Origin of the sequence: Sphingomicrobium aquimarinum, assembly GCF_039655735.1 — a bacterium.
GTDB classification, from domain to species: Bacteria; Pseudomonadota; Alphaproteobacteria; order Sphingomonadales; family Sphingomonadaceae; genus Sphingomicrobium; species Sphingomicrobium aquimarinum.
In genome coordinates this window covers 565065-622735 of sequence record NZ_JBBYXH010000002.1, presented here as the reverse complement: position 1 = coordinate 622735, position 57671 = coordinate 565065, and the positions used below count along the sequence as shown (strand labels likewise).

Genomic DNA, 57671 nt, shown 5'->3' with positions numbered 1-57671 from the left:
ATAGGATGCTGGCCGTCTTTCGCGTGTCGAAGCGAACAGTGTCGATGAGCATATTGAGGGACTGTTGGACCTTTCGACGTAGGTCGACGTCAACGGAGAGCTTCTCTCGAACGCTTGCCAGCCGAGAAATCTGTTCCGCCGCATTTTCGCGGCCGGCCGCGACCTCCTTTTGACCTGTGAGTGCTTTCAGTTCCTCGGCAATAGCGTTGGCGTTTTTCTCCGCCTCAAGTGCCATCGTGACGGCCATCTTCGACCCTTGAGCAGCCAGCGACAAAAGTCCCTCAGCCTTTCCGACTGCGACGGCATGTTCCGTTTCACGACGCGCGATGAGCTCATTCATTCGGGCTGCCTCGCTCTTGTTTGTGAAGGAGCCATCCTCCACTGCGAAATGTAGAAATTCGTCGAGCACGGTCTTTTCCAGCATAGCATAAGGAAACGCGACCGAATTGCGGCATATACCGCGGTCACGAGCGCTGCACATTAGATAGCCGTTCCCGGAACCTGCTAATCGCATCGAGTGACCGCATTCCGCGCACTTGCAGAGATTGCCGGAGAGCAGATTGGAAATGCGTTTGCTCTTTCCGCCACCGTGGGTCGCAAGACGCGCCGCTGACGCACCCCTCACCCGTCTAAAAAGATCGTGTGGAATGATCGCCGGATAAACCTTGATCGGCTCGCCATCGTCGACCCATTTCCCCGCCACTTTACGCCGAGACTGGTGATATCCGATGACTTCCATTCCCGACAGTATGAGGTCGACGCGCGATTGGTACCAAGGTTTTCCCGTGTCGAACATCTTTACGCCTTCCTTATTGAGAAGCCGCGTGATGGTGTGCGCGCCGTGACCAGTTTCGTCGGCGATTTCCCAAATTCGTGATGCTTGTCGGGCATACTCCTGAATGACTTCGTTATTCTTACCGACGCGGCGGATCCATGCGGGGCCAGCCCCGGGCAGCGCCTCACCGCTCTTTGCCTTTTCGCGTCGAATCTTCCATGAGGCCTTCGCGCGCTCGCTGCGCTTCTCAGCCTCTTTACGCGCGAGGTCGGCCTTTACCGCGAGGGTGATCACGTCGGTCAGAGCAACTGACTCGTTCGCGTTGAAGTGGTCGCCATCGCAGGTGTGTATCGCCATGCCCGCACGAGTGATCCGGCGGATCAGATCGAATGCGGCATCGTAGCCTTGTCTCGTCAGACGGTCGATATTTTCGACCTGAAGAACCCACCCAATGAAAGAGCCACACTCGATCTCCGAGAGCAGTTCGCCCAGATTCCCTCTAAGGAGGTGGTCGCCGTGATAGGCGGATCTGCCGTCGTCGAAAACTTCTCGCACGCAAACGTAACCCTGTGCTTCGGCCTCTTCGCGCATCTTACCGAACTGTCGGGCCTTCGAGTTCCCTTTGGCTTGCGAGGGGTCGCTCCAGCGCGCATACTGAATTGATTTTTTCGTCATGTCCCGACCCTTTTACCAGCCTAAGACCATGAAAAACGATATAAAAATGCCCCTGAAGGCGGTGATCATTCCGGTCACCGCACTCGCCCAAAACTGCACGCTCTTCTGGTGCACCAAGACCAACAAGGCGGCGCTCTGCGATCCGGGCGGCGATCTTCACAAGCTGAAGGCCGCGATCACGCAGACAGGGGTGTATCTCGAGAAGATCATCCTCACGCACGGGCATATCGACCATTGCGGTCAGGCCGGCGTGCTGGCGGCGGAACTGGGCGTGCCGATCGAGGGACCCCACGAGGCCGACCGTTTCTGGATCGACCGGCTTCCCGAAGATGGCGCGAAATATGGCGTGCCGGGGGCGAGCTTCGAGAGCGACCGCTGGCTCGAGGACGGCGACGAAGTGACGGTGGGTGAATTAACCTTCAGCGTCCATCATTGCCCCGGACACACCCCGGGCCACGTCGTTTTCTACAACGCCGATTCCAAACTCGCACTTGTCGGCGACGTGCTGTTCAAGGGTTCGATCGGGCGAACGGACTTTCCGCGCGGCAACCATCAGGACCTGCTCGACGCCATCACGACCAAGCTCTGGCCTCTGGGCGACGAGACGAATTTCGTTCCCGGTCACGGCCCGATGAGCACATTCGGCTTCGAGCGGCAACACAATCCGCACGTCTCCGACGCGGCGATGGCGGCGCGAAGCTAGTGCGCTTGCATCGCGCCGAGATTGCGCTATAGGACGCGCAGCCTAGCGGCCGTCCCGGCGCCTGCACTTTGCATCAGGACGCGGATGGTCGCTCATTTTTTTTGAGCCAACCAGTTGAGAAGGTGCCGTCATGGCCGTCCCGAAGAGAAAAACCACGCCGTCCAAGAAGGGCATGCGCCGCAGCCATCACTCGCTGACGCCGAGCGCCTTCCAGGAATGCCCGAACTGCGGCGAACTCAAGCGCCCGCACAACATGTGCGACGCCTGCGGCCACTATAACGGCCGCGAAATCATCGCGCCCGAAGACTAAGACCCAAAAGGTCCGCGCCCGGCATGGCAAAAAACCCACGGATCGCGATCGACGCCATGGGCGGCGATATCGGTCCGTCGGTCACCGTCGAAGGCGCGGCGATCGCGCGTCGGCGCGACCCGGACCTCCGGTTCACGCTTTACGGCGATGAGGAGCGAATCAGCGCCGAGCTGAAGCGCTACGAGAATCTCGCCCGCGTCACCGACGTGCATCATTGCGACAAGGTCATCGAGGCCGAGACCAAGCCGAGCCAGGCGATCCGTGCCTCGAAGGGCACGAGCATGGGCGAGGCGGTCAACGCCGTGAAGGCAGGCGATGCGCACGCCGCCGTCTCGGGCGGCAATACCGGCGCGCTGATGGCGATTTCCAAGCTCGCGCTGCGGACCATGGAGGGCATCGACCGCCCTGCCCTGTCCGCGCTGTTGCCGACCCTGAAAGACGACGATCTCGTCATGCTCGACCTCGGTGCCAATACCGAGTGCGATGCGCAAAACCTCGTCCAGTTCGCCGTCATGGGCGCGGCCTATGCCCGTACCGTCATGGGCAACGAGCGCCCTTGCGTGAAACTCCTCAACATCGGCACCGAGGCGCTCAAGGGCACCGAGGAACTGAAGGAAGCCGCCGCGCTTCTCAACGAAGCCGATTATCTCCCCTTCCACTTCGCGGGCTTCACCGAGGGCGACAAGATTTCGCGCGGGGAGATCGACGTGGTCGTGACCGACGGCTTCTCGGGCAATATCGCCTTGAAGACCGCGGAGGGCACCGCGCGCTTCGTCACCGACCTGCTGCGCGGGGCCTTCAAGTCGAGCATCCGCAGCCGGATGGGCTTTCTCATCTCGCGCCCAGCGATGCGGCTGCTGAAGGTCCATCTCGATCCCAACAATCATAATGGCGCCGTCTTCCTTGGCCTCAACGGCATCGTCGTGAAGTCGCACGGTAGCGCGAGCGCCAAGGGTGTCGCCAACGCGATCACGGTCGCGGGCTCGATGGTCCGCAACGACATCACGGCCAAGATCCGCACCGACCTCGACACGTTTCGCTCGCGCACGCTCGATGAATTGAGTGAGGCCAAATGACGATTCGCTCGGTTGTCAGGGGAACGGGGAGCGCGCTTCCCGCACGATGCGTCAGCAATGCCGAACTGTCCGAGACAGTCGACACGACCGACGAATGGATCGTCGAGCGGACCGGCATCCGCCAGCGTTACATCGCGGGCGAAGGCGAGACGACCTCGAGCCTTGCCACCGACGCCGCGCGCAAGGCGCTCGAAGCGGCCGGGTTGGTCGCCGACGACATCGACCTCATCGTGCTCGCCACCGCAACGCCTGACGAGACCTTTCCCGCCAGCGCGACCCGCGTGGCCGCCAACCTCGAGATCGCCGACTGCGTCGCGTTCGACGTCGCGGCGGTGTGCACGGGCTTCCTCTATGCCGTCAGCGTCGCCGACGCGATGCTGAAGGCCGGCCCGATGAAGCGCGCGCTCGTCATCGGTGCGGAAACCTTCAGTCGCATCCTCGACTGGGAGGACCGCGGCACCTGCGTCCTGTTCGGCGACGGCGCGGGCGCGATCGTCCTCGAAGCGGAGGAAGGCACCGACAGCGGCATTATCGCCTCGCGCCTCCACGCGGCAGGAGAGCATCATGACATGCTCTACGTCGACGGCGGCCCCTCGACCACGCAAACGGTCGGGCACCTTCGCATGCGCGGCCGCGAGGTCTTCCGGCACGCAGTGGTCAATCTCGCCAACGTCCTCACGGAGACGCTCGAGGCAGCGAAACTCGAGTCGGGCGACATCGACTGGATCGTGCCGCACCAGGCCAATGCCCGTATCCTAGAGGCCACCGCCCGCAAGCTCGGTCTTCCTGCAGAGAAGATGGTCGTGACCGTCGACCGGCACGCCAACACGTCTGCCGCCTCGGTGCCGCTGGCGCTCGACCTCGCGGTGCGCGACGGCCGTATCCAGCGCGGCGATCTGGTGCTTCTCGAGGCGATGGGCGGCGGGTTCACCTGGGGCGCGGCCGCGCTTCGCTATTGATCTTGCTGGAAAAAAGCGCAAGATGATCCCGTTGACCTGAGGTTCGGGGCGGGCCTAAGGTCGGATTTATTACACAGGCTTTTCGAACGGGGGGCGAGGAACTCATGGCAGACGCTGGAATAGCACGCGCGAACATCGCAACGAACGAGGACGCCACGACGATGACGCGGGCGGACCTTGCCGATGTCGTTCACTTGAAGCTGGGGCTCAGCCGCGCCGAGTCGGCCTCGCTCGTCGAGCGGGTCCTGGCCCACATGTGCGAATCGCTCTCTCACGGACAGAACGTCAAGATTTCGGGCTTCGGCAGTTTCATCCTGCGCGACAAGGGTGAGCGGATCGGTCGCAACCCCAAGACGGGTGTCGAAGTGCCGATTGCGCCGCGCCGCGTGATGACCTTCCGCGCCAGCCAGATCATGCGCGACCGGATCGCGGGCTAGAACCGCGTACGGGCGCCGCACGATGCCCAAGGATCCCAACGCTTTCCGCACCATCGGCGAACTGTCCGACGAGATCGGAGTCGCGCAGCATATCCTGCGCTACTGGGAAACCAAATTTCCGGAACTCTCGCCGCTCAAGCGCGCTGGCAACCGCCGCTACTATCGCCCCGACGACGTCGAAACGGCGCGCACCATCGACCGACTCCTCAACCGCGAGGGCTATACGATGAAAGGTGCGCAGAAGGCGCTGCGGTCGGGTGACGAAACGCTCGTGACCGGTATCGACGCCCATCGCCTGCGCAACATTCGCAACCGCCTTGCGGCCGCGCTCGACCGCTAGAGGTCGCGCGGACGGGTGAAGCCCGCGACACGAGCGCTTCCGGCATCGAGGTCTTGCCAGTCGCCGTCGAACGAAATTTCCGCCAGCGCCGCGGTGGGAAACTTGCTCGCAAGCCTCCTTCGCGCCTCGCTGTCGCGATCTCGGGTCAAAAGCATCGCCAGATCGTGAAGGCCGGGATTGTGCGCGACCAGCAGAAGCCGCTTGCAGTCTGCCTCGTGCAGCACCTCGAGCAACGTCTCGGCGCGTGCCGCGTAGAGACGTTCCACGATGCGGGCATGCGGAAGATCCTCGAAGGCCGCGCGCAGCCCGTCGATGGTCTCGCCGACGCGCTCTGCGGGACTTCCCCACACCGCATCGATTCGGCCGCGACCCGCGAGATACCGCCCCATCGCCCGCGCGGCCCCGCGACCGCGTGCGTTGAGCGGACGCTCGATGTCGGAAAGACCCGGATCGCTCCAGTCCGACTTTGCATGACGAAGCAGGAAGAGTTCAGGCATCGCGTGTCTCGCGCGTGTCGACCCCGGTGTCGGTCAATCGCATCGCCGCGCGATCCTCGATCCGCGCGATCGCTTCGGCGAGCGGAACGCGGTCGACGACGACGCCGTCGGGAAAGGCCGTCATCAGCCGCGAGGGGCTGGCCGCCGACAGGAGCACGAAGAAACCGCCATCATCCTTGCGACGGACGAGACGTCCATAGGCCTGCGCGAGCTTGGCGCGCACGACCTTGTCGTCATATTCCGTCCCGCCGCCCGCGAGCCGCCTTGCCGCATGAAGCACCGTGGGCCGCGGCCACGGGATCCGCTCCATGACAACCAGCCGCAGCGAGTCGCCCGGCACGTCCACCCCGTCGCGCAACGCGTCGGTGCCGAGCAGGCTGGCCCGGGGATCGTCGCGGAACATGTCGACCAGCGTGCCCGTGTCGATCGGATCGACATGCTGCGCGAACAAGGGAAGTCCGGCGCGCGCCAGCCGGTCGGCGATCCGCGCATGGACGGCGTGCAGCCGCTTGATGGCGGTGAACAGGCCCAGCGCTCCGCCTTGCGAGGCTTCGATCAGGCGCGCGTAGGCCCCGGCCAGCGCGGGAATATTATCGCGCCCGATGTCGGTGACGACCAGCACCTGCGTCTGGTTCGCATAGTCGAACGGGCTTTTCGCTTCGAAATGGCGGACGGGCACGTCGAGATGGGCGGCGCCGGTGCGATTCTCGGCCTCGCTCCATTCGCTGGCACCCGTCTTGAGCGTCGCCGAGGTGACGACCACGCCATGCGCGGGCTCGAGGACAGCCTTCGCCAGCGGACGCGTCGGATCGAGCCAGTGGCGATGCATGCCGACGTCATATTCACGCCCCTCGACCCGCGCGACCGCCAGCCAGTCGACGAAATCGGGGTCCGCGGGCCCGCCGACGCGCCCGAGCATCGCCATCCAGCTCGCCACCTGTTCGCGCCGCCAGCCGAGAGAGTGGATCGCCCCCTCCACGCGCGCACGCGCCGGTGCGTCGAGCCAGTCGGGGGCGTCCTCGAGGACCGCTTCCAGCCGACGCGACAATGCCGCCATGGGTTTCCCGAGCGCTTCCAGCCCCTCGAGCGCCGCGCTCGCGCTCTCGACCATTGCCGGATCGGGGTCGACCAGCGCGGTTTCGAGCCCGTAGCCAGCGGCCTGTGCATCGGCGCGTGCATAGGTCATCGCCCGCACCGCGACGAACAGCTTTTCAAACGGCCCCCAGGGATCGCCCTCCGCGACGCGCGCAGGCCATCCGTTTGCGTTCAATGCGCCCGCCGCCTCGACGATCTGCTCGATCGCGCGCGCGCCTTCCTCGTCGTAACTGGCGACGTCCATCAGCCGCGCGGACAGCCCCCGCCGCCGTCCGCGATGCTTGCCCTCGGGCCCGATGATCCAGCGCCGGAGCTCGATCGCCTCGCGCCCCGTCAGCGCCGCCGAGAAGGTGCTGTCGGCGGCGTCGAACAAATGATGTCCTTCGTCGAACACGATTCTGGTCGGCGCATCGGGACGACCGCGCGCCGCATTGATCAGCACGAGCGCATGATTGGCGATGACCAGGTCGGCGGTGCGCCCTGCCCGCTCGGCCCGCTCGATGAAGCATTTCCGATAATGCGCGCAGCCGGCGTAGACGCACTCTCCGCGGCGGTCGGTGAGTGCGGTGGCGCCTGCGCGCCGAAAGAGATTGGGCAACCAGCCGGGAAGGTCGCCGCCCACCATGTCGCCATCCTTGGTATAGGCCGCCCAGCGCGCGACCAGTTGTGCGAGGACCGCTGCGCGACCCTGGAATCCGCCCTGCATCGCGTCTTCGAGATTGAGGAGGCAGCAATAGTTCTCGCGCCCCTTGCGAACGACGATCCGCTCCTTTCGACGCACTTCGTCGGGCTCGATCCGCGCTCCTTCCGCGTCGAGCTGGCGCTGCAAGGCCTTGGTGTAGGTCGACACCCACACCGTTCCGCCGGACTTTTCCGCCCACACGCTGGAGGGCGCGAGGTAGGCGAGCGTCTTGCCGATCCCGGTTCCCGCATTGGCGAGCAGCAGGTTGGGCTGCCCCTCGCGCTTTCGGGGGTCGAAGACGGGCGCGACATCGGCCGCCATCCTGCGCTGTCCCTCGCGGCCTTCCGCGCCAGTGCCCAGCAGCGAGGAAAGGCGGTTGAGGCTTTCGACCTCGTCCACGCGCACCGTCCGCGGCGGGGTGGCCCTTGCCTCTTCGTCCCATTCGGGGAGCCGCGTGAAGAGGCTGCGCTCCATCTCGCCGGGGGTCGTCAGCCGTTGGGCGACGAGCGGGCTCCACGGCCAGCCGTGACGATGCAGCGCCCGATTGACCGTCCAAGCACCCTCGCGCTCGGCCCAATCGGGCGATTCCATCGTCTCGAGCAGCCGCGCGGCCAGCCTCGACAATTGCGCGGTGGCGGCTTCGTCGTCGGGCGGCGTAGGGAGTTGGAGCGCGCGTGACAGCCCGCCCATCGTGGGGACCACGAAGCGCGCGGGATGGACGAAGGCGAACAGCTCGAGCAGGTCGAGACCCGACAGCTCACTTGCGCCGAGCCGTTCACCAATCAGCGGCGCGTTGACGATGAGATGCGGCGTCTCGCCCGCGCGCGCGATCGCCTCGCCCCGCCCGATCCCGCGCACCTGACCGTCCACATCCCATCGCCAGATCCCCGAATGCGTGGCGTGCAGCGCCGGCAGTGCGAGCGATATCGACATGCGCGCCACGCTGACAAGGGCGGAACGAAAAGTAAACATCTGACGCCTGGATTGACAGTGTGTTATTCACATAATACGCCTTGATCCATGCGAACCCTTATCCCGCTCTCCCTGATCGCGCTCCTCGCCGGCTGCGCCGTCCCCGCTCCGTCCCGGCCGACCTCGTCCATGCCTCTGGCGTCCGATGAAGACACGGAAGTCGAGCGGCTGGTCGGGCGGCTCCACGAAGCGTTCGACGGCGTGGCATCGAGTCGCGATCTGTCCGGAATCGTTCGCATCGAGCACGAGGGCGCGGTGCGCATCGTCCGCTTCGGCCTCGCCGACGTCGCGACCGGGCGCCCGCACGAAACGACCACGCTCTACAGCATGGCGTCCGTAACCAAGGGCATCACCGCCGCCACCATCGTCGCGCTGGCCCGGCGCGGGAGCCTGTCGCTCGAGGACCCCGTCGGGCAGTGGCTTCCCGAACTGGCGCAAACGTCCTTCACGATCGAAGACGTGCTGCACCATCGCGCCGGCCTGCCGCGTGACCTTCCGGACGAGGACGCGGCCGTTCCCAACGTCGCCGCCTGGCTCGCCGCCGACCCCGCCCGCCTCGGCGCGGTTGGCGAAGAAAATTACTCGAATATCGGCTATCAGTTGATGGCCGAGGTGATCGCTGCGGCCAGCGGTGCCCCGTTCGAGGATACGGCACAACGCCTCGTCATCGATCCTGCCGGCATGACGATGGCGCGGCTTTCGGCGCTAGAGGCACACGCATTACCCGGCGGCGCGAAGGCCTACACGCCTGGCCCTGCACCGCTTCTTCTCGCCGACGCGCCGCTGTCGCCGCCCATGCCGGGAGCGACCGGTCTCGTGGGGACGGTCGGCGATCTCGCTCGCTGGGTGGATGTGCTGGCAAGCGATGCCTATCCCGAGCTGTTCGATCCGGACGACCCTCTGGGATCGATCGATGCGCGCGAGGACGCGAGCGGGTCCTACCTCTCGGTTCAGGGGACGCTACCCGGCTATGGCGCCCAGGCGATTGTCTGGCCCGGACGGCGGACATCGATCGCCTTTGCGGGCAATCTCTTCAGCTATCCGATGCTGTCCCTGGGTTCGACGCTGCGCTCGATCGTCGGCGACGGCCCGGTAGCGCCGCCACCGGCCCGACGACCGGAGATCGCGCCGACGCCCGCTCACCGCGCCTGGATCGGATCCTACATGCACCGCGACTTCGGCGCGATGCACATCCGCGAAACGGCGGCTGGCGTCCAACTGCGCTTTCCCCGCCAACCGTCCTACTGGACGTTCCATCTCACCCCCATCGCCGACGGCACACTCCAGTGGCGCGCCTTCGGCCGGGAATTCACCGTCGATGCTGAGGGTAAGCGGATGCTGGCGCCGCTGGACGATCCGAGCGACGCCAGTCCACTCGAGCCGCTCGACTAGTCGCGTTCGGTAACGGTCGTAGTCGTACGCTTTACTTCGCCTTCGCCCGCCGCCGGTTCGCGGCTCTTGGTATTGGTGACCGTGCTCATCAGCCCGATGCCGAGCAGGATGACGGCGCCGATCCCGACGTAGAGACTGGGGACACCGGCGACGATGGCCGCATAGGCGAGCCCGCCGATGAGGATGAGGAACCCGAGGAAATAGACGGCACTGCTGTTCATGGAAAATCTCCCATTGGTATGAGCGAATTTACGCGCCGATGCCGTTACGGTTCCCAAATGGTTGAAGCGCGGCGGTTTTCCCTCTAGCGGCTGTCCCATGATCGAACGCTCCGAGCTCTCCGCTGCCGCCCGCATCTCCAAGGCCTGGCCGTATGAGGAGGCCAAAAGGCTCGCGAAACGGTTCCCGGACGGCAAGGACGGGCCGGTCGTGTTCGAAACGGGCTACGGCCCCTCGGGGCTCCCCCACATCGGCACCTTCAACGAAGTGCTGCGCACGACGATGGTCCGCCGCGCCTACGAGGAACTGATGGGTTATGCGCCCGAGGACGGCCGCACGCGGCTGATCGCCTTCTCGGACGACATGGACGGGCTGCGCAAGGTGCCCGACAACGTGCCGAATGGCGAGATGCTGACGGAGCACCTCGGGCGGCCTCTCAGCCGCATTCCCGACCCGTTCGGCAGCGAGCACGGCAGTTTCGCCGCGCATAACAATGCGATGCTCCGCGACTTTCTCGACCGCTTCGGGTTCGACTATGAATTCGCCTCGGCATCGGACAAATATGAAAGCGGCGCGTTCGACGAGGCGCTCCGCGCGGTGCTGCGGCACGATCAGGACATTCTCGACATCATGTTGCCGACGCTGCGCGAAGAGCGCCGCGCGACCTATTCTCCGCTGCTTCCGGTTAGTCCCTCGACGGGCCGCGTGCTGCAGGTGCCGGTCGAGGTGGTCGACGCCGAAGCGGGCACCATCGCCTTCACCGACGAGGACGGCAGCCGTGTCGAACAGTCGGCGCTGGGCGGACAGGCCAAGTGCCAGTGGAAGGTCGACTGGGCGATGCGCTGGGTCGCGCTCGGGGTCGATTACGAAATGTACGGCAAGGACCTTACCGACAGCGGGGTGCAGTCGGGACGGATCGCCAAGGTTCTGGGTGGGCGCAAACCCGAGGGCATGATCTACGAGATGTTCCTCGACGCCAACGGCGAGAAGATCTCCAAGTCGAAAGGCAACGGTCTGTCGATCGAGGACTGGCTGACCTACGGCACGCGCGAAAGCCTGTCCTTCTACATCTACCGCGAGCCCAAGAAGGCCAAGAATCTCCACTTGGGCCTCGTGCCGCGCGCGGTGGACGAATATTGGCAGTTCGTCGGCAATTATCCCGATCAGCCGCTCGACAAAAAGCTCGGCAACCCGGTGCACCACGTCCATTTCGGCGACGTGCCGGCCGATGTGCCGCCGATCACCTACGGGCTGCTGCTCAACCTCGTCAGCCTGCCCGGCGTGCAGGACAAGGCGCTCGCGTGGAAGTTCGTCCAGCGCTACGCGCCCGACACGTCACCGCAAGCCAACCCGCGACTCGACGAAATGATCGGGCTGGCGGTGAATTATGCGCAGGAGTTCGTCGTGCCCGGGCTCCAGCGCCGCGCGCCCGAGGGGGTCGAGATCGAAGCCCTGCGCGACCTCGAGGCCGAACTGGCCAAGGCGCCCACGGATGCAGCGGCGGAAGATTTGCAGAATATCGTGTTCGAAGTCGGCAAGCGGCACGCGTTCGAAAGCCTGCGCGACTGGTTCAAGGCTCTCTACGAGACCCTCCTCGGCTCCGAGCAGGGTCCGCGCATGGGCAGTTTCATCGCGCTCTACGGCGTTCAGGAAACCCGTGCGCTGATCGCCGACGCGCTAGCGGCATAAGAAAAGGGCCCGCGCAACGGCAGGCCCTTTCCTGTGTGATCCGACCGAGGACTATTCCTCTTCGTCGCTGCCGACAGGTTCCATCGACTGCACCGGGTCGGTGGGCTGCTTGCCGCCCGACTGGTTCACGTCAGGCGCACCCTTCTTCTCGACATAATCCTTGTCGCCGACCGCATTGGCGGCGGGGCCCTTCTGGCTGTCGGGCTGGTTGGTCTGCCCGATCTCACCCGTCGACTGCACCGACGGACCGCCCGTATAGGCCTGGTTCTTGTTTGAATTGACGTCTGCCATAGAATTTCTCCTTTGCTTTCAGCTCTATCAAGGAATGAACAGCGCCTCGCGTTCCAATGAAAAAGGGCGCCGACCGCAGCCGACGCCCTTCGTGACGCATTCGAGATAGAGCATGATCTACCAGAAGAAATCGTAGAGCACGTCCACCACTTCGCCCGAGTAGATGTCGACCAGCAGCGCGTCGTCATAATAGCGGACCCAGCGATAGGGACCCCAGACTTCGGGAAGACGATACTGCCAGGGATCGTTGATCCAGTAGCGGTCGTGATAGAAGGCCGAGCGCATGAAATGCCCGACGCCGTGACGACGGTAGTTCCACCCGAACGGGTCGTAATAGAAGCCAAGGCGGAACAGCGACCGATTGTGGTTGCGATAGTTGCGCCAGTTGTAGCGACGATCGCCGCGCCAGTTGTGGCGATCCCACTGGCGGTAATGGCCGTTGCGGTCGCGATAGCGGTCACGGTCGGTGCTCGCGACGACGCGTCCGTTCTCGATGGCGCGGCGGGCACGTTCGGTGCGGGTGTCGCGCTCGCTGGAGCGGGTGCGATCCTGAATGTTTTCCGCGCGCTGCAGGCGACGGTCCGCGCGCCGCTCGGCGGCACGGGCGTCCTCGAGCCGACGATCGGTGCGAATGTCGGCCCGGCTTCCTTCGCCCCGCATCCGGTCGGCACGCCGCTCCGCGGCGCGGGCGCGATCGAGGTTGCGATCCGTCCGCTGTTCGATCCGGCGCGCCCGCTCGACGCGCGCATCGCCGCGGTTGCCGCGATCGACACGAACAGGAGCCGGAGCCTGCGAGCGCTCGACGCGTTCGCGTGCCGGCGCAACGCTCGCGCGGCTCTGGCGCGGTTCGGAACGACGCTCGGCGCGACGTTCCTGCCGCTTGCCGGAACTCGACTTCGCCTTCGCGCGGTCGATCCTGTCCTTCGCGGTTGGCGGCGGGGCGGTGTCGGCAATGGTGACGGCCTCGGCGGCGGCGGGCGCGGCGAGCGCCATCGCGAGCACGAGGGAAAGGGCGGTACGCATGAACGCTCTCCTACCGGGGGTTACTCAATACAATGCGTTATTCCTGCGCGTTTTGATCTGACCCTAAGCTGAACCCGCCCGTCGTTTCGGGTTCAGAAGGATCCTCGTCGCGCTGGATGGCGCGGGCAGCCAGGCGGGCGGCGTCTCGAATGCGGGGCCCCGCACCGCACGCGCAGCGATTGGGGATGGCGGCAAGGTCCTCCTCGCTCGGCGCGGCATTGACCTGGAGCATGCCCACCAGCGCACACAAAAAGCCCGGATCGCACATGCCGCACATCGATGGCTGTGCCTCGATCCATGCGGCGAAAAGCGGGTGGTCGGGCGGGAGGCCTTCGACCGTCGCGACCTGCGCGCCCTCGGCTCGGGCAAGCGGCAGGTCGCACGAGCGCACCGCCTGCCCATCCACGAGCACCGTGCAGGCGTGGCATCCCTTGTCGTCGCAGCCATGTTTGGGACCCGTGATGTTGGCGGCATCACGAAGCGCGAACAGCAGCGGCGTCTGCGGATCGAGATCGAAGGCGAGCGGCTCGCCATTGACAGTCAGCCGGGACATGATCGTCAAAGCTTTAGGGCCAAAGGCCAGCGTTGCAAATCCTGCTGCCTTTTGCGTAGGTAGCGCGCGTTACCGGGGAAAATGCAGACGGAGTGAAGCGGGATGGAGGGGGCGGTCGAGACGCGCCTTGGGAAGATCGGCGTCCTCGCCGACGGGCTCGGGCAGCGGGCATCGGAACGGCTGCCGATCCTGTTCCTGCACGGCGTCGGTTCGGACAAAAGCGCCTGGGCGCCCCAGATCGCGCATTTTTCGCGCACCCGCGCGGCCATCGCTGCGGACTATCCGGGCTATGGCGACAGCGCGTTTACCGTTGCAGCGACCAGGGACGATTATGCCGACGCGATGATTGCGCTTCTCGACACACTCGAGATCGAACGGGCGCACCTTTGCGGCTTGTCGCTCGGCGGTGTGATCGCACTGGCGATAGCCGCCGCCGCTCCGGACCGGGTCGCTAGCCTCGTCATCGCCAACAGTTTCGCTCTTCACCCCGACGGACGCGCCATCCACGACGGCTCGGTCGCTGCCTGCGGCGAGATGGGGATGGCTGCCATGGCCGACGCGCGGATCGGTCGCCTGCTGGGTTCGCACCCTCCGCAAGGGCTGCGCGCGGATGCCGTGCGGACCATGTCCGCCATCCGTCCCGAAGCCTACCGGCTGGGCGCGCGCGCCGTGTGGCTCGCGGACATGCGCACGGCTGCCGCCGACATCAAACATCCGGCGCTCGTCCTGTGCGGAAGCGAGGACCGCGTGACACCTCCCGCCTTGTCGGACGACCTTGCGGAACGGCTCGATCACGCACGGCGCATCGACATCGAGGGCGCTGGCCACCTTTCCAATCTCGAACGTCCCGAATCCTTCAATTCGGCAGTGGACGAGTTCATCTCCGAATTGGACCAATAAGCAGAGGGTTACCCTCGAATTAACCTTGACCTTTAGGCGGATGTTTGCGTCGCCCTGCGACAAGCGGGGTCATGTGGAATCGACCTGCCCGCTTCGCCTGCCTGCTTGGAGCCAGCCTCCTCGCCGCCACACCGGCGCTGGCGACCGAGGTCGATAACGATCAGAAGGCACCCGCGCTTGCCCTGTTCGCGGGGACTCCGACCGCAGGCAGCGGTTCGGCGCTGGACGCGATCCGCGCGCAACAGGCCGGAGTTTCGCTGGCTGCTCCGCGCGCAATGGCGGTGCCCATGATGGGCGCGCCGCTCTACGCGACGGCAGCAGCCTTCAAGCCCGAGACGCTCGCTCGTGAGACGCTGCGCCCGCAGCTTCGCGCCGCCCATGCCTCGCGGCCCGACATTTTCGGATCCGTCGCGCTCGGTGTCTCGAAGACGCCTTTCGATTCCCGCCTTGCCTTCGTCACCGCACGGCCCAGTCTCGGTGCTCGGGGTGCAGTCGTGAACAGCTTGGCCTCGATGACGCGTGGCGATGCGATCGAGGCGGCCAACGCCTATGTGAACGCCAAGGTCGATTTCGTCAGCGATGCACGGGCGCACGGTCGCGAAGACCGTTGGAGCGCTGCCGCCGAGACGCTGCGCCGCGGCCAGGGCGATTGCGAGGATTATGCGATCGCCAAGCTTCAGCTTCTACGCGCGGCGGGCTTTGCCGATGACGATCTCTACTTCGTCATTCTCAAGGATCTCGTCCGTCGCCAGGATCATGCGGTGCTGGTCGTGCGCCACGAGGGCCGCTTTCTCGTGCTCGACAACGGCACGGACCGAATCCTCGATTCCGATGCCATCGCCGACTACAAGCCGGTGTTCACCTATGCGGCCGGCAAGGCCTGGACGCATGGATACGCAAATTCCTCGACGCCCGACGTCGCGCCGCTCTTCACCCGCGCGGTCGCCAGCCTCTAGCGCTCGCGCAGCGCTTCCGAGCGCGCCTTGTTCAAGGGCTTCATCAGGTAAGCGAGAACGCTCTTGCGCCCCGTGATGATCTGCGTGTCCGTCATCATCCCGGGCGTGATCGGAAGCCGCGTCGAGCCCGCGGTCAGATAGGCCCGCTCGGTTTCCACGATCACGTTGAAATAGGCTTCGCGCTCGACCTCGTCGTAGATCGAATCGGCGCTCACCTCGACGACCTTGCCCTTGAGCCCGCCGTAGATCGAGAAATCATAGGCCGTGACGGTGACGATCGCATCGTCCCCCACCGCCACGAAGGCGATGTCGGACGGGCGCACGCGCGTTTCGACCAGCAACTTGTCGCCCACGGGGACCACTTCCATCACGCTCTCGCCCGCCTGGACGAAACCGCCGATGGTGGTGACCGCAAGATTGTTGACCACGCCTTCGACGGGCGATCGAAGCTCGTTGCGCGCCACGCGGCCTTCGGCACCCCGCGAACGTTCGCGATTGACCGCAAGACGGCCCGCGACTTCGCTGCGTTCGTTCAGAGCCTGCTGGCGAAAGTCGGCGCGCGCCTCGGCGGCCTGTGCATTGGCTTCGGCGACCGCTGCCTGTGCGCGGCTACGCTGTTCGCGTGCTCCATTGATGCGGCCTTCCAGATCGATCACCTCGCGGCGTGCGTCGGATAGGTCGGTCTGCGGCACGATATTGCGCGCGGCGAGCGGTTCGAGCCGGCTGACATTTTCGCGCGCGAGGCGCAGCGAGGAAGTAAGGCTGTCGATGGTCGCGCTGGCTTCCTGCGCGTCCGCCTGCGCCTGGCGGGCCTGCGCATTCAGTGCCGACACGCGGCTGCTCAACGCCGAGCGCCGTGCCGCGATGACCGCGCCCTCGACGCCGCAGTCGCCCCCTTCGCACGAAAGCGAGCCGCCGGTCCCCTCGGCACGAAGGCGTGCCTCGCGCTGCTGCAGGCTGCGGGTTTCGGCAGCGATCTCGCCGAGTTCCGACGCGCTCTGCGTGTCGTCGAGACGGGCCAGCAACTGCCCCGCCGCGACCCGTTCGCCCGAGCGGACGAGCAGTTCCTCGACCACCGCGGGTTCGGACGCCTGGATAAGCTGCACCTTGCTGGAGGGGATGACCTGCCCGGGTCCCCGCGTCACTTCATCGACCTCGGCGATCAGCCCCGCCCAGATGAGGAAGGCTGCGAAGGCGCCCGTGATCAGCAGAATGATCGTGCGCGCCGCGCTTGGCGGGCGCCGCCGCGACCGGTTTTCGTCGCGCGAGATGAAGGAAAAGGCATTCATGGCTTACAGCGCTCCCTGCGGTGTCGAGGGCGTCTTCGCAGCGACCTCGACGGCGCCCTGCTGCGTCGCCGCGACCCGCGCCGCGGCGCTCGGGCCGCGGGTCGGATCGGGTAGCGTTGGGCGCCATTCCTTGCTCACGTCGATGAGGCCGCCGACATCGTTCTCGGCGCGATGGATGGTCGGATCGACCGCGCGGGTCGGGAAGGGTTCGGCCTCCGCGATCTCGACCGGCGCATCCAGTTCCTCGATGGTATCGACCGGCGGTGCCGTGCGCTGGAGCGCTGCGATCGCGACGGGCTCGCCCACATAGCGTTCGGTAAAAGCGCCGGGGCGGCCCCACTGTCCCGGCCAGCGATAGAAGATGTGCGCACCCACCTTGTGGATCTTGGCGAGCATGGGCGCCCAGCGCGGCGCGACATAGTCGGCGTGATAATGCGTGGCCATGCCCACGGACGGTTCGACCCGGCCCTGCAGCGCCTCGGCGGCGATCGCCTTGGCGCTCGCCCAGGCCGCGGCTGCCGGACGGCGGTCGAGCGAGCCGTCGCAGGTAAAGCTGAACTGGCACACCGGCTTTTTCGCACCCTCGTAGACGACCCCGCATACCGAGGCCGGGAAAGCGGGATGCTTGACGCGGTTGAGCACGACCTGCGCGACGGCGCGGCGTCCCTCGACGGGTTCGAAGCCCGCTTCGTAATAGATCGCCTGCGTCAGGCACAGGTGCGCGCGCGCGAAGGCGTCCGGACCGGCGTTGAAGGCACGCGCGGCGGGATTGGGACCGCCTTCGAACGGCAACGACGCGTTGATGAGGAAGGCGTCGTCGCCCGCCGCCGTCAGATCGGCGACGTCTTCGCCCAAGGCCGCCTCGACGACCATCGCGGACGGCGGGGTAACGATCTGCGCTTCGGACGCCTCGGCCTCGCCGGGCCGCTCGAGCTGCGACCAGCCGATCGAGAGACCTAGGATCGGGAGAAGGAGGGCAAGGCCGACAAGCAGCCGCTGGATCATCGATTTGGGCATCAGACCACTCCTTCCCCGCGCGGTTTGGCCGCGGCGTCGGTCAACTGCTTGAGAACGGCATCGCGCGGCCCGTCGGCGACGATCCGCCCCTTGTCGATGACCAGCAGCCGGTCGACGATGGAAAGCATCTGGTGGCGATGAGTAGAGACGACGAGCGTCTGTTCGGGCGTAATCGCAGCCCGTAGCTTGTCGATGAAATATCGCTCGGTCTGCGTATCCATGGCGCCCGTCGGCTCGTCGAGAAACAGCAGTTTCGAGGGACTCACCAGCGCGCGGGCGAGAACGAGCAGCGAGCGCTGCCCGCCCGAAAGCCGCGCGCCGCGTTCGCCGACGTCGAGATCGAACCCGGAGGCGCCCTGGCTGAGGAAGATGTCGGCTCCCGACCGCTTGACCGCTTCGATCAGGTCATCGTCGCTGGCGCGCGGCCCTCCGAGACGCAAATTGTCGCGCACCGTACCCGAGAAGAGATCGGCGTCCTGTCCGACGAACCGGAACGCTTCGCGCAGTTGGTGCGGATGATATTGCCGACTGTCGAGCCCATCGACCGTCATGGTGCCCTCGGTCGGCGCGTAGAGCCCGCACAGCAGTCGGCCGAGCGTCGACTTGCCCGAGGCGACACGGCCGATGATGCCGATCTTCTCGCCCGGACGGATGGCGAGCGACACGTCCGCCAGACTGTCGACCGAAGCGCCGGGATAGCGGAAATGCACACGGTCGAGCGCCACCGCGCCCTCGCGGATTTCGGGCGACATCGAGCCGCCCTTTCCGCGCTCGTCGGGCAATTCCATCAGCGTCTGGAGACTGGTCATGGTCGCACCCGCCTGTTTGGCGCGTGTCATCAGCAAGGCGAACTGACCGACCGGCGCCATCGCACGCCCCGCGATCATGACGATCGCGATGATCGCACCCATCGTGATCTCGCCCATATGAAAAAGATAGAAACCGCCGATGATCAGCCCGATGCTCATCATCTGCTGCGCGATCGCCGCGAGATTGACCGCCACCGCCGTATAGCGGCGCATCCGCTCCTGCGTCGTGGCCGACATTCCGGCGAAACGGCGCCAGCGCCCGAGCATCTGTCCCTCGGCGCGCGCCGACTTGAGCGTCTCCGCGCCCGAAATCGCCTCGATCAGGACGCTATGCTGGAGCGAAGCGTCGGCCTGCGCGTCGACCGCGGTCGAGCCCATCGCTTTCTGCAGCGACCAGCCCACCACCAGCATGAAGGCGATGAGCGTGATCGGCACGAATACCAGCCAGCCCGCGAGCACCGCGATGAAGGCGAGGAAGATCACCATGAAACCGATGTCGACGAGCAGCACCACGCTGGTGGAGGCGAAGAAGTCGCGCACATGCTCATATTCGCTGACCCGCTTGGCAAGCGCTCCGGTCGAACCCTGGCGCTGCGCGAGCGGCAGGTTCATGACCTTCTCGAAGATGCGCTGCGAGTATCGCTCGTCCAGCTTGCGACCGATCTCGTCGACCAGTCGGGAACGGGCGAGGCGCAGCATATAGTCGAAGCCGAGCGCCACGAGGACGCCGATGACGAGGACCCACAAGGTGCTGACCGCCTCGTTGGGAATGACCCGGTCGTAGACGTTCATCGTGAACAGCGGCACCGCCAGCGCCAGCAGGTTGATGACCAGCGCAGCCAGAAGGACGGGGCGGAACTGCGCCCGCGCGCGCCACACTTCGGACCAGAACCAGTGGCGACGCTTGAGCGCATCGAACGGTCGTTCCCCCGCGCGCTCGGCGGTCGGATCGGGTTCGACATGCACCGCCTGCCCGGTGAAGACGTCCTCGATCTCCGAGCGCTCGATCCACATCGGCTCCTCGATACCGGGAGCATAGACGAGCGCCTGCTGCCCCTCGATCTCGATCAGAACGGCCGCGCGCTGTCCCTCGAGTTCGAGGATGGCGGGTAATTCCCGATCACGAATCTTGTGCAGCGGTTTGGCAAGCGCGGTGCCGCGCATGCCCGCCTGTTCGAGCGCGGGCTCGATCTGGTGAAAGGGCAGCAGCCCCTGTTCGTCGAGGGCAAGCCCCGCGCGCAGCTGCGTCGGCGAGGAAGGCCGATCGTGCGTACGCGCCAGATAGGAAAGCGCGTCGAGGACGGGGTCGAGCGTGTGCGAACTCTCGCCCGCGAGCCAGTTGCTAAAACTCATACCCCGTCCTCGTCATTGCTACATCCGCTCGGCGGGCGGGCCCATGACCGGCTTGGCGAGGCTGTCCTCGCCGCGGTCGGCCGGGTCGAGCGGATTGATGCGGATGCCGCGATACTCGCGCATATAGGCGTCCTGCGCCATCGGCAGGCCCATCGCCTCGACGAGGCGGTTGATCGACGCGAGGACGCGATACTGCGCATAGAGCTGGGCCAGCTGCGCGGTTTCGAGCTGCGCCTGCACGTTGTAGCGCGTGTTCTGCGCGTCGAGCACGTCGAGCAGCGAGCGACGACCGACGTTGAACTGCTCGCGGTAGGACAGGAGCAGGTCGTCCGAGATCGAGCTCTGCTGGCGCAGTTCCTCGACGAGACGGCCCTGGTTCGACAGACGCGACCAGCTCGACTGGGTGTTCTCCACCGCATTGCGCTGCATTTCGAACAGGCGCGCGTGGGCCTCGTCGGCGCGGGCGCGCTGCTCGCGGATATTGTTGACGTTGGCGGCGCCGTTGAAGATCGTCCAGCGGGCGACGGCCCGCGCCTGATAGTCCTCGGTCACGCCCGCGAACCCGTCGATGTCGTCGCCGTAGCGCGCGCGGCCCTCGAGGTTGACGCTCGGGCCCATCTCGCCCTTGGCCTTGCGGATGAGCTGGCGCGCCGCGATGAGATCGGCCTCGGCTTCCTCGACGCGCGGATTGTTGTCGCGCGCCATCTCGATCGCCATGCCGAGCGTGTCGGGGAGCGATGCCGAAAGGTCGGGCGGCATGGTGACGTTGGTGATGGGAATGCCGGCGAGCCGTTCGAAGGTGAAGGCCGCGACGTCCAGCTCTTCCTGCGCTTCCACGACCCGCGCTTCGGCGGACTGGAGCCGCTCCTGCGCCTGCTGGAGATCGGCGACCGAGATCGAACCCTGATCGACGCCGACCTGGAGGTCGCTCGCGAGACCCGAATGGAAGGTCGCATTGTCCTGCGCGATCGCGACGAGGCGCTGCTGCAGGATATAATCGATGTAGGCGCGGCTGATGTTCAGCGCGATGAACTCGCTCCGCTCCTCGATCCGCGCGGCGGCGGCATCGGTGCGGGCGGCCTGATACTCGACTTCGGCAGCGCGTGCGCCGCCGTCGAACAGAAGCTGGTCGATCACGCCGCTGACTTCGAGCGGATACAGCGTGTCGCTGGCGATGCCGAGCGAGCGACGGGTGGGGTTGCGCAACTCGCGGATGCCGCCCGAGGCTTCGACCGACACACGCGGCAGATAGAGCCCCTCGGCCTGCTTGCGCTCGAACTGGGTGGCCTCACGATTGTAGTAGGCCTGGAGGATTTCCGGGTTGGTTTCGAGCGCGTAGCCGATCGCTTCGCGCAGTTCCTGCGCCTGCGCGGGTGCCGCAGCGCCGATCACGCCCGCCACACCCGTAAACAACGCCATCATCTGCTTCTTCATCGTGATGCCCCTTTTTCTGGTCTCTCAAAATGTCGGCAGGGCGCCTTCGTCCACCAAAAGCGCCCCACCCCGTCCTCGTTATCGTCAGCCGTTCATCATCGGATGGGCGGCATCGGGCTGAAGCATCATGGCTTCGGCCGACATATTCACGGCCATATCTGCGGTAAAGCCACCCTGCATGCCGCTGTCCCAGAAGGGCACGACATCGTTAGCCGGCTGGATCACCGCGACCGCGTCCATCGCATCGCCGCCCAACGCATCGAGCGCGGCTTCGACGATATTGCCTTCGGGCAATGCGACGAGCGCATCGGCACCGATCTTGGAGAGGTCGACCGAGCCCTGGTTCGCCGCCGCCATCATCGCGAGCGCCTCGGCGCCCGGCATGGCGATGTCGCCGCCGAAGTCGGGCATCGGCGCTGCCGCGACCGCTTCGCTCGCCGCCTGGTAGGGCGCCGCTTCCGGTGCCGCCGCGGCATGGTCGGCGAGATCGGCATCGAACGACACCTTCTCGACCATGTGCGAGGAGAGGGCCGGGTCCACGCTCACCACGGCGTTGCCGTCGAGCAGCGAACCCTCGTCCATCCGCAACGCGTCGATCCGCACCGGCTCGAGCGCGAAGCCTTGGTTGCCGCCAAGATCGATCATGCCCGCAAAGCTGTCGAACCCGCTTTCCGAGCCGATCGCGAAGGCAGCCATGTCGTGCATCGCGAACCCGAAGCCGATCGCCATCGCCGACGCCATCATCAGCGACTGCTGCATCTCGACTTCCGCCATCAGCAGGTTGTCGTTAGCGGCGCCGGCCGTGCTCGACGGCGTCAAGGTGACGTCGATGGTCGCATCGACTTCGTCGCCATCGCCATCGACGCCCTTGATCGGGATCGAGAAGTCGAACTCCTCGAGCGTATTGGCGGATTCGATGTTGATCGCCCCGAGCTTGAAGGGACGGCCTGTCTGGTTCGAATATTGAACGGCATTGAAGTCGTCGCTCGATTCCACCCGGATCCACTGGCCCGCCGTCACGCCCGTCACCGCAATGCTGTTGCCACCATTGTTCGTGAAGGTCGCCACGATGTTGCTCGAGGAAAGTGCGGGGTCGCCGTCGTAGACGTAAACCGTCACATCGCTCGTCGCCGTGCCATCATTCAAGACACGGTTGTTCGGGTTGCTGTCGTCGTAGATCGAGATGGTGAAGCCGGTCGTTCCGCCGCCCTGCACGAACTCGATCTTCTGATCGTAGGTTTGCACGTCGTAGAAGCCATCGCTCGTGAACGGGTCACCGCTGTTGGCCGGAGGCACGATGTTGCTCTGCAGCTCGAAGCGGATGACGTCGGTGTCGTTGACGTTGTTGCCCGATCCGATGCCGATCTCGCTGTTGTTGGTGTTGACCGTATTCTGGCCGCTACCACCGCTCGAGCCGAAGATCAGGATATCCTGCGGCTGCGCGGTATCGGTGCCAAGCGCCTTGGCGCCCACGTTGCCGCCGCCGACGCCGGACACGTCCTTGAAGCTCGTCTGCGAGATGTTGAAGATCGGATTTTCGACATCGATCGTGTACGAGTCCGTTTCCGGATCGAGCGTGATGTAGAAACCGATCTCACCGTCATCGGTACGCGCCACGAGCTGCGGATCGCCGTCAATGCTGACCGTATTGTAAAGGCGAAGATCGTCGCCGTTGAGCTTCAGCTGGTTGCCGGCGTCATCCTTCAACAAGGTGCCATCGGCGACATCGAAGACGATATCCCCGATACCATCCGCACCCGCGCTGCCACCGAAGTTGAGGGCGATCGGACTGCTTTCGGGTCCAGCCGCGTTCGTTATTTCTGCAGCGGTCGGCGTGAACGCCTGCGGCACGTCGTCGCGGATTTCCACGTCAAACGAACCCGGCGCCGGATTGCCGCTGCCGTCGGTCAGCATGTCGCCATCGCTGTCGGTGACCTGGAACTGCACGCCCGAGAGAAACTCGAGCCCTTCGGTCTGGTCGCCGAAGTCGTGATCGATCGGCCCCTGCAGCGTGACGCTGTAGGTATAGGTGACATTGCTGCCCGAAACCGTCGCTCCCGTCAGTTGGATGAGAATGACCGGATCCCCGCCTGCGGTGCCGACGAGCTGGCCGGCACTATTGACGGTGAAGGTCACCGGATCGCCGCCCGAGGTCAGCTGGCCGTTGAGCCCGTCCGCGAGGAAAGTGAAATTGTCCGTCGGATTGGCCGGGACGTCGCCACCGAAATCGACGGTGACCTGGTCGGTGGTGACCGACGTCTCCGCCACTTCCCGCGGATCGAGCTGACCGATGTCGGTATTGCCGTCGGGAAGGCTGTCCTCGTCGACCGTCAGGTCGCCCGCCGCGCCTGCGACCGGGCGGCTGTCGGCGGCCACATCAAGATAGACCGTCGCCGTGTCGACGTCGCCATCCCCGTCCTCGATCGTATAGGTGAAGCTGTCGGGGCCCGAATAGCCGGTGTTCGGCGTATAGGTGAACAGTCCGGTCGCGCTGTCGTAAGTCACGGTTCCGTTCGACGGCTGGCTGAAGCTGACGTCGCTCACCGTATCCACATCGTCCGCACCGAACAGGTCGTTCGCGAACGCATCGATCTGGGTCGCCGCATCCTCGCCAACCGCAATCGGATTGGCTTGGCTACCGTCGTCGTTCGCTTCGGGAGCATCGTCGACGATCGTGATCACGAGCGAGCTCGGGCCGTTGCTGTCGCCGTCCGCGTCGGTCACGACCACGTCGAAGCTGACGTTGGTGCTCTCGGCATCGACGAGCGCATTGTCGAGCAGGGTGTAGCGATAGCCGAGCGTGCCCGTACCGGTTTCCGGATCATAGCTGTACCCGGTGACGACGAGCACGCCCTGCGCATCCTGCGATACGAGTTGCGGGAAAGTGCCGTCGAGATCGATGGTCGTCCCCGCAACGCTGATCGAGCCAAGCCCGTCCTTCGCGGTGAAACCGATCGAGCCCGAGACCACTTCGCCCGGATCGTCGTTCGTGCCGCCGCCCGCTTCGTCGGTGCCGGCAGGTTCGCCGTTACGCGGGCCGAGCGCGTCTTCGTAGACGGTGGTGGTATCGCCGCCCGCCGCCGGAATGGTGACGGTGACGCCGGAATCGCCGATCGAGATGACGAGGTCGGCTTCGGCGGTGGTGCCGTCGCCGTCGGTCAGGACATAGTTGAACGTGTCGGTCACACCGCCCGGCGTGCCCGCATCGCGGGTGTAGCTGTAGCTGCCGTCGGGCGCGATCGTGAGGACGCCATACTCGCCCTGGATCACCAGGTTGCCGTCGACGTCGGTGGCGACGTTGCCGTCTTCGTTGACGCTGGTCACTGCCGTAACGCTCGCATCGTCGGCGCCCACGAGGTCGCCTTCGGACAGCGCATCGCCGTCATTGTCGACGATCACGTTGCCGCTGATCGGGCCGAACTGGCCCGCTGCGACCATGTCGTAATCGTCGTTGGCCACGGGGCCATCGTCGAGGATCGCAACGTCGAAGCTGCCTTCCACAAGGCTGCCGTCCTCGTCGGTCACCACCACCTCGAACGTGTCGACCGTGTCGGTGCCCGAGGTGTTGTCGGTCAGCGTGTAGGTGTAGGTCAGCGTGCCGTTGGCCGGATCGTAGCTCTGGATGGTGATGTAGCCATAGTCGCCGTCGATCTGCTGGCCGACGCCGGTCACGGCCTCGCCGTTGATCGCCACCGACAGGTCGCCGTCGCCGCCGCCGAACGTCACCGTGCCGACCGAGCTGGTTTCGCTCGGATCGCTGTTGTTGGTATCGTCGCCGTCAGCCGCCTCGCCCGAACCCGCAGGCTCGCCGCCACGCGCGGGAAGACCCGCCTCGTCCACCAGCGTCCCCGCATCGCCTTCCTCGGGCGTGTTAAGCGTGGGCGTATCATCGCCGATCGAGATGACGAGGTCGGCTTCGGCGGTGGTGCCGTCGCCGTCGGTCAGGACATAGTTGAACGTGTCGGTCACACCGCCCGGCGTGCCCGCATCGCGGGTGTAGCTGTAGCTGCCGTCGGGCGCGATCGTGAGGACGCCATACTCGCCCTGGATCACCAGGTTGCCGTCGACGTCGGTGGCGACGTTGCCGTCTTCGTTGACGCTGGTCACTGCCGTAACGCTCGCATCGTCGGCGCCCACGAGGTCGCCTTCGGACAGCGCATCGCCGTCATTGTCGACGATCACGTTGCCGCTGATCGGACCGAACTGGCCCGCTGCGACCATGTCGTAATCGTCGTTGGCCACGGGGCCATCGTCGAGGATCGCAACGTCGAAGCTGCCTTCCGCAACGCTACCGTCTTCATCGGTCACCACCACGTCGAACGTGTCGACCGTGTCGGTGCCCGAAGTGTTGTCGGTCAGCGTGTAGGTGTAGGTCAGCGTGCCGTTGGCCGGATCGTAGCTCTGGATGGTGATGTACCCATAGTCGCCGTCGATCTGCTGGCCGACGCCGGTTACGGCCTCGCCGTTGATCGCCACCGACAGGTCGCCGTCGCCGCCGCCGAACGTCACCGTGCCGACCGAGCTGGTTTCGCTCGGATCGCTGTTGTTGGTGTCGTCGCCGTCAGCCGCCTCGCCCGAGCCCGCAGGCTCGCCGCCACGCGCCGGAAGGCCCGCTTCATCCACCAGCGTCCCCGCATCGCCTTCATCGGGCGTGTTGAGGAACGGCTTGGCGTTGCCAATGGTGATCGTCAGCGTCGCGGTGTCCGCATCGCCGTCGCCATCGGTAAGGGTGTAGGTGAAGACATCCTCGACGTCGCCAGGCGTCCCCGCGTCGCGGACATAGCTGTAGCTGCCGTCGGGCGCGATGGTGAGCACGCCATACTCGCCCTGGATCACCAGGTTGCCGTCGACGTCGGTGGTCGCGACATTGTCGGTCTGGTTGCTGTCGATCGCGGTCACGCTCGCGCCATCCGCTCCGACCGTATCGCCCTCGACATTGGCATCACCGTCATTGTCGACGATCACGTTGCCGACGAGCGGACCGAATTCGGACGCAGCGAGGAAATCCACATCGTTTCGCGCCACCGGCACGTCGTCGACGATCGAGATGACGAGATCCTGACTGGTGCTGTCATCGTCGCTATCGGTCAGGACGACCGTGAAGACATCGGTTTCGGGCGTCGCGCCTTGGTCGATGTCCTCGACATTGGTCTTCAGTTCGTAGCGATAGGTGTAACCGTCGGTCGGATTGCCGGACACGGTCAGCGTCCCGACGTCGCTATCGACGACGCCCCCGTTGGTCACGTCCACGCCATTGATGACGAGGCTGGAAACCGTATCGGTGCCGGTATCGACGCTGATGGTGCCGTCCGCGAATTCCAGATCGCTCGCCGCCTGCGAGCCCGGCGCCGCGCCGTTGGGCGGGCCGTCGAGACCGGCTTCGTCGACCTGCGTCTCACCGCCGAGAACAAGCATCGGCTCGCTGTCGCGGGTAAGATTGATCGTGACCGTCGCCACGTCGCTGTCGCCGTCACCGTCGGTGATGCGATACTGGAAGGTAATCGTGCCTTCCTCGTTCGCGCCCGGCGTATAAGTGAAGGTGCCGTCGCCGTTATAGTCGACCGATCCCGCACCGGTCAGCGACCCATCGACGTAGGCGATGTTGCCGAGCGGGACGCCGTCGGCTCCCTGAATGTCATTGGCGAAGACGTCGATGTCGACGGTTTCGCCCGGGTTGAGATCGGCATTGGTTACGCTGTCGTCACGCGCATCGGGCACGTCATCGGCGATGGTGATGACGAGATCGCTGGCGGCAATGTCGCCATCGTTGTCGCGCGCGACGATATTGAAGACATCCGTCTCCGCGCCCGCGCCGTCGGCGGTATTTTCGGTGAGCACGTAGCTATAGCTATAACCGGTCGACGGATTTCCGGTGACCGTCAGTGTGCCATGCTCGCCGATGACGACGCCGCCATTGGTGACGTTCACGCCATCGATGACGAGGCTTGCCAGGCTGTCGAAGCCGGTGTCGATCGCGATGGTGCCAACGGCCGTCTCGCTGTTGCCGCCCGCTGCCGAACCCGGCGCGGGGCTATCGCTGATGGGCGGACCGTCGAGACCCGCTTCATCGACGGTGGTGTCACCGCCCAGCGTGATCTGCGGTTCGCTGTCGCGCGCCAGCTCGATCGTCACGGTCGCGACATCGCTGTCCCCGTCACCATCGGTGATGCGGTACTGGAAGGTGATCGTGCCTTCCTCGTTCGCGCCCGGCGTGTAGGTGAACGTGCCGTCGCCGTTATATTGGACCGAACCCGTGCCGCTTAGCGACCCATCGACATAGGCGATATCGCCAAGCGCGACGCCGTCCGCGCCTTGCACATCGTTGGCGAAGACGTCGATGTCGACCGCTTCGCCTTCCTCGAGGGCGGTGTTGGCGACGTAATCGTCGATCGCATCGGGCGCATCGTCGAGAATGGTGATGACGAGATCGTCGCGCGCGACGTCGCCGTCGCTGTCCGTCAGGACGACCGAGAAGTCGTCGGTCTCGGGACCCGCGCCGTCGAAGGTGTTATCGGTCAACTCGTAGCTGTAGCTGTAGCCCGCGGTCGGATTGCCGGTGACGGTCAGCGTGCCCGAGGCGCCGGTGACGGTGCCGCCATTGGTGACGTCCACGCCATTGATGACGAGGCTGCCGACGCTGTCGTTACCCGTGCCGACATTGATGACGCCTGCCGCGAACTCGCCATTGCCCGCGGCATTGGTCCCGGGAGCCTCACCTGCCGGCGGACCGTCGAGATCTGCTTCATCGACGATCGTGTCGCCCGAAAGGCTGATGGTGGGAATGCTGTCATCGCCGAGCTGGATGACGACGGTCGCAATGTCGCTGTCGCCATCGCTGTCGGTGATGCGATACTGGAAGGAAATGCTGCCTTCCTCGCCCGCGCCGGGCGTGTAGGTGAAGGTGCCGTCGCCGTTGTAGGCTACGGTGCCGCGGCCGTTGAGCGACCCATCAACGTAGGCGATGTCGCCGAGCGCGACGCCGTCGGCGCCTTCCACGTCGTTCGCAAACACGTCGACGTCGATCGGCCGGCCTTCGACGACTTCAGCGCCGAGCACGATATCGTCATTGGCGGTGGGCAGGTCGTCGACGATCGTGATGACGAGGTCGGCGTCGACCACATCACCATCGCTGTCGGTCGCGACGAGCGTGAAGTCGTCGGTTTCGGGGCCTTCGCCGTCGAACACATTGTCGGTCAGCTCGTAGCTGTAGCTGTAGCCCGCGGCCGGATTGCCGGTGACGGTCAGCGTCCCCGAGGCACCGGTGACGGTACCGCCGTTGGTGACATCGACGCCGTTGATGACGAGGCTGGCGATCGTGTCGTTGCCCGAACCCAGGCTGATGGTGCCGGTCGCGAACTCGCTGTCGCTGCCCGCGTCGGAGCCGGCGGGCGGGCCCTCGAGACCCGCCTCGTCGACGATCGTGTCGCCCGAAAGGCTGATCGTCGGCACGCTGTCGGTGCCGAGCGGGATCGTGACCGTCGCGACGTCGCTGTCGCCGTCGCCATCGGTGATGCGATACTGGAAGCTGATCGTGCCGCTTTCGCCCGCGCCGGGCGTGTAGGTGAAGCTGCCGTCGCCATTGTAGGTGACGATGCCCGAACCGGTCAGCGACCCATCGACATAGGCGATGTCGCCGTCGGCGACACCGTCCGCACCCGGAACGTCGTTGGAAAACACGTCGACCGTGATCGGCTGGCCTTCGACGACGTCCGCGCCGAGCACGATATCGTCATTGGCGGTCGGCAGGTCGTCGACGATCGTGATGACGAGGTCGGCGTCGACCACATCACCATCGCTGTCGGTCGCGACGAGCGTGAAGTCGTCGGTTTCGGGGCCTTCGCCGTCGAACGTAGTGTCGGTCAGCTCGTAGCTGTAGCTGTAGCCCGCGGTCGGATTGCCGGTGACGGTCAGCGTCCCCGAGGCACCGGTGACGGTACCGCCGTTGGTGACGTCGACGCCGTTGATGACAAGGCTGGCGATCGTGTCGTTGCCCGAACCCAGGCTGATGGTGCCGCTCGCGAACTCGCTGTCGCTGGCCGCGTCGGAGCCGGCGGGCGGGCCCTCGAGACCCGCCTCGTCGACGATCGTGTCGCCCGAAAGGCTGATCGTCGGCACGCTGTCGGTGCCGAGCGGGATCGTGACCGTCGCGACGTCGCTGTCGCCGTCGCCGTCGGTGATGCGGTACTGGAAGCTGATCGTGCCGCTTTCGCCCGCGCCGGGCGTGTAGGTGAAGCTGCCGTCGCCATTGTAGGTGACGATGCCCGAACCGGTCAGCGACCCGTCAACATAGGCGATGTCGCCGTCGGCGACACCGTCCGCACCCGGAACATCGTTGGCGAGCACATCGACCGTGATCGGCTGGTTCTCGGCGACGTCCGCGCCGAGCACGATATCGTCATTGGCGGTCGGCATGTCGTCGACGATGTCGATGACGAGGTTTCCGGACACCGTATCGCCGTCGCTGTCGGTCACGACGATCGCATAGCCGACCGAGGTGGCATCGCCCGACGTGTTGTCGAGCAGCGTGAAGCTGTAGCCGATCGCGCCGCCGGCGATCGACGTGATTGTAAGGACGCCCTTGCCGTCGGCGGACGCGAAGGTCTGGCCGACGGAGGTCACGGCGGTTCCGTCGATCGAGACGGAGGTCACACCGTCGCCGTCGGTATAACGGATTGTGCCCGACGTCGTCTCGCTGTCCGACGCCGCCTCGGAGCCGGCACTTTCGCCGTCGCGCGCGGGAAGTCCCGCTTCGTCGACCAGCGTCCCGGCATCGGCGCTGCCGGGCTGCGGGAGCGTGAGCGTCGGGCTGGTGTCGGTCGAGACGAGCGTCAGCGTCGCCTCGCTCTGGCTGCCGTCGCCGTCGCGCAGGAAGTAGGTGAAGACGTCGGTGACGGTGCCATCAATGTCGGCGTTGCGGACATAGCTCCATTCGCCGTTCGCGCCGGCGGTCAGTGTCCCGTAGGTGCCCTGGATGACGATCCCGTCGGGGCCTGCGACGATCGCATTGCCGTTCGCATCGATGATGCCCCATTCGCCGAACCCGTCGGCGCCGTACGTATCGCCGCTCGCGCTACCGGCGTCGGAGCCTTCACCCGTCAGCACGTTGCCGTCGGCATCGGCGTCGCCGGCGGCCAGCGTGACCACATCGTCGACCGCGATCGGGGCGTCATCGACGATGTCGATCGTCAGCGTGCCGGTTGCGGTATCGCCGTCGGGGTCGGTCACGACGATCACGAACACTTCGCTCACGTCCTGCCCGACATTGTCGTTGAGGGTGTAGGTGTAGCGGATCACCCCGTCCTCGAAGCCGATGACGACGAGCGTGCCGTACTGGCCGGGGATCTGCTGCCCCACTTCACCCGTCACGGGAACGCCATTGATCGTCACGTCGGTGATGGGATTGGGGCTGTCGGGCGAGTCGACGATGATTTCGCCGCTCGTGGTTTCGCTATCGTCCGACTGGTGCGAACCGCCGGGCTTGTCGCCGCGCGGCGGAAGCCCGCCCTCGTCGACGACGGTGCCGGCATTGGGCACCGGAACCGGCTCTTCGGGCGTATCGATGACGACGTCGGGTTCGCCGTCGAGGAAATAGCCGGGATCCTCGAAGGTCGGCGGCGCATAGTCGAGCGCGGTCGGCGGCAGCAGGTCGCCAAGCGGTGCCGCCGGTCCGAGGCCCGGAACGACGACGGCAAAATTGCCGCCGCTCGAGGGCGTGTCGCCGGCTGCGGGGCGTACGTCGTCTTCATCGTTGATCAGCAGCGCTGCGAGGTTGGTGGGGGGAACCTCCACGCCGCCGATGACCAGGGTAGGAACGAACAGGGCGCCGCCCTCGACGATCATGTAGGTGCCGTCGGGCAGCAGGATGACGAGATCGCGACCGACGACCGTGATGTCGTCAAGCTCCACGCCGGCAGGAAGCACGACCGTGCCGCCAGGGCCCGGTGCCACGCGTACCGCATTTTCGGGAAGCGCCTGCATGTCCTGGCCAGCCGCCGCCTGCGTCATCGAAAGATCGTCCTGTCGCATATTCCCCACCTTCTCTTCGTCCGAGCGTGCGGAAGTGCCGTCACGCTGCCGATTGATCGATCCGAGAGAGAACGCATTGAACGCAAATAGTTAACGCGTGCCACGCCTCGGTCGCTTGCAACCTTCCCTCAGCATGAGTCGTAACAAAAAATCAAGAACGGGGAGATTCACTTGAACGAACATGAACAGTCCGACAGGAATGTATTTCCAGTTTCTACTGTTAACCTTTAAGTATTCACTCAGTTGCTTTCTTATTTCGAAAGCGCTCTATCAGGAACTCTTTGTAACTCTACAGGATCGAAAGATAAACGATACAGCTTTCTTTTGACCTTATCGGTGCGTCTTTATGCTTATTACTACAGAGTTGAGTTGAATAAGAATGGTTAAATCGGCGTTAAACACGATCATAAAACGCTATGAAGAATGATCACTTCGATTTGGCGACGCGAAAGCCCGCGCGGAATCTTTCGATCCGGCGTCCCGAATTTGGACAATCGCCGGTCTGGGAGCGTTCACAGGCGGGGAGGAGGGCGCAATGAGGCGCTGGCGCCGCCGAGTCGCTAGGGTCTGGCGAGGGCCTTCTCGAGTGCCGTGCTCCAGCGACGGGCGCGGTCTTGGCGGGTCGTTTCATCGAGCGCGGGCGGGAAGGTTTCCATCGCCGGGAGCATGGCCGCCGTCGCCTCTTCGATCGATCCGAACAGTCCCGCGCCGAGCGCCGCCAGCATGGCCGCGCCCCGTGCGGTAGACTCGATATTGACGGGCCGCTCGACGTCGAGCGCGAGCATGTCCGCAAGGTCCTGCGTCAGCCAGTCGTTGGAAACCATGCCGCCATCGACGCGCAGCCGCTGCCACGGAGCGCCATCCGCCGCAAAGGCCGCGGCAAGGTCGCGCGCGCTCATCGTGACCGCCTCGAGCGCGGCCCGCACGAGATGGGCGCGCGTGACCCCGAACGTCAGGCCATGGATCGAGCCTTCCAGATCGGCTCTCCAGTGCGGCGCCCCCAGCCCGACGAAGGCGGGAATGATCGTCACGCCGCCTGCATTCTCGACGCTTCGCGCGAGCGTCTCCGTCTCGGCGCCGCTCTCCACGAGCCCCGCCATGTCGCGGAGCCACGTCACGAGGCTGCCTGCCACGAACACCGAACCCTCGAGGGCGTAGGTCGCCTTCTCGCCATCCGAGTAGAGGAGCGTGGAAAGCAGCCGATGCGACGAGCGCGGGCGATCCGCGCCGGTGGATGCGAGCGCGAACAGACCGGTCCCGAACGTGGCCTTGGCGGCTCCCGGCGCGAGGCACCCCTGCCCGATGGTCGCGGCCTGCTGGTCGCCCGCCGAACCGGTGATGGCGATCGGCGCGCCGAAAAGATGGGTGCTGCCGTAGTCGCCATGCATCGGTACGATCCGGGGCAAGGTGTCGACCGGGATGCCGAACAGGTCGCACAATTCCCTCTCCCACGAGCGTGTCTCGATGCCCATGAGGCTCGTCCGGCTGGCGTTGCTGGCATCGCTCAGATGGCCGCCGGTCAGCTTGAAGAGGAGCCAGCTCTCGATCGTCCCGAACGACAGCCTCCCCGTCTCGGCGGCCGAGCGGACTGCGTCCGAGCTGCGCATCATCCACGCCATCTTGGTTGCACTGAAATAGGGGTCGAGGACGAGACCCGTGGCCTCCTGTATCCGCGACTCGTTGCCCGCTTCGACAAGCGTTGCGCAGTCCGCGGACGTCCGCCTGTCCTGCCACACGATCGCCGGTCCGAGCGGCGCGCCCGAGCGGCGATCCCATGCCACCACGGTCTCACGCTGGTTGGTGATCCCCATCGCCTCGATGTGCTGGGCGCCGCCTGCATGCTCGATCGCGTCGCGAAGAACGCGCCGACATTGCTGCCAGATGGCATCGGCATCCTGCTCGACCCGCCCGGGCATCGGAAAGCTGCTCGCGATCGGAGCCTGCGCCACGAAATGGATGTCGCCCGCGACGTCGAACAGCAGCGCGCGCACCGAACTCGTTCCGGCGTCGATAACGAGGATCATGGCCGCACGCCCGCGACGGGGCGGGCGGCTCGATCCGTTCGGAATGTGCCAGGCATCATCGTTCCGCTACTTGCTCCCGTATCGCCGACCGTCACCGTGCCAGCGTCCTGCCGGTAGATGCACGAGCATGGGTCAGCAGCCGCGACAACGCAATCCGCGCGCGACAAAGGCGCAGGCGCTGAGGCACGGGATCACGGATCGGAAGATGAAAGGAGCGGCTGGCGGAGACGGAGGGATTCGAACCCTCGATACGGGGATTACCCGTATGACGCTTTAGCAAAGCGTTGGTTTCAGCCACTCACCCACGTCTCCGCAACGCCGCTTGCAGCGTCTGGCTGAAGGGCGCCTCTAGCGAAGCTACGGACCGGTTTCAAGCATGAAGCCACCGTGTCCTGCCCCTTCGGCGGGGGTTGACGAATCGTTCTGGGAGCGGTTCGACTTCCGTCCAGTAAAAAGTGGGGAGAAGAACAAGTGTCGGGGCGTAGCGCGATCGAATTTTCCACGCCTTATGGTCGTTCAGGCCATAATCGGCTGATCGACATGATGCCGGCGGATCTCAGGCAGACCATTCTCGATAAAGGGGAACTCATCGATCTCAACGCGACCGACGTGCTCTTCCGCTCGGGGGACGATATCAAGTCGACGATCTTTCCGATGTCTCCTGCAATGATCAGCCTCGTCGTCGACGTCGACGACAAGCGCTCGGTCGAAGTCGCGAGCATCGGACAGGAAGGCGCCATCGGCGGCATCGTCAGCTGCGGCGACCTGCCCGCCTTCACGCGCGCCGAAGTCCAGGTCGGCGGCAAAGCCTACCGTGTCCCGATGGACGTGATCGAGCAACTGAAGCGCGACGATGTCTTCATGCGCGACCTCTTCTGCCGTTACGCCGACTATCTCCTTGCACAGGTGATGCAATCGGTCGCGTGCAACGCCTTCCATCCCATCGAGGCGCGGGCCGCGCGCTGGCTGCTGACGGCGCAGGACCGCGCGGGCGACGAGCTTGAACTGACACAGGGCGCCCTAGCCGCCCTTCTGGGCGTCCAGCGCACGTCCGTGAACGCCGTGGCGCGGCAGCTTCAGTCCGAAGGACTCATCCAGTATCGCCGCGGGATCGTCACCGTCACCGACCGCGACGAACTCGAGCATCGCGCGTGCGAGTGCTACCGCCGCGTCGAGGATCATTTCGATGCGGTGCTGGGGTCGGGCGATGCCGCCTGGATCGAGAGCTGCCAGAAAGCTGGCTAGGGTTCAGTCCGCCAGCCGCCAGGACAGCGTCTCCCCCGCCCGATACGGAACGATCGCCTCGGCCCCGCCGGGAATTGTCTCGGGGATGCGTGACGCGCCTTTCTCGAGCGTAATCCTGTCGTCATTGGGTGCCAATCCGTAGAAGCGCGGCCCGTCGAGGCTGGCGAACGCCTCGAACCGGTCGAGCGCATCCTCCTCGTCGAACACCTGTACATAGCATCCGAGCGCGTTCGGCGCGTTGAAGATTCCCGCGCATCCGCACGCGCTCTCCTTGGCGCTCCGCGCATGCGGGGCGCTGTCGGTGCCGAGGAAGAATTTTCCCGACCCCCCGGTCGCCGCCTTGCGCACTGCCAGCCGGTGCGTCTCGCGCTTGGCGACGGGCAGGCAATAGGCATGCGGATTGAGCCCGCCCTTGAAGATGGCATTGCGATTGATCTGGAGGTGCTGCGGCGTGATCGTCGCCGCGACCCGCTCGCCCGCGCCAGCGACGAAATCGGCGGCGTCCTTGGTGGTAATATGCTCGAACACGAACTTGAGTGCCGGGTGCCGCTCGAGCAAGGGGATCGCGATCCGGTCGATGAAAACGGCCTCGCGGTCGAAGATGTCGACCTCGTCGTCGGTCACTTCGCCATGCGCCAGTAGCGGCATCCCGATTGCTTCCATCCGCTCGACTACCCGATCGATCTTGCGGATATCGGTCACCCCCGAGGCGGAATTGGTCGTCGCACCTGCCGGATAGAGTTTCGCGGCCACCCAGATGCCGTCACGAAAACCGCGCTCGATCGCGTCAGGATCGCTGTCGTCGGTCAGATAGGCGGTCATCAGCGGCGTGAAATCCACGCCCTCCGGTACCGCCGCGCGAATGCGGTCGCGATAGGCATTCGCGGCCTCGGGCGTCGTCACCGGGGGCGACAGGTTGGGCATGACGATGGCCCGGGCGAACTGGCGGGCGGTAAACGGCACCACCGCCTCCATCATCGCGCCGTCGCGAAAATGGAGATGCCAGTCGTCGGGGCGGCGGATGGTGAGGGTCTCGGTCATGGCGGTTGCCTTAGGTCGAGCCCGCACCTAGCTCAAGCATATGCCCGCCACCATGCTCTCCGATCGCTCCGTCCTTCGCCTTTCCGGCGAGGACGTCCGCGCCTTTCTCGACGGCCTCGTTACCAACCGGCTGTCCGACGAGGCACCCGTCTGGGCCGGTCTGCTCACGCCGCAAGGCAAGACCATCGCTGATTTCTTGGTCTGGCCGCACGAGGGGGACTGGCTGATCGATGTGAGTGCCGATGATGCCGACGACCTCGTAAAGCGCCTCTCCATGTATCGCCTCCGACGCAAGATCGAGATCGTGCCCGACGAGACCCTCGCCGTTCACTGGAGCGCGGACGGCGCGGACGGCCATGCCGATCCACGCCACCCCGCCATGGGCCGACGCTGGATCGCGTCGCAAAGCGAGGCGGCACGCGGTTATGACGCGCACCGACTGCGCCTCAATGTGTGCGAAGGCGCCGAGCTGACCGACCTCCTCTGGCTGGAGACCAACGCCCGCGAATTGAACGGCGTGGCCTTCGACAAGGGCTGTTTCGTCGGCCAGGAAAACACCGCGCGGATGAACTGGCGGGGCAAGATCAACCGACGCCTGTTCGTCGTTGACGGCGAGAGGGAGGGTGCTCGCGCCGCCTACCCCGATCTCGGCCTGTCGGTGGTCCATGCGCGGATCGATGCGGTGCCCGACGAGGCGCTGATGCCCGACTGGCTCGCGAAGGCGATCGCCTCGTGATCCTTGCCCTTCTGGCGCTGCAACCCGACCCGATCATCGTCACCGGCCGCCCGCTGTACGAGGAGACCGACAGCGCGATCGCCTACGAGCGCGAGGACGTCGAGACGCTCGCGAGCGGTCGGCTCGAAGAATTGCTGGCCACGACGCCCAACCTCGCCACCTTCCGCCGCGCCGACGGGCGTTCGGTGCATCCGACCAGCCAGGGCCTCACCGCACGCGGCCTCGGCGGAAACGCCGCGAGCCGGATGGCGCTGACCGTCGATGGCGTGCCCCAGGCCGACCCGTTCGGGGGATGGCTGAACTTCGCCATCCTCGACCCTGCCGCCATCGATACGATGATCATCCGCTACGGTGCCGATACCCAGCCCGGCGCCGTTGCGGGAAGCATCGCCATCGACACGCTGGCCCGAAGCCCCCGCACCATCCGCGCGGCCTGGGGCGGCGACGATCGTTGGGACCTGTCGAACAGCGGTTCGCGGCGGCTTGGCAAGGGCTTCGTCTCGACCGCGAGCGGCTTCATCGAGAGCGACGGCTTCATCCCCATCGTCGAGGAAGACCGCGGCCCTGCCGACCGGGCCGCGCGCACCGAGCAACGCTCCACGCGCGCCCGCCTCGTTCATCCGCTCGCGGGCGTGGAAGCGCAACTGGGCGCCGCCTGGTTCAGCGACAAGCGCGATCGCGGCTTCGATGGCAGCGAGAACGAGGCCAAGGGTCTCGACCTTTCGCTTCGCCTCGTCGATCGCGACGGCGCACTGCCCTTCCAACTGACGGGCTGGTGGCAGGATCGACAGTTCGAAACGCGCTTCGCCGCGCTCGACGATGCGCGCGCAAGCACGCGCGTCGTGCTCGATCAGTATGACGTTCCCGCCACCGGCCTCGGTGCTGAAGCCAGCCTGGATCTCGGCCCTGTCACGCTCGGCGCGGGGTGGCGACGCAACGAGGGTTCGGTCGCCGAACGCTTCTTCTTCGTCGATGACGCGCCCACGCGCGAGCGGCGCGCCGGCGGCGATAGCAGCATCGCTTCGATCTTCGGCAATGCCGAGCGCGCATTGGGACCGTTCGGCGCACTCGCCTCGTTGCGGATCGATCGCTGGCGCCTCGGCGACGGGTTCCGCACCATTCGCCAGCTCGCCGACGATGCGCGCCTCGAGGACAGCACTTTCGGTGCGCGCGACGGCACCCAATGGTCGGGACGCATCGATCTATCGCGCAATATCTTCCCCGCCCGCTTCACCGCCTCCGCGTATCGCGGCTGGCGACTGCCGACGTTGAACGAGCTCTACCGCCCGTTCCGCGTCGGCGCCGACGCCACCGCCGCCAACGAGGGCCTGCAACCCGAGACGAGCTTCGGCCTCGACCTCGGTGCGCGCGTCGGCTCCCCTACGTTCTCGGCGGGCGTCACCTTGTTTGCGCAACGATTGGACAACGCCATCGCCAACGTTCCGCTGGATACAGGGCCCGGCGTCTTTCCCGGCGTCGGCTTCGTATCGGGCGCAGGCGTCTATTCGCAGCGATCGAACGTGGACGGCATCGCCACGCGCGGTCTGGAACTGGACGCCACCATCGAACGCGGGCCGTGGAGCGCCCGACTGCTCTACGGCTTTGCCGACGCGCGGCTCGACGCGTCCGGCGCCGCTGCCGCCTTCGACGGCAACCGCCCGCAGCAAAGCCCGCCCCACAGCGGATCGCTCCGGCTCGGCTGGTCGCAAGGAGCGATGCTCGCGAGCCTGACCGCGCGAATGGAAGGCGCACGCTACGAGGATCTCGCCAACAGGATCGAGCTCGATCGCGCGGTTACCCTCGACGCCTTTGCGCGCGCCCCGCTTCATCGCAAGGTTGCCGTCGAAGTGCGGGGTGAGAATCTCGCGAATGTCGAGGTGCTGACCGATATCCAGGGCGACGGCACGCGGGAGCGCGCGCGGGGGCGTACGGTCTGGCTCGGTGTGAAACTGACGCCCTAGGGCGTAACGACGGCGTAGCCCGCGCTCGTCCACGCGTTGATGCCGCCTTCCAGATGCCGCACGGCCTCGCCGCGATGCGCGGCGAGCAACTGGGCCGCTTCGCCCGACCGCCGCGCCGAGCGGCAGTACAGCACGACATTCTCCCCATCGAGCGCGGCAGGGTCGAAGTCCGCCAGCGGCATCAGCCGCGCCCCCTCGATATGACCCTCCGCATATTCCTCGGGCGTGCGAACATCGACGAGAAGCGGCGCATCCGCCTTATCGAGCATCGCCTTGAGCGACGCCGCATCGATCGTGGTGACGGCCGCTCGGGCCGCCTCCATCTCCTCGCCCCGCACTGCGTCGGCCTGGCAAGCGCCAAGACCGAGCAGTGCGATGCCGAGGAAATACGCCTTCACTAGGCCGCCAGCTTGCGAAGCACGTAGTGAAGAATGCCCGAATTCTTGTAATATTCGAGCTCGTTATAAGTGTCGATCCGGCACTTGGCGGTGAAGTCGACCTGCTCGCCATTCTTGCGGGTCGCGACGACCTTGACGTCCTGGCGCGGCTGGAGATCGCCCAGCCCCTTGATGTCGAACGTCTCCGACCCGTCGAACCCGAAATGCTCGGGCCCCTCGCCGTCCATGAACTGGAGCGGCAGCACGCCCATGCCGACGAGGTTGGAGCGGTGGATCCGCTCGTAGCTCATCGCGATGACCGCCTTGACGCCCTGGAGGATCGTGCCCTTCGCCGCCCAATCGCGCGAGGAGCCCGTGCCATATTCGCGGCCTGCCAGCACGACCAGCGGGGTGCCCTTCTGCATATAGGCCATCGCCGCATCGTAGATCGGCTTGACCTCGCCCGAGGGGCCCTTGGTGAAGCCGCCCTCGACATCGTCGAGCATCTGGTTCTTGATGCGGATGTTGGCAAAAGTGCCGCGCATCATGACCTCGTGATTGCCGCGACGGGCGCCATAGCTGTTGAACTCGCGCCGCTCGACGCCATGCTCCTGCAGATAGGCCCCGGCCGGACTGTCGGCCTTGATGGCCCCGGCCGGACTGATGTGATCGGTCGTGATCGAATCGCCGAACACTGCGAGCGGGCGCGCACCTTCGATATCGCCGGTCGCACCCGGCTCCATGCCCATGCCCTGGAAGTAGGGCGGGTTCTGGATGTAGGTCGATTCCGCCGGCCAGTCGTAAGTGTCGCCGCCCGAGACGTTGATCGCCTGCCAGCGCTCGTCGCCCGCATAGACCGAAGCGTAGCGCTCGCGGAACATGTCGGCGTTGACGTGCTGGTTGACGAGGTCGCGGATCTCGTCGTTCGAGGGCCAGATGTCTTTCAGATAGACGTCGTTGCCCTCCTTGTCCTTGCCCAGCGAGCAAGTGGTGATGTCGTCGCGCGTATTGCCGAGAATGGCATAGGCGACGACCAGCGGCGGGCTGGCGAGATAGTTGGCGCGCACGTCGGGCGACACGCGGCCTTCGAAGTTGCGGTTGCCCGACAAGACCGAGCAGGCGACGAGATCGTTCTCATTGATAGCCTTGCTGACGGGCGGCGGAAGCGGCCCCGAGTTGCCGATGCAGGTGGTGCAGCCATAGCCGACGAGGTCGAAGCCGATGGCGTCGAGATCGTCCGAAAGGCCGGCCTTGTCGAGATAGTCGGTGACGACCTGGCTGCCGGGCGCGAGGCTCGTCTTGACCCACGGCTTGCGGGTGAGGCCGAGTTCGCGCGCCTTCTTGGCGACGAGGCCCGCCGCGATCATCACGTCGGGGTTCGACGTATTGGTGCAGCTGGTGATCGCCGCAATCACGACGTCGCCGTCGGTGAGGCCATAGTCCTCGCCCTCGATCGCCACGTCTTTGCCCTTGGCGCCGCCATCATAAACGGTGTCGACGAGCTTCTTGAACTCCGACGCCATGTCGGTGAGTAGCACGCGGTCCTGCGGGCGCTTGGGTCCGGCGAGGCTCGGCACGACTTCGCCCATGTCGAGGTGCAGCGTGTCGGTGAAGACCGGGTCTTCCATGTCCGCGGTGCGCCACATGCCCTGCGCCTGGAGGTAGGCCTTGATCAGCGGGATCTGATCGCCGCGACCCGACAGCTCCATGTAATCCATGGTGCGATCGTCGACCGGGAAGAAACCGCAGGTCGCGCCATATTCGGGCGCCATGTTGGCGATGGTGGCACGGTCGGCGAGCGACAGATTGTCGAGGCCCGGGCCGTAGAATTCGACGAAGCGGCCGACGACGCCCTTGGCGCGCAGCATCTGCGTGACCGTCAGGACGAGATCGGTCGCGGTAACGCCTTCGGCCATCTTGCCCGTCAGCTTGAAGCCGACGACTTCGGGGACCAGCATCGAGATGGGCTGGCCGAGCATCGCGGCTTCCGCCTCGATCCCGCCGACGCCCCAGCCGAGGACGCCGAGGCCGTTGATCATGGTGGTATGGCTGTCGGTGCCGACGAGCGTATCGGGATAGGCGACCATGTCCCCGTCGGGGCCCTTGGAGGCCCAGACGCAGCGGCCGATATATTCAAGGTTCACCTGGTGGCAGATGCCCGTGCCCGGCGGCACGACCTGGAAATTCTCGAACGCGCTCGCGCCCCACTTCAGAAATTCGTAGCGCTCGCGGTTGCGCTCATATTCGCGCTCAACATTCTGCTCGAAGGCCATCGGCGTGCCGAACTCGTCGACCATGACCGAGTGATCGATGACGAGATGGACCGGCACCTGCGGATTGATCTTCTGCGCATCGCCGCCCAGCGCCTTGATGCCGTCGCGCATCGCGGCAAGGTCGACCACTGCGGGAACGCCCGTGAAATCCTGCATCAGCACGCGCGCGGGGCGATACTGGATCTCGCGGTCGATCCGCTGTTCCTTCTGCCAGTCGACGATGGCCTGCACGTCTTCCTTGGTGACCGTCTGTCCGTCCTCGAAACGCAGCATGTTCTCGAGCAGCACTTTCATCGAAAAGGGCAGCTTGGAAATATCGCCGACTGCTTCCGCCGCCTTCTCGAGCGAATAGTAGGAAAAGCTCTGGCCATCGACCTCGAGGGTCGCTTTGGTGTTCATGCTGTCGTGGCCGGTCGCGGTCATGCGGATGTCCTCTTTGTCAAAATATACGGATCGCGCCGACAGGGTCGCCGGGCGGAAATCGAGGGCGCCCTAGCACCCTACGCCTTCGCAGGTAAAGCGCGCGAAAGGGGGCAAAAGGTCCAATGGCGACGGTGGCGAAACGGATCGCCGGCGCCACCCTGTCCGAATCGCTTCGATGCGCGTAAGGTGGGCTTCATGTCAGGGGACCGCAGCCAGCATTTCGACCGCCTCGCCATCGAGGCCCGCCAACGCGCATCGCGAAAGGGCGGCGGCCGCGACAGCCGTATCGCCGGGCATCTCGCGCTTGCCTACGAAGCGCTCGCCAAGGCCAAGCGCGACAACGCCCGCTAGTCGGCCCGTTTGACGGCCTCGGCCTGCGCGGCCATCTTCCCGGCACCGAATTCCGCCACCGGACGCAGCGTCGCCGATCCGCCGATCACCGCGTAATTTTCGTGAAGCGCGCGCATCGCCGGGACGAGCCTCTTCTGCTGCTCGAGATAGGTCTTGTCGAAGTCGTTCGCCGTTCGTAGCGCATCGAGCATCGCCTGATGCTCGGCGGTCAGCACATTGTCGGGCACCGCATTGACCCGCGGCCCCGCAAAGGCAAGCTGCCCGCTGATCGCCGTCCCCGCCTGCCCCTGCAGCCGCGCCAGATCGCGGATGTCGCGGTCCCGCGCCCGCGTTTCCGCCAGCTTCGCCGCCTCGACCGCATAGAGCGCCGCCGAAGCCGCCAGGTCGACGTAGGACGCCGCACTCATCGACGCGATCGCGCTGGTCGATGCGGCCGGCACGGCGGGCGAGCCACCACCCGAACTGCAAGCCGAGAGGATTGCCGTCCCCGTCATGATCGCCCCGAGTTTCGCTGTCCGCATGATGCCCTCCTGCTGTGTCGCAAAATGCTAGGCGCTCGTCGGCAACCGCGCTAGCCATCGCAGCGATGAAACCGCTCGCCATTCCCATGCCGCTCGTCGCGCTCGCGCTGGCGGGCCTCACCGCGCTCACGCTTCTCCTCATGGGCCAGCCCGCCATCTGCACCTGCGGGCGGATCGAGCTCTGGGCGCCCGGTGCCTCGGGTCCCACGACCAGCCAGATGCTCGCCGACTGGTATTCGCTCAGCCACGTGCTGCACGGCGTGCTCCTGTACGGCCTGCTCCACCTCGTCTGGCGCCGCGCGAGCGTCGAGAAACGGTTCGTCGCCGCCGTGATCGTCGAGGGGCTCTGGGAGATCGTCGAGAACTCGCCATGGGTGCTCGAGCGCTATCGCTCGGTCACGATCGAGGTCGGCTATTATGGCGACAGCGTGCTCAACTCGATGAGCGACCTCGCCATGATGGCGCTGGGCTTCTGGTTCGCGCGCAAGGCGCCCGTCTGGGCGAGCGTCGCGATGCTCGTCGTCTTCGAGGTCGCCGCCGGACTAGCGATCCGCAACAACCTCTTCTTCTCGACGCTGATGCTGATCGCACCGCAGCAGTCGGTCCTCGACTGGCAGGCGGGCGGGCCCTTCCCGCTGCCCTTCTAGCGTCCGACCATCGTCTCGGGCCGGACCAGCCGGTCGAACGTCTCTTCGTCGACCAACCCTAGTTCCAGCCCCGCTTCCTTCAGCGTCTGGCCCTTCTTGTGCGCGTGCTTCGCGATGGCGGCAGCGTTGTCGTAGCCGATCTCGGGCGCGAGCGCGGTCACGAGCATGAGCGAACGGTCGACCAGCTCCTTGATGCGGTCCTCGTTGGCCTCGATTCCCTCCACCGCGCGCTCGGCGAAGCTCGTCATGCCGACCGCCATCAGGTCGATCGAGCGCAGCACGTTGGCGCCGATCAGCGGCATGAAGACGTTGAGTTCGAAATGGCCCTGCGCGCCGCCTACCGTGACCGCGGTCTGATTGCCCATCACCTGTGCCGCGACCATCGTCAGGCTCTCGCATTGCGTGGGATTGACCTTGCCCGGCATGATCGAGCTGCCCGGCTCGTTCGCCGTCAGGCTGATTTCGCCGAGGCCCGAACGCGGCCCCGAAGCGAGGAAGCGCAGATCGTTGGCGATCTTGTTCAATGCGACGGCCAGCGCGTTCAGCCCGCCGTGGAAGAAGACGAGCCCGTCCTTCGCCGCGAGCTGCTCGAACTTGTTGGGCGCCGAGTGGAAGCGCGAACCGGCGATGTCACTGATCGCCTCGACCATGTCGGTTTCCCAATTGTCAGGGGCGTTGAGGCCGGTCCCGACTGCGGTGCCGCCGATGGCGAGCTTGCGCAGGCTGCCGTCCATCGCGCCTTCAAGGCGCTTCTTCGCGCTGATGAGCTGCGCGACGTAGCCCGAGAATTCCTGTCCCAAAGTGAGCGGCGTCGCGTCCTGCGTGTGCGTACGCCCGATCTTGACGATATGGTCGAACGCCTCCGCCTTCGCTTTCAGCGCGTCCGTCAGCCGCTCGAGCGCGGGAAAGAGCTGCTGCTCGGTCGCCAGCACCGCCGACACGTGCAACGCGGTCGGGAAGCTGTCGTTCGACGACTGCGACTTGTTGACATGATCGTTGGGATGCACCGGCTCCTTGCCGCCGCGCGTGCCGGCAAGCTGCTCGTTGGCGATGCCCGCGATCACCTCGTTGACATTCATGTTGGTCTGGGTGCCCGAGCCCGTCTGCCAGATGGTCAGCGGGAACTGGTCGTCATGCTTGCCCGCGATCACCGCTTCCGCCGCCGCTTCCATCGCATCGGCGAGCTTGCCGTCGAGGCCATGCTTGCGATTCACCCGCGCCGCCGCCTGCTTCACGATCGCCTGTGCATGGACGATGCCGATCGGCATCCGCTCGCGCGCATCGAACGGGAAGTTCGTCAGGCTGCGCTGCGTCTGCGCACCCCAATAGGCGTCGCTCGCCACTTCGATGTTGCCGATGGAATCGCTTTCGGTGCGGGTATCGCTCACTTTACCTGTCCTCGTCGCTGGGGAATTGACAATTGCGCGCCTGCCTAAGAGGGCTGGCTTCAACTGTCGAGGGGAACGCAATGAAACAGGGGACGGTCGGCTGGCGCGAATGGGTTTCGCTCCCCGGCCTCGGCGTGCCTGCCATCAAGGCCAAGATCGACACCGGCGCCAAGACCAGCGCGATCCATGCCTGGAAAGTGCACCATTATCGCAACGAGGGGATCGAGCATCTCTCCTTCTTCCTTCACCCCCTGCAGGGCGACGACAGCGAGATCGCCTGCGTGGCCCGGCTGCTCGACATGCGCGAGGTCACCAGTTCCAACGGCATGCGGCAGAAGCGCTTCGTCATCGAGACGGAGCTCGAGATGGGCGAGCAGCGCTATCCCATCGAACTCACGCTCACCAACCGCGATGAAATGGGTTTCCGCTTGCTGATCGGGCGGCAGGCACTTCGCAAGCGCTGGCTCGTTGACCCCGCGAAATCCTTTCTCACCAGGCCCGACCTAGACGCAACGAAGGAAGACGAATGAAGATCGCCCTCACCTGCCGCAACGCCAATCTCTACTCGCATAAACGGCTGGTCGAGGCGGCCAAGGAACGCGGGCACGATATCGACGTGATCGATCACCTGCGCTGCTACATCAACATCACCTCAAACAAGCCGACCATCAAGTACAAGGGCGAGGAGCTTCCGAAATATGACGCGGTCATCCCGCGCATCGGGGCGAGCGTCACGTTCTACGGCACCGCCGTGCTGCGCCAGTTCGAGATGATGGGCACCTTCCCACTGAACGAGAGCGTCGCCATCAGCCGCAGCCGCGACAAGCTGCGCTCGATGCAGCTGCTCGCGCGCAAGGGCGTGGGTCTTCCGGTCACCGTCTTCGCGCACCAGACCAGCCGCGCGGAAGAAATCATCGAGATGGCGGGCGGCGCGCCGGTCGTCATCAAGCTCCTGGAAGGCACGCAGGGCATCGGCGTCGTGCTCGGCGAAACGCAAAAAGCCGCCGAATCGATCATCCAGGCCTTCTCGGGCGTCGGCTCCAACATCCTCACCCAGCAGTTCATCAAGGAAGCCGGCGGCTCCGACATCCGCTGCTTCGTCATCGGCGAGAAAGTCGTCGCGGCGATGAAACGCACCGGGAAGGACGGCGACTTCCGATCGAACCTCCATCGCGGCGGCACCGCCGAGCCCGTCAAGATCACCGCCATCGAGCGCAAGACGGCCACCCTCGCCGCCAAGGCCATGGGGCTGCGCGTGTGCGGCGTCGATTTGCTGCGCGGCAGCCAGGGCCCGGTGGTAATGGAAGTGAACTCGTCGCCGGGTCTCGAGGGTCTCGAGAAATCGACGGGGATCGACGTCGCCGGCAAGATCATCGATTATCTGGAAAAGACCTACAAGGAAGGCCGCACGGGGACGCGCGGACGCGGCTGAGGATTTCGTTTCGTCGCAAAGCATGAAACTTGCGGGTGACACGTGGATTGGCCTGTGATCGTCGCTCACGGAAACCGGCCATCAATGGACCAAGAAACGATCCGCACCGATGCTCGGCTTCGAGCGCTGATCAATCAGCTCGTCGCATTCGTTGCGGTCCTCGACCTCGAGGGGCGTTTGCGCTCGACGGACGATGCCGCGTTGCGCATTGCGGGCCTCCAGCTCGGCGACGTCTGGAACGAGCCCTTCTGGGAAACCTTCTGGTGGAATTACGATCCCGCCGTCAGTGACCAGATGCGCGAGGATATCGAGAATGCGCGTCGCGGCCTCGCCACACGCCGTGAAACCGTGGCACAGATCGCAGGCGGTGCGACGCTCCCGGTCCTCCTCCACGTCGGTCCGATCTTCGATGAAGCGGGCGAGGTGGTGGAGATCGTGGCGTCGGGATCGGATATCAGCACCCAGAAAGCGCATGAGGCCGCGCTCGAGTTCGAGCGCGGACGGCTCGAACTGCTCAATCGCGAATTGCGCCATCGCGTCCGTAACCTCTTCGCAGTCGTTCAGGCAGGCCTGTCGATCTCTGCACGGAAAACCGCGTCGAAGGACGAGATGCTCCAAGACGCACAGGCCCGTATCTCCGCGCTCGCCTCTTCGCACATGAAGGGCGTCGAACATGTCGAGGACAAGAGCCTTCCGCTATCGACTCTCGTGCGCTCGGTGCTCGAACCCCACGATCCGCTGGACGAGCGGCTGACGATCGAGGGCGCTCCGCTCCACGTCTCGGATCGGGCCATCACGCCGCTGACGCTGATTCTCCACGAATTGGCGATGAATGCAGCCAAGCATGGTGCCTGGTCGGGCGAGGAAGGACGCGTTTCGGTGAACTGGTCGTCGACGACGGTTCACGAGGGCGAGGCACAAAGGGTCACCGCGCACCTGAGATGGACGGAAGAAGGGCCCGAAGGTCAGGGCCTTGACGTGCCGCCCGATCAGGAATTTACTTTCAGCCGAAATCTTATCGAGAGATGCGCGAGCCAGCTTGGCGGCCATGTGAAGTGGAATGACGACAGCGGGAGATGCGACGTCACGCTCGTGTTCGATGTCGGGAAGGAATAGAGTGATGGGTTCCGCACAGCCGTTCAGGGTCATCCTCGTCGAGGACGAAGCGCTCATCATGATGGATCTCGAGCAGGGCCTTGCCGACGAAGGCGTCGAAGTTGCCGGCGTCGCCGGGACGCTCGACGATGCGATGGTCCTTGCCCGCACTGCCGATTATGACGCGGCCGTCTTCGACATCGATCTTCAAGGCGAGGAAGTGTTTCCCGCCGCCGAAATCGCCCGCGAGCGCGGCAACCCGTTCATCTTCTTTTCGGGCCATGCCGACGCGCGTCGTCTCCGCCGTACCTATCCCGATGTTCCGCTCGTGCAGAAACCCGCGACCGCGCATCAGATCTACGCCGCGCTGCGCAACGTCGCCTGAGGCCCGCGCCTACTTCTTCTTGGTGAAATCCACGGCCACGACGTTCGAGCCGTCCTCGATCGGTTCGGCCTTGGGGGCATCGGGTGCCGCCGCCGCCGCCGCCGTCTCGTCCTCGTCCTCGTCCCCGGCCTCGGCGGCCTGGAACTTGAGGCTGAATTCGACCGCCGGATCGACGAAATCGGTGACCGCCGCGAAAGGCACGCGCAACGTCGAGGGAACCCCGCCGAAGCTTAGCCCCACCTGGAAGCCCCGATCGTCGACCGCGAGATCCCAGAAGCGATGCTGGATCACGATCGTCATTTCCTCGGGGAAGCGCTCGATCAGATGCGCGGGAATATCGACGTCGGGATGCCGGGTGCGAAAGGTGATGTAGAAATGGTGGCCGCCGGGCAGCGCGCCGTCCGCCTCGACGCTCGACAGCACCCGCCCGACCACCGCGCGCAGCGCTTCCTGCACGATCTCGTCATACGGAATCAGGCTTTCGGGGGCATCGTCGCTCATGGCTTGCCACCTGAACCGCCCTGCCCCATGGGTCAAGGGGAGAGCAGCGCTTTGGAGGAATAGGGGTCCCATGGCCATCGACGCCACGCAATCTTACGACGACGAGAATGTCTTCGCGAAAATCCTGCGCGAGGAACTGCCGTGCCACAAGGAAGCGGAGAGCGAGCACAGTCTCGCTTTTCACGACATCAATCCGCTCGCCTCGCTGCACATCCTCGTCATTCCCAAAGGGCGATACGTCAGCTGGGACGACTTCAGCGCCAAGGCTTCCGATGCCGAGATCCTCGACTTCGTGCGCCTCGTCGGAAAGGTCGCGCGCGATCGCGGCATGCAGGAGCAGGGCTACCGGCTGCTCGCCAACATCGGCCGGCGCGCGGGTCAGGAGGTCGGTCACCTGCACGTCCACCTCTTCGGGGGCGAACCTCTCGGGCCGATGCTGGCCAAATAGCGACAGGTTTGGGCCAAAACTCCGCCGGACGCTTGTAAAGTGACCGTCATCCTTTAAGCCATGGCCCCCAACGATAAGTGAATTTTCTCGGGAGGGGTTTTCGATGGCAGGCACCGCAGCACAGGGCAGCGCAACCGCGAAGGAAGGCTGGTCCAGCCGCAGCGCGTTCATTCTCGCAGCGGTCGGAGCGGCGGTCGGCCTCGGCAACATCTGGCGCTTCCCGACGCTGGCGGGGGAAAGCGGAGGCGGCGCCTTCGTCATCGTCTACATCGCCTTCGTCGCGCTTCTGGGGCTGCCGCTGGTGCTGGCGGAAATCTTCATCGGCAAGACCGGCCAGACCGATGCCATCGGCTCGATCCGCGACGTCGCGCGCCGCTCCAATGTCTCGACCGCCTGGTCGGGCGTCGGCACGCTGGGCGCGATCGCGGCCTTCCTGATCCTGTCCTTCTACAGCGTGGTTGCGGGCTGGGTGCTCTACTACGCCGGCGTGATGGGCATCGAGCTCGTCAACGCCATCGGGCGGGGCGACCCGTTCGGCGGTGCGTTCGTGGGCGAGAGTGTCGACCAGATCCAGTCGCGCCTCGGTGCGCTTCTCGGCAACTGGCAGCTGCTGCTGGCGCTCCACGCCGGCTTCATGTTCGCGACCTGGTGGTTCGTGCATAAGGGCGTTGCGGGAGGCATCGAGAAAGCCGCGACCGTTCTCATGCCGATGTTCTTCGTCATCCTCCTGGGGATCGTCCTCTACGGCGCCGCCACGGGCGAATTCAGCGAAGCGGCGGCCTTTCTCTTCACCCCCGACTGGTCGAAGCTGACCCCGCAGGTCATCAACTCGGCGCTCGGGCAGGCGCTCTTCTCGCTCTCGCTCGGCGTTGCGGCGCTGGTCACCTACGGCAGCTATCTCAAGCAGTCAGGCAAGATCGGCGGCATGTCGGTCACCATCGCCTTCGCCGACACGATGGTCGCGCTGCTCGCCGGCCTGATGATCTTCCCGATCGTCTTCGCGGCGGGGCTCGACCCGGCGGGCGGGCCGACGCTCGTCTTCCAGGCGCTCCCCGTCGCCTTCCAGACGATGCCCGCGGGCGCGCTCATCGGCTTCCTCTTCTTCCTGCTCATCTTCGTCGCCGCGCTGACCAGTTCGATCTCGCTCTTGGAAGTGCCGACCGCTTTCGGGAAGGGCGAGATGCGCCTGTCGCGCGCGACCTCCTCGACGCTGTTCGCGCTTGGCGCCTTCGTTCTCGGGGTGCTCTCGCTACTCGGGTACAACGTCCTGTCCGACGTCCGCCCCCTGGGCTTCTGGTCGATCTTTGCGGAGACCGACATCCTCGACACGATCGACGGGTTCACCGGCAAGATCATGCTGCCCCTGGGCGTCATGTTCCTCGCCATCTTCGTGGGTTGGCGCGCGGACCGTAAGCTCGTCCAGCAGCAGACCGGCCTTAGCGGTGGCACGCTCGCGCTGTGGCGTTTCCTCGTCGCGTGGGTCTGCCCAATCGCGGTGTTCCTGGTGTTGCTGTTCGGCCTCTTCCCGGGGCTGCTCGGCTAAAAATTCACCGCACGCATTTTTGCGCTTCCGCCGGAGTAAAAGCGTCGTAAAATCACCCCGCTCCCGCCGCCCAATCCCGGGCGGCGCGGGCGGAGTTTTGTGGGCCCTATGAAATTTGCCCGCGTAAAGTCGCTCGACGCCATTCTCGCCGCCGCCGAAGAAAAATCACTGCACCGCTCGCTGGGTGCGCTCCAGCTCACCCTCTTCGGGGTCGGCTGCATCATCGGCACCGGTATCTTCGTCCTCACCAGCGCAGGCGCGCAGAAGGCCGGTCCCGGCCTCATGCTCGCCTTCATCATCGCGGGCCTCGTCTGCGTCGTGGCCGCGCTCTGCTATGCCGAGATCGCCTCGATGGTCCCGGTCGCGGGGTCGGCCTACACCTACACCTATTCGGTCATGGGCGAGCTGCTCGCCTGGACGGTCGGCTGGGCCCTGGTTCTCGAATATGCGATCGCGGCGAGCGCCGTTTCGGTCGGCTGGTCGGGCTATTTCGCCGGGACCATCCTCGACCAGTTCCTCGGAATCACGCTGCCGCCCTGGCTGGCGGCGGGGCCGCTCGCGCTCGGCGGGGCCGAAGGCGGGCTGATCAACCTGCCCGCACTGGTGATCGCGCTGATGGTTACCGCGCTCCTGATGGTCGGCACCTCGGAAAGCGCCAAGGTCAATGCGGTCCTGGTGTTCATCAAGGTGACCGCGCTGACCGCCTTCATCATCCTTACGATCCCGCAGGTCGAGATGGCGCAGTTCAATCCCTTCCTGCCCGCCGGGGTCTTCGGCGGGTTCGGCTCGGGGGTGGGCGCCGTCGGCGCGGCCGCGACGATCTTCTTCGCCTATGTGGGCTTCGATGCCGTCTCGACCGCCGCGGAGGAGACCAAGAATCCGCAGCGCAACGTGCCGATCGGCTTGGTCGGCTCGCTGCTCATCTGCACGATCTTCTACGTGCTCGTCGCGGCGGGGGCGATCGGGACGATCGGCGGGCAGCCGATCATGGGTCCCGATGGCGTTCCCTTCCCCGCCGGTTCCGAAGAACTCGCCCGCCAATGCGCGCTACCCCAGCACGCCGCCGCCCTCGTCTGCTCGGACGAAGCGCTCGCGCACGTCCTTCGCCAGATCGGTTTCTCGGGCATCGGCAACGCGCTCGGCATCGCGGCCTTCCTCGCGCTGCCGTCGGTCATTCTGGTGCTGCTGTTCGCGCAGACGCGCATCTTCTTCGTGATGAGCCGCGACGGCCTGCTGCCGGGGTTCCTGTCAAAGATCCATCCCAAGTGGAAGACGCCGCACGTCGTCACCGCGCTGACCGGCCTCGTCGTCGCCATCGGCGCCGCTTTCCTGCCGGTGGGCCAGCTGGCGGATATCGCCAATGCGGGAACGCTCTATGCCTTCCTAATGGTCGCGATCGCCGTGATGCTGCTGCGCCGTGCCGAGCCGACGCGCAAACGCAGCTTCCGCACGCCCGCGCTGTGGCTCGTCGGTCCCGCGACCGTGTTCGGCTGCGCGTTCCTGTTCCTGAACCTGCCACTGGAGGCGATGCTGGTGCTACCCGCATGGTCGGCGATCGGCCTCGTGATCTACTTCGCCTACGGCTATCGCCACAGCCACCTCGGTCAGGGCCGGATGGTCATCCACGAGCCCGAAATCCACGATATCGAGCCTGCCATCCCGGGCGTGGACGAGCGCGATCCGCTCGATCCGCCGCGCACCCCGCCGGTCTAGGAGGAGAGGACCTTCGAGGCGAGCGCGCGGAGGTCTTCCTCGGGGCGCGCACCATAATGCTGGATGACCTCGGCGGCCGCAACGGCGCCGAGGCGGAGCGAAGCTTCGGTATCGAGACCCTTGGCCTGCCCGGCGAGAAAACCTGCGGCGAACAGATCGCCCGCTCCCGTCGTGTCGACAAGCTGCTTGATCGGCTGGGCGCCGACACGGGCGCGGTAGCCGTCTTCCATCGCGATCGCGCCCTTTTCCGAACGCGTGACCACGAGCAGCGGCACTTTGGCGGCAATGGCGTCGATCGATTCGTCGATCCCCTCTTCCGCCAGCGCCTTGATCTCTTCCTCGTTGGCGAAGAGGATATCGATCCGGCCGTTGTCGAGAAGGTCCATGAATTCGCCGCGATGACGCTCGACGCAGAAGGTGTCCGACAGCGTGAAGGCGACCTTGCGCCCGGCATTCTTGGCGAAATCGATCGCCTTGCTCATCGCCTCGATGGCGCCGGGCGGGTCCCAAAGATAGCCTTCGAGATACAGAATCTCGGCAGACGCGATGGTCGCCTCGTCGATGGCCTGCGGCGGCAGTTCCTGCGCCGCGCCGAGGAAGGTGTTCATGGTCCGTTGCGCATCCGGCGTGACGAGAATGAGGCAGCGCGCGGTCGCGACACCGACATCGCTGGAGGGCGGCACGATGAAGTCCACGCCCGCCGCTTCGATGTCATGCTTGTAGATCTCGCCCAACTGGTCGTCGGCGACCTGGCCGATGAAGCCCGTCTTCACGTCCAGTGCGGCGAGCCCCGCGGCGGTGTTGCCCGCCGACCCGCCCGACACCTCGCGCGCCGACCCCATCAGGCCATATAGTCGCTCTGCCTCTGCCTCGTCGATCAGCCGCATCGACCCCTTGTCGAGATCCTGCTCCTCGAGGAACTCGTCGGTCGCGTCGGCGATCACGTCGACGATGGCATTGCCGATGGCAAGAACGGAATAACGCGTGTCGGTCATGGATGAAGGCCTCAAAGCACTGTCAAAACAGAATGTTGGAGCGCGCCCTAGGTTGCAGTCCACGCAAAGGCAAGCCGCGCCGCCGATGCCGCGACCGGAGCAGGTGCCTTAAATCGGCGCCATGCGTCGCGGCTGTGCATGACCGACGGTTGCGCAAATACGCCCGTCGGAGATTGGCGTGGCGACCGGCCTTGCCTAGGGTGGGGCCGACCCTGCCCATCTCGAAAGCGCACCTCTTCGTGAAATCCCTCTCCCTCGCCCTGCTCGCCCTTGCGATCGCCGCCTGCTCCTCGACCGAGGCGCAGCGTCCTTCGACGATGGCGCCACCCGCCGCCGCCGCCGTGCAGACGACGGGCAGCCTCCTGGGCCTCAGTTCGGCCGCCGTCCTGACTCGCTTCGGCACGCCCGTGCTCCAGGTCCGCGAAGGCGACGGGCTCATGCTCCAGTATCGCGCCCCGTCCTGCATTCTCGATGCCTACGTCTATCCCACCGAAGGCGGGGCAAGCGTCACCCATGTGGATGCGCGCGACAGCTACGGGCGCGATGTCGATCGCGAAGCCTGTATCGCCGCGGTCGAGCGCGCGCGCTAGAGGCGCGCCAACGCCCAGTCCGCCGCCTCGGCGACGACCGGATCGGGGTCGTCCGCGAGCGGTTCGACCCATTGCCGCAGCGCCGCCTCACCGCTGTTGCCCGCCGCGATCAGGCAGTTGCGCACGAAGCGGTTTCGCCCCACGCGCTTGATCGGCGAGCCTGAGAACATCGCGCGAAACGCCGGATCGTCGAGTTGCAAAAGGTCGGCGAGCTTGGGCGCCACCAGTTCGGCGCGCGCCGCGAATTTCGCATTCGCCCGCGCCGCATCGGCGAAGCGGTTCCATGGACAGACCGCCAGACAATCGTCGCAGCCATAAATTCGGTTGCCCATCGCCGCGCGAAATTCGTGCGGGATCGGCCCCGAATGTTCGATGGTCAGATAGGAGATGCATCGACGCGCATCGAGCTGGCCCGGCGCGGTGATCGCCCCCGTCGGGCAGGCGGCGATGCAGGCCGTGCAGCTTCCGCAATGCGCGCTTGCCGCGCCCGAAGGCTCGAGGTCGAGCGTGGTATAGATGATCCCGAGGAACAGCCAGTTGCCGTCCTCGCGGTTGAGCAGATTGGTGTGCTTGCCCTGCCAGCCGATCCCTGCCGCCGCGGCGAGCGGCTTTTCCATCACCGGCGCGGTATCGACGAACACCTTCACCTCGCACGGCTCCTCGGCGACCAGCCAGCGGGCCAGCGCCTTGAGCTTCTGCTTCACCACCTTGTGATAGTCCGCGCCTTGAGCATAGACGCTGATCCGCCCGACCTGCGGCTCGTCTTCCAATGCGCGCGGATCGCTCGCGGGCGCATAGCTCATCCCCAGCGCGATTACCGACTTGGCGTCGGGCCAGAGCGCGTTGACCCCCACGCGGTGGTGCTTGCGCGTCTCTATCCAGCCCATTTCGCCGTGCCGCCCTTCGGCCAGCCAGTCGAGCAGGCGCTCGCCCGCCGCATCCGCCGCGTCGGCGGGCGCGAAGCCGCACGCCGCGAACCCCAGCGCGCGCGCCTCTTCGGCAATTCTGGTCTCGATGCTTGCCATTAACGGCTGGGCTTCTACCACTTGTAGCCATGAGCGACAGCGCCTTTGCCGCCGAGGCCGACAATCTGGTCAAGACCTTCGACGGCACGCGGGCGGTCGATGGCGCCAGCCTGTCGGTACCCACCGGCTCGATCTACGGCTTCCTCGGCCCCAACGGCGCGGGCAAGACGACGACGCTGCGCATGCTCCTCGGCATCATCGACCCCGACGAAGGCGAGCGCCATTTGCTCGGCCATCGCCAGCCTTTGAAGGCCGCGCACGACGTCGGCTACCTGCCCGAAGAACGCGGCCTCTATCCCGCCATGACGGCGCGCGACGGCATCGCCTTCATGGGCGCCCTGCGCGGTCTGCCAGAGCGGACAGGCCGCGAGCGCGCGGTCGGACTGCTCGCCGATGCGGGGCTCGAAGACTGGACCGACAAGCCGATCCGCTCGCTGTCCAAGGGCATGGCGCAGACCGTCCAGCTTCTCGGCACCATCGTCCACCGCCCGCGTCTCGTGGTGCTCGACGAACCCTTCTCGGGTCTCGACGCCATCAACCAGGGCAAGCTCGAGGCATTGATCCGCGAGCAGGCCGCGAACGGCGCGACGGTCATCTTCTCGACCCATGTCATCGCGCATGCCGAGCGATTGTGCGAAAAGGTCGCGATCATCGCCAAGGGCCGCATCGCCTTCGAGGGGCTGGTGGAGGAAGCGCGCAGCCGTCTCGCGCCGATCGTCCACCTGCGCACCCGCACCCCCGATGGCCCGTGGCGCGCCGATTTGCCCCAGGGCGCGCATGTCGGCGGAACGGAATTCCGCTTCGAATTGCCGCCCGCGGGCCCCGAACCCCTGCTCGCCAGCCTCATCGAACATGGAGCGGGCATCGACACGCTCTCGATCGAACGCCCGGGCCTCCACGACGCATTCGTCGCCATCGCGGGCGAGGCTGCGGCCAAGGAAATGAAAGCATGAGGGAATTACTCCGCGCTGCCTTCGTCATCGGCCGCCGCGACTATCGCGCGACCGTCCTGTCGAAGACATTTCTCTTCTTCCTTCTGGGGCCGCTGTTCCCGGTCGCGCTCGGCGTCATGTTCGGCGGCGTCGGCAGCCAGATCGCGCAGGAGGATAACGAACGCAGGCTCGCCGTCATCGCCGACGAACCGGAATTCAACGCGCTCGTGACCGCACGCGAGCGGCTCGCACCGCTCGGCAACGATTTCGTCACCCTCGTCCGCATCGCCCCCGGCCTCGATCCCGACGCCCAGCGCGCCGAACTGCTGGATCGCACCGACAAGCCCTACACCGGCGTACTCGAAGGCGGGCTCGACACCCCCGTCCTGACGGGGAGCGGGGCGGCCACCTATGCCATTCGCGGCCAGCTCGAAGCCTTCATCGACCTTGCCCGGCGCGACGCGCTCATCGGCGAGCCGCCCACCGGCCCGCCGCTCACTGTGAACGCCATCGGCACGTCGGCCTCGAGCATCGCCAACACCCGCACGCTCACGGCGCGCGCGGGGCAGCTATTGCTCTTCTTCCTCACCATCCTGCTCGCCGGCATGCTCCTGAGCCAGATGCTGGAGGAAAAGGGCAACAAGGCCATCGAGGTCCTCGCCAGCGCCGTTCCCGTCGACGCCATCTTCATCGGCAAGCTCTTCGCCATGCTCGCGATCAGCCTCACGGGCATCATGGTGTGGATCGGCACCGCGGTCCTCGCCTTCCTGATCTTCGCCTCCGACGGCCTCGCCGCCGTCCCGCCCGCCCCGGCAGTCGGCTGGCCCGCCTTCCTCGGCTTCTGCCTCGTCTATTTCACGATGAGCTATCTCCTCATCGGCGGCGCCTTCCTCGGCATCGGCGCGCAGGCGGGCACGGTGCGCGAGGTGCAGACGCTCTCCATGCCCGTGACGATGATCCAGGTGCTGATCTTCTTCGCCGCGCAGCTGGGCGTCGGCGATCCCTACGGACGCGAAGCCATCGCCACCGCCATCTTCCCCCTGACCAGCCCCTTCGCGATGATCGCGCGCGCCGCCGAGGTCGAGACGCTCTGGCCGCACCTCCTCGCCATCGCCTGGCAGGCGCTCTGGATCGCCATCATCCTCAAATTCGCCAGCCGCCTCTTCCGCAAAAGCGTCCTCAAATCCGGCAAGCCCTTCCGCTGGCCTTGGTCACGGCGGGTGGCTGCCTAAGGCTTGCCGCCCGCCAAGAGCCGTCTACACTATGTCTCGCTCGGTAGGAGACTGTACATGCTTGCAACGATTTTCGCCGCCGTTTTGGCGGCGGCGCCCGTTGATTTCCAGCCGACCGAGGCATGGCGCGTGGAACGACAGGGGAATAATTACATCGCGTCGCGAAATTTCGCCGCTGCGGACGCGCACGCGCTGAAGGTGCATTTCAATTCCGATCTCGTCGGAGAAGGACTGACCATTCTCGTCGATGGTCCACGAGCGGGGCGGCCTGTCGGCTACGATGACGCGTCGGGGGTCATTCTGGCCGATGGCGAGCGGTTCAAACCCTTCATGCTGGCGACGGACGAATATCCGGGCGACCGCTTCATCACGCAAATCGAAACCAGCTTTTCCACCAATCTAGCGCCCGAAAAAGAGATGAGTGAGCGCGAGCGCGAGCGCAGCCTGCGCAAAATGATGCGGATGTCCGAAAAGCAGCGCGATCAATACCGGTTCGAGATCGTCGAAGAGCAGCAGTTGCGCGAGATCATCCCTGGCAAGCTGACCGGCAACCATCTCGACATCCAATATTCGGACGACCTCATCCATCGTTACCACATTGGCGACATCGACGAATTACGATCGGTGCTCGATACATGCGAGAAGGCGGTGCTCGCCGATCTTGGGATCGAGCAGCCTGCCGCCCTACCCTTCTACCCCCCGCGATTGTTCGACGATGGAGTGGAGTACAAAGAGCTGCCATCACAGGTGCAGAAGGGTCAGACGATGCGTCTTCAGGCGCTAGTCCGGGTTGATGCGGAAGGCGGCGTGGAAGAATGTCATCTGATCTTGCCGACGGGCTTTGCGGACTTTGACGAGAAGTTTTGCAGCAAGATGATCGAAGATGGGCGCTACGTTCCGGCACGCGATTCGGAACGGACATCCGTGCCGAGCCTATTCCACCAACGGCTGACGCTGACCATCCGACGGAGGGCCGTTACCAGCACGTCGCCCCTCTAAGCCTCCGGCGCCGAACCGATCTGCTCCCACAGTTCGATCTTCACGCCATCGGGATCCATGAGCCACGCGAACTTGCCATAGGGTTCGTCCTGCCGCCCGAGGATCTCGACGCCCTTCGACTCCAGCTCCTTCTGAAAAGCGTCCAAGTCGTCCACCCGCAGATTGATCATGAACGGGTGTGGGCTGGGGTCGAGATAATCGCTGTCGGCCTTGAAGCTCGACAGGAGGCTGAACGGGTCGTCCTGCGGCTCGTCCGCCCAGCGGAACATCGGGCCATAGTCGCCCGCGATGCCGAGTTTGTCGCGATACCATTCGGTGGTCT

General features: G+C 65.5%; 48 protein-coding genes and 1 tRNA gene (2 of these 49 cut by a window edge). 26 read left to right on the top strand and 23 right to left on the bottom strand.

Annotated elements, in window-relative coordinates:
• Positions 1-1450: the 5' portion of a recombinase family protein gene (locus WJS89_RS09190; RefSeq protein WP_346340640.1), read on the bottom strand. The gene continues 206 nt to the left of window position 1, outside the view; the window shows 1450 of its 1656 coding nt (coding positions 1-1450); the start codon lies at positions 1448-1450; its stop codon lies beyond the left edge, outside the window.
• Between the two features lie 46 nt (positions 1451-1496).
• Between WJS89_RS09190 and WJS89_RS09185 the strand changes: the two genes are divergently transcribed.
• From WJS89_RS09185 to WJS89_RS09160, 6 genes are all read left to right on the top strand, one after another.
• Positions 1497-2153, top strand: a complete 657-nt coding sequence (locus WJS89_RS09185) for an MBL fold metallo-hydrolase (protein ID WP_346340639.1) — start codon at positions 1497-1499, stop codon at positions 2151-2153.
• A 130-nt stretch (positions 2154-2283) separates the two neighbouring features.
• Positions 2284-2463, top strand: a complete 180-nt coding sequence (gene rpmF / locus WJS89_RS09180) for a 50S ribosomal protein L32 (RefSeq protein ID WP_346340638.1) — start codon at positions 2284-2286, stop codon at positions 2461-2463.
• 23 nt (positions 2464-2486) lie between these two features.
• The gene (gene plsX, locus WJS89_RS09175) at positions 2487-3539 is read left to right on the top strand and encodes a phosphate acyltransferase PlsX (RefSeq protein WP_346340637.1); all 1053 of its coding nucleotides are present in this window, start codon (positions 2487-2489) and stop codon (positions 3537-3539) included.
• Positions 3536-4498: a beta-ketoacyl-ACP synthase III gene (locus WJS89_RS09170; RefSeq protein WP_346340636.1), complete on the top strand. Its 963-nt coding sequence runs from the start codon at positions 3536-3538 to the stop codon at positions 4496-4498. Before plsX ends, WJS89_RS09170 begins: the two co-directional genes overlap by 4 nt.
• 104 nt (positions 4499-4602) lie before the next feature.
• A complete protein-coding gene (locus WJS89_RS09165) occupies positions 4603-4935 on the top strand; it encodes an integration host factor subunit alpha (protein ID WP_346340635.1) in 333 nt (110 codons plus the stop codon).
• A 22-nt stretch (positions 4936-4957) separates the two neighbouring features.
• On the top strand, positions 4958-5275 hold the full coding sequence (locus tag WJS89_RS09160) for a MerR family transcriptional regulator (protein WP_346340634.1): 318 nt from the start codon (positions 4958-4960) through the stop codon (positions 5273-5275).
• On the opposite strand, the gene WJS89_RS09155 is transcribed toward WJS89_RS09160, so the two are convergent.
• Together WJS89_RS09155 and WJS89_RS09150 are read right to left on the bottom strand one after the other, a co-directional pair.
• On the bottom strand, positions 5272-5772 hold the full coding sequence (locus WJS89_RS09155) for a SixA phosphatase family protein (protein WP_346340633.1): 501 nt from the start codon (positions 5770-5772) through the stop codon (positions 5272-5274). The two genes, WJS89_RS09160 and WJS89_RS09155, sit on opposite strands and share 4 nt — an antisense overlap.
• On the bottom strand, positions 5765-8482 hold the full coding sequence (locus WJS89_RS09150; RefSeq protein ID WP_346340632.1) for an ATP-dependent DNA helicase: 2718 nt from the start codon (positions 8480-8482) through the stop codon (positions 5765-5767). The genes WJS89_RS09155 and WJS89_RS09150 overlap by 8 nt, the downstream gene beginning before the upstream one ends.
• An 87-nt stretch (positions 8483-8569) precedes the next feature.
• Between WJS89_RS09150 and WJS89_RS09145 the strand changes: the two genes are divergently transcribed.
• Complete coding sequence (locus WJS89_RS09145) at positions 8570-9913, top strand: serine hydrolase domain-containing protein (protein WP_346340631.1); 1344 nt, start codon at positions 8570-8572, stop codon at positions 9911-9913.
• On the opposite strand, the gene WJS89_RS09140 is transcribed toward WJS89_RS09145, so the two are convergent.
• Positions 9910-10134, bottom strand: a complete 225-nt coding sequence (locus WJS89_RS09140; protein WP_346340630.1) for a hypothetical protein — start codon at positions 10132-10134, stop codon at positions 9910-9912. The genes WJS89_RS09145 and WJS89_RS09140 overlap by 4 nt on opposite strands.
• Before the next feature lie 97 nt (positions 10135-10231).
• On the opposite strand from WJS89_RS09140, the gene WJS89_RS09135 reads away from it, so the two are divergent.
• Positions 10232-11821 (top strand): lysine--tRNA ligase, encoded by a 1590-nt coding sequence (locus WJS89_RS09135; RefSeq protein ID WP_346340629.1) that lies wholly within the window; start codon positions 10232-10234, stop codon positions 11819-11821.
• A 51-nt stretch (positions 11822-11872) separates the two neighbouring features.
• On the opposite strand, the gene WJS89_RS09130 is transcribed toward WJS89_RS09135, so the two are convergent.
• The 3 genes from WJS89_RS09130 to WJS89_RS09120 all read right to left on the bottom strand — a co-directional run bounded on the left by WJS89_RS09130 (position 11873) and on the right by WJS89_RS09120 (position 13688).
• Entirely contained in the window at positions 11873-12112 is a 240-nt protein-coding gene (locus WJS89_RS09130) for a hypothetical protein (RefSeq protein WP_346340628.1), read from the bottom strand.
• 117 nt (positions 12113-12229) lie between these two features.
• Positions 12230-13135 (bottom strand): RcnB family protein, encoded by a 906-nt coding sequence (locus WJS89_RS09125; RefSeq protein ID WP_346340627.1) that lies wholly within the window; start codon positions 13133-13135, stop codon positions 12230-12232.
• Between the two features lie 37 nt (positions 13136-13172).
• Complete coding sequence (locus WJS89_RS09120) at positions 13173-13688, bottom strand: (2Fe-2S)-binding protein (protein ID WP_346340626.1); 516 nt, start codon at positions 13686-13688, stop codon at positions 13173-13175.
• A 102-nt stretch (positions 13689-13790) separates the two neighbouring features.
• Here WJS89_RS09120 and WJS89_RS09115 point away from each other — a divergent pair, with 102 nt between their 5' ends.
• Positions 13791-14588 carry an alpha/beta fold hydrolase gene (locus WJS89_RS09115; RefSeq protein WP_346340625.1) on the top strand — a complete coding sequence of 266 codons (798 nt, stop codon included), beginning with the start codon at positions 13791-13793 and terminating at the stop codon, positions 14586-14588.
• Between the two features lie 71 nt (positions 14589-14659).
• Complete coding sequence (locus WJS89_RS09110; protein WP_346340624.1) at positions 14660-15544, top strand: transglutaminase-like cysteine peptidase; 885 nt, start codon at positions 14660-14662, stop codon at positions 15542-15544.
• Here WJS89_RS09110 and WJS89_RS09105 read toward each other — a convergent pair.
• From WJS89_RS09105 to WJS89_RS09075, 7 genes are all read right to left on the bottom strand, one after another.
• Positions 15541-16833 (bottom strand): HlyD family type I secretion periplasmic adaptor subunit, encoded by a 1293-nt coding sequence (locus WJS89_RS09105; protein ID WP_346340623.1) that lies wholly within the window; start codon positions 16831-16833, stop codon positions 15541-15543. The two genes, WJS89_RS09110 and WJS89_RS09105, sit on opposite strands and share 4 nt — an antisense overlap.
• Positions 16834-16836: 3 nt before the next feature.
• Positions 16837-17850: a cell wall hydrolase gene (locus tag WJS89_RS09100; RefSeq protein WP_346340622.1), complete on the bottom strand. Its 1014-nt coding sequence runs from the start codon at positions 17848-17850 to the stop codon at positions 16837-16839.
• Entirely contained in the window at positions 17850-20012 is a 2163-nt protein-coding gene (locus WJS89_RS09095) for a type I secretion system permease/ATPase (protein WP_346340621.1), read from the bottom strand. Before WJS89_RS09095 ends, WJS89_RS09100 begins: the two co-directional genes overlap by 1 nt.
• A gap of 18 nt (positions 20013-20030) precedes the next feature.
• Positions 20031-21446 carry a TolC family protein gene (locus WJS89_RS09090; RefSeq protein WP_346340620.1) on the bottom strand — a complete coding sequence of 472 codons (1416 nt, stop codon included), beginning with the start codon at positions 21444-21446 and terminating at the stop codon, positions 20031-20033.
• An 84-nt stretch (positions 21447-21530) separates the two neighbouring features.
• A complete protein-coding gene (locus tag WJS89_RS09085; RefSeq protein WP_346340619.1) occupies positions 21531-31472 on the bottom strand; it encodes an Ig-like domain-containing protein in 9942 nt (3313 codons plus the stop codon).
• 560 nt (positions 31473-32032) lie between these two features.
• Entirely contained in the window at positions 32033-33496 is a 1464-nt protein-coding gene (locus tag WJS89_RS09080) for an FGGY family carbohydrate kinase (protein WP_346340618.1), read from the bottom strand.
• A gap of 219 nt (positions 33497-33715) precedes the next feature.
• A tRNA-Ser gene (locus WJS89_RS09075) sits at positions 33716-33808 on the bottom strand.
• A 159-nt stretch (positions 33809-33967) separates the two neighbouring features.
• On the opposite strand from WJS89_RS09075, the gene WJS89_RS09070 reads away from it, so the two are divergent.
• A complete protein-coding gene (locus WJS89_RS09070; RefSeq protein WP_346340617.1) occupies positions 33968-34741 on the top strand; it encodes a Crp/Fnr family transcriptional regulator in 774 nt (257 codons plus the stop codon).
• A gap of 3 nt (positions 34742-34744) precedes the next feature.
• On the opposite strand, the gene pyrC is transcribed toward WJS89_RS09070, so the two are convergent.
• Complete coding sequence (gene pyrC, locus WJS89_RS09065) at positions 34745-35782, bottom strand: dihydroorotase (RefSeq protein ID WP_346340616.1); 1038 nt, start codon at positions 35780-35782, stop codon at positions 34745-34747.
• 40 nt (positions 35783-35822) lie between these two features.
• Here pyrC and ygfZ point away from each other — a divergent pair, with 40 nt between their 5' ends.
• Positions 35823-36518, top strand: coding sequence for a CAF17-like 4Fe-4S cluster assembly/insertion protein YgfZ (ygfZ, locus tag WJS89_RS09060; protein WP_346340615.1), 696 nt, complete (start codon positions 35823-35825; stop codon positions 36516-36518).
• On the top strand, positions 36515-38479 hold the full coding sequence (locus WJS89_RS09055) for a TonB-dependent receptor (RefSeq protein WP_346340614.1): 1965 nt from the start codon (positions 36515-36517) through the stop codon (positions 38477-38479). The genes ygfZ and WJS89_RS09055 overlap by 4 nt, the downstream gene beginning before the upstream one ends.
• Here the strand turns inward: WJS89_RS09055 and WJS89_RS09050 are convergent.
• On the bottom strand, positions 38476-38877 hold the full coding sequence (locus tag WJS89_RS09050; RefSeq protein ID WP_346340613.1) for a rhodanese-like domain-containing protein: 402 nt from the start codon (positions 38875-38877) through the stop codon (positions 38476-38478). The two genes, WJS89_RS09055 and WJS89_RS09050, sit on opposite strands and share 4 nt — an antisense overlap.
• Positions 38877-41552 carry an aconitate hydratase AcnA gene (gene acnA, locus WJS89_RS09045; protein WP_346340612.1) on the bottom strand — a complete coding sequence of 892 codons (2676 nt, stop codon included), beginning with the start codon at positions 41550-41552 and terminating at the stop codon, positions 38877-38879. The genes WJS89_RS09050 and acnA overlap by 1 nt, the downstream gene beginning before the upstream one ends.
• A 195-nt stretch (positions 41553-41747) precedes the next feature.
• Between acnA and WJS89_RS09040 the strand changes: the two genes are divergently transcribed.
• Positions 41748-41903 carry a hypothetical protein gene (locus tag WJS89_RS09040; RefSeq protein ID WP_346340611.1) on the top strand — a complete coding sequence of 52 codons (156 nt, stop codon included), beginning with the start codon at positions 41748-41750 and terminating at the stop codon, positions 41901-41903.
• Here the strand turns inward: WJS89_RS09040 and WJS89_RS09035 are convergent.
• Entirely contained in the window at positions 41900-42424 is a 525-nt protein-coding gene (locus tag WJS89_RS09035; protein WP_346340610.1) for a DUF4142 domain-containing protein, read from the bottom strand. The two genes, WJS89_RS09040 and WJS89_RS09035, sit on opposite strands and share 4 nt — an antisense overlap.
• A 65-nt stretch (positions 42425-42489) precedes the next feature.
• On the opposite strand from WJS89_RS09035, the gene WJS89_RS09030 reads away from it, so the two are divergent.
• Positions 42490-43071, top strand: coding sequence for a DUF2585 family protein (locus WJS89_RS09030; protein WP_346340609.1), 582 nt, complete (start codon positions 42490-42492; stop codon positions 43069-43071).
• Here WJS89_RS09030 and fumC read toward each other — a convergent pair.
• On the bottom strand, positions 43068-44459 hold the full coding sequence (fumC, locus tag WJS89_RS09025) for a class II fumarate hydratase (protein ID WP_346340608.1): 1392 nt from the start codon (positions 44457-44459) through the stop codon (positions 43068-43070). The two genes, WJS89_RS09030 and fumC, sit on opposite strands and share 4 nt — an antisense overlap.
• Positions 44460-44539: 80 nt before the next feature.
• Between fumC and WJS89_RS09020 the strand changes: the two genes are divergently transcribed.
• The 4 genes from WJS89_RS09020 to WJS89_RS09005 all read left to right on the top strand — a co-directional run bounded on the left by WJS89_RS09020 (position 44540) and on the right by WJS89_RS09005 (position 47371).
• Positions 44540-44989 (top strand): ATP-dependent zinc protease family protein, encoded by a 450-nt coding sequence (locus WJS89_RS09020; protein WP_346340607.1) that lies wholly within the window; start codon positions 44540-44542, stop codon positions 44987-44989.
• Positions 44986-45891, top strand: a complete 906-nt coding sequence (gene rimK, locus WJS89_RS09015) for a 30S ribosomal protein S6--L-glutamate ligase (RefSeq protein WP_346340606.1) — start codon at positions 44986-44988, stop codon at positions 45889-45891. The genes WJS89_RS09020 and rimK overlap by 4 nt, the downstream gene beginning before the upstream one ends.
• 84 nt (positions 45892-45975) lie before the next feature.
• A complete protein-coding gene (locus WJS89_RS09010; protein ID WP_346340605.1) occupies positions 45976-47007 on the top strand; it encodes a sensor histidine kinase in 1032 nt (343 codons plus the stop codon).
• Positions 47008-47011: 4 nt separating this feature from the next.
• The gene (locus tag WJS89_RS09005) at positions 47012-47371 is read left to right on the top strand and encodes a response regulator (RefSeq protein ID WP_346340604.1); all 360 of its coding nucleotides are present in this window, start codon (positions 47012-47014) and stop codon (positions 47369-47371) included.
• Between the two features lie 9 nt (positions 47372-47380).
• On the opposite strand, the gene WJS89_RS09000 is transcribed toward WJS89_RS09005, so the two are convergent.
• Entirely contained in the window at positions 47381-47872 is a 492-nt protein-coding gene (locus tag WJS89_RS09000) for an SspB family protein (RefSeq protein WP_346340603.1), read from the bottom strand.
• 70 nt (positions 47873-47942) lie between these two features.
• Between WJS89_RS09000 and WJS89_RS08995 the strand changes: the two genes are divergently transcribed.
• From WJS89_RS08995 to WJS89_RS08985, 3 genes are all read left to right on the top strand, one after another.
• Positions 47943-48320, top strand: a complete 378-nt coding sequence (locus WJS89_RS08995) for an HIT domain-containing protein (RefSeq protein ID WP_346340602.1) — start codon at positions 47943-47945, stop codon at positions 48318-48320.
• 103 nt (positions 48321-48423) lie between these two features.
• A complete protein-coding gene (locus tag WJS89_RS08990) occupies positions 48424-49863 on the top strand; it encodes a sodium-dependent transporter (protein ID WP_346340601.1) in 1440 nt (479 codons plus the stop codon).
• A gap of 108 nt (positions 49864-49971) precedes the next feature.
• A complete protein-coding gene (locus tag WJS89_RS08985; RefSeq protein WP_346340600.1) occupies positions 49972-51576 on the top strand; it encodes an amino acid permease in 1605 nt (534 codons plus the stop codon).
• Here the strand turns inward: WJS89_RS08985 and WJS89_RS08980 are convergent.
• Entirely contained in the window at positions 51573-52571 is a 999-nt protein-coding gene (locus tag WJS89_RS08980; RefSeq protein WP_346340599.1) for an adenosine kinase, read from the bottom strand. The two genes, WJS89_RS08985 and WJS89_RS08980, sit on opposite strands and share 4 nt — an antisense overlap.
• Before the next feature lie 239 nt (positions 52572-52810).
• Between WJS89_RS08980 and WJS89_RS08975 the strand changes: the two genes are divergently transcribed.
• Complete coding sequence (locus tag WJS89_RS08975) at positions 52811-53161, top strand: hypothetical protein (RefSeq protein WP_346340598.1); 351 nt, start codon at positions 52811-52813, stop codon at positions 53159-53161.
• On the opposite strand, the gene queG is transcribed toward WJS89_RS08975, so the two are convergent.
• Positions 53158-54186, bottom strand: coding sequence for a tRNA epoxyqueuosine(34) reductase QueG (queG, locus tag WJS89_RS08970; RefSeq protein WP_346340597.1), 1029 nt, complete (start codon positions 54184-54186; stop codon positions 53158-53160). The genes WJS89_RS08975 and queG overlap by 4 nt on opposite strands.
• Before the next feature lie 29 nt (positions 54187-54215).
• On the opposite strand from queG, the gene WJS89_RS08965 reads away from it, so the two are divergent.
• Genes WJS89_RS08965 through WJS89_RS08955 form a run of 3 tightly spaced genes read left to right on the top strand, consistent with a single transcriptional unit; the run spans position 54216 to position 57349 of the window.
• Complete coding sequence (locus WJS89_RS08965) at positions 54216-55139, top strand: ABC transporter ATP-binding protein (protein WP_346340596.1); 924 nt, start codon at positions 54216-54218, stop codon at positions 55137-55139.
• Positions 55136-56350 (top strand): ABC transporter permease, encoded by a 1215-nt coding sequence (locus tag WJS89_RS08960; RefSeq protein WP_346340595.1) that lies wholly within the window; start codon positions 55136-55138, stop codon positions 56348-56350. Before WJS89_RS08965 ends, WJS89_RS08960 begins: the two co-directional genes overlap by 4 nt.
• Before the next feature lie 57 nt (positions 56351-56407).
• Positions 56408-57349 carry a hypothetical protein gene (locus WJS89_RS08955; RefSeq protein ID WP_346340594.1) on the top strand — a complete coding sequence of 314 codons (942 nt, stop codon included), beginning with the start codon at positions 56408-56410 and terminating at the stop codon, positions 57347-57349.
• Here WJS89_RS08955 and WJS89_RS08950 read toward each other — a convergent pair.
• A protein-coding gene (locus WJS89_RS08950; protein WP_346340593.1) for a VOC family protein crosses the window boundary here: on the bottom strand, positions 57346-57671 show its 3' portion. The gene runs 55 nt beyond the window's last position; the window shows 326 of its 381 coding nt (coding positions 56-381); its start codon lies beyond the right edge, outside the window — the gene reads right to left on this strand; its stop codon occupies positions 57346-57348. The genes WJS89_RS08955 and WJS89_RS08950 overlap by 4 nt on opposite strands.

Bases quoted from the DNA above. Each gene is read 5' to 3' on its own strand.
- WJS89_RS09185 (WP_346340639.1), top strand. From the start codon at position 1,497: ATGCCCCTGAAGGCGGTGATCATTCCGGTCACCGCACTCGCCCAAAAC.
- rpmF (WP_346340638.1), top strand. From the start codon at position 2,284: ATGGCCGTCCCGAAGAGAAAAACCACGCCGTCCAAGAAGGGCATGCGC.
- plsX (WP_346340637.1), top strand. From the start codon at position 2,487: ATGGCAAAAAACCCACGGATCGCGATCGACGCCATGGGCGGCGATATC.
- WJS89_RS09170 (WP_346340636.1), top strand. From the start codon at position 3,536: ATGACGATTCGCTCGGTTGTCAGGGGAACGGGGAGCGCGCTTCCCGCA.
- WJS89_RS09165 (WP_346340635.1), top strand. From the start codon at position 4,603: ATGGCAGACGCTGGAATAGCACGCGCGAACATCGCAACGAACGAGGAC.
- WJS89_RS09160 (WP_346340634.1), top strand. From the start codon at position 4,958: ATGCCCAAGGATCCCAACGCTTTCCGCACCATCGGCGAACTGTCCGAC.
- WJS89_RS09155 (WP_346340633.1), bottom strand. From the start codon at position 5,772: ATGCCTGAACTCTTCCTGCTTCGTCATGCAAAGTCGGACTGGAGCGAT.
- WJS89_RS09150 (WP_346340632.1), bottom strand. From the start codon at position 8,482: ATGTCGATATCGCTCGCACTGCCGGCGCTGCACGCCACGCATTCGGGG.
- WJS89_RS09145 (WP_346340631.1), top strand. From the start codon at position 8,570: ATGCGAACCCTTATCCCGCTCTCCCTGATCGCGCTCCTCGCCGGCTGC.
- WJS89_RS09140 (WP_346340630.1), bottom strand. From the start codon at position 10,134: ATGAACAGCAGTGCCGTCTATTTCCTCGGGTTCCTCATCCTCATCGGC.
- WJS89_RS09135 (WP_346340629.1), top strand. From the start codon at position 10,232: ATGATCGAACGCTCCGAGCTCTCCGCTGCCGCCCGCATCTCCAAGGCC.
- WJS89_RS09130 (WP_346340628.1), bottom strand. From the start codon at position 12,112: ATGGCAGACGTCAATTCAAACAAGAACCAGGCCTATACGGGCGGTCCG.
- WJS89_RS09125 (WP_346340627.1), bottom strand. From the start codon at position 13,135: ATGCGTACCGCCCTTTCCCTCGTGCTCGCGATGGCGCTCGCCGCGCCC.
- WJS89_RS09120 (WP_346340626.1), bottom strand. From the start codon at position 13,688: ATGTCCCGGCTGACTGTCAATGGCGAGCCGCTCGCCTTCGATCTCGAT.
- WJS89_RS09115 (WP_346340625.1), top strand. From the start codon at position 13,791: ATGGAGGGGGCGGTCGAGACGCGCCTTGGGAAGATCGGCGTCCTCGCC.
- WJS89_RS09110 (WP_346340624.1), top strand. From the start codon at position 14,660: ATGTGGAATCGACCTGCCCGCTTCGCCTGCCTGCTTGGAGCCAGCCTC.
- WJS89_RS09105 (WP_346340623.1), bottom strand. From the start codon at position 16,833: ATGAATGCCTTTTCCTTCATCTCGCGCGACGAAAACCGGTCGCGGCGG.
- WJS89_RS09100 (WP_346340622.1), bottom strand. From the start codon at position 17,850: ATGCCCAAATCGATGATCCAGCGGCTGCTTGTCGGCCTTGCCCTCCTT.
- WJS89_RS09095 (WP_346340621.1), bottom strand. From the start codon at position 20,012: ATGAGTTTTAGCAACTGGCTCGCGGGCGAGAGTTCGCACACGCTCGAC.
- WJS89_RS09090 (WP_346340620.1), bottom strand. From the start codon at position 21,446: ATGAAGAAGCAGATGATGGCGTTGTTTACGGGTGTGGCGGGCGTGATC.
- WJS89_RS09085 (WP_346340619.1), bottom strand. From the start codon at position 31,472: ATGCGACAGGACGATCTTTCGATGACGCAGGCGGCGGCTGGCCAGGAC.
- WJS89_RS09080 (WP_346340618.1), bottom strand. From the start codon at position 33,496: ATGATCCTCGTTATCGACGCCGGAACGAGTTCGGTGCGCGCGCTGCTG.
- pyrC (WP_346340616.1), bottom strand. From the start codon at position 35,782: ATGACCGAGACCCTCACCATCCGCCGCCCCGACGACTGGCATCTCCAT.
- ygfZ (WP_346340615.1), top strand. From the start codon at position 35,823: ATGCCCGCCACCATGCTCTCCGATCGCTCCGTCCTTCGCCTTTCCGGC.
- acnA (WP_346340612.1), bottom strand. From the start codon at position 41,552: ATGACCGCGACCGGCCACGACAGCATGAACACCAAAGCGACCCTCGAG.
- WJS89_RS09040 (WP_346340611.1), top strand. From the start codon at position 41,748: ATGTCAGGGGACCGCAGCCAGCATTTCGACCGCCTCGCCATCGAGGCC.
- WJS89_RS09035 (WP_346340610.1), bottom strand. From the start codon at position 42,424: ATGCGGACAGCGAAACTCGGGGCGATCATGACGGGGACGGCAATCCTC.
- WJS89_RS09030 (WP_346340609.1), top strand. From the start codon at position 42,490: ATGAAACCGCTCGCCATTCCCATGCCGCTCGTCGCGCTCGCGCTGGCG.
- WJS89_RS09020 (WP_346340607.1), top strand. From the start codon at position 44,540: ATGAAACAGGGGACGGTCGGCTGGCGCGAATGGGTTTCGCTCCCCGGC.
- rimK (WP_346340606.1), top strand. From the start codon at position 44,986: ATGAAGATCGCCCTCACCTGCCGCAACGCCAATCTCTACTCGCATAAA.
- WJS89_RS09010 (WP_346340605.1), top strand. From the start codon at position 45,976: ATGGACCAAGAAACGATCCGCACCGATGCTCGGCTTCGAGCGCTGATC.
- WJS89_RS09005 (WP_346340604.1), top strand. From the start codon at position 47,012: ATGGGTTCCGCACAGCCGTTCAGGGTCATCCTCGTCGAGGACGAAGCG.
- WJS89_RS09000 (WP_346340603.1), bottom strand. From the start codon at position 47,872: ATGAGCGACGATGCCCCCGAAAGCCTGATTCCGTATGACGAGATCGTG.
- WJS89_RS08995 (WP_346340602.1), top strand. From the start codon at position 47,943: ATGGCCATCGACGCCACGCAATCTTACGACGACGAGAATGTCTTCGCG.
- WJS89_RS08990 (WP_346340601.1), top strand. From the start codon at position 48,424: ATGGCAGGCACCGCAGCACAGGGCAGCGCAACCGCGAAGGAAGGCTGG.
- WJS89_RS08985 (WP_346340600.1), top strand. From the start codon at position 49,972: ATGAAATTTGCCCGCGTAAAGTCGCTCGACGCCATTCTCGCCGCCGCC.
- WJS89_RS08980 (WP_346340599.1), bottom strand. From the start codon at position 52,571: ATGACCGACACGCGTTATTCCGTTCTTGCCATCGGCAATGCCATCGTC.
- queG (WP_346340597.1), bottom strand. From the start codon at position 54,186: ATGGCAAGCATCGAGACCAGAATTGCCGAAGAGGCGCGCGCGCTGGGG.
- WJS89_RS08965 (WP_346340596.1), top strand. From the start codon at position 54,216: ATGAGCGACAGCGCCTTTGCCGCCGAGGCCGACAATCTGGTCAAGACC.
- WJS89_RS08960 (WP_346340595.1), top strand. From the start codon at position 55,136: ATGAGGGAATTACTCCGCGCTGCCTTCGTCATCGGCCGCCGCGACTAT.
- WJS89_RS08955 (WP_346340594.1), top strand. From the start codon at position 56,408: ATGCTTGCAACGATTTTCGCCGCCGTTTTGGCGGCGGCGCCCGTTGAT.